At 44.3% G+C, this 57671-nt stretch carries 43 protein-coding genes (2 of these 43 running past the window's edge); 33 read left to right on the forward strand and 10 right to left on the reverse strand.

The genetic code is table 11. From position 1 onward, the window contains the following. The 4 genes from BDE36_RS04375 to BDE36_RS04390 form a co-directional block, all read left to right on the forward strand. Positions 1-3249 carry the 3' portion of a DUF4450 domain-containing protein gene (locus tag BDE36_RS04375; protein WP_202618079.1) on the forward strand. 393 nt of this gene lie to the left of the window's left edge, so the window shows 3249 of its 3642 coding nt (coding positions 394-3642); the start codon falls outside the window, past its left edge; it ends in the stop codon at positions 3247-3249. A gap of 96 nt (positions 3250-3345) precedes the next feature. Then, a complete protein-coding gene (locus BDE36_RS04380) occupies positions 3346-4749 on the forward strand; it encodes a rhamnogalacturonan acetylesterase (RefSeq protein WP_235904169.1) in 1404 nt (467 codons plus the stop codon). 15 nt (positions 4750-4764) lie between these two features. Next, on the forward strand, positions 4765-6375 hold the full coding sequence (locus tag BDE36_RS04385; RefSeq protein WP_141813877.1) for an arylsulfatase: 1611 nt from the start codon (positions 4765-4767) through the stop codon (positions 6373-6375). A 74-nt stretch (positions 6376-6449) separates the two neighbouring features. After that, on the forward strand, positions 6450-9317 hold the full coding sequence (locus tag BDE36_RS04390; RefSeq protein WP_141813878.1) for a glycoside hydrolase family 2 protein: 2868 nt from the start codon (positions 6450-6452) through the stop codon (positions 9315-9317). A 4-nt stretch (positions 9318-9321) separates the two neighbouring features. On the opposite strand, the gene BDE36_RS04395 is transcribed toward BDE36_RS04390, so the two are convergent. Continuing rightward, positions 9322-10302: a glycoside hydrolase family 43 protein gene (locus BDE36_RS04395; RefSeq protein ID WP_141813879.1), complete on the reverse strand. Its 981-nt coding sequence runs from the start codon at positions 10300-10302 to the stop codon at positions 9322-9324. A gap of 226 nt (positions 10303-10528) precedes the next feature. Between BDE36_RS04395 and BDE36_RS04400 the strand changes: the two genes are divergently transcribed. Further along, complete coding sequence (locus BDE36_RS04400) at positions 10529-13447, forward strand: exo-beta-1,4-galactosidase (protein WP_141813880.1); 2919 nt, start codon at positions 10529-10531, stop codon at positions 13445-13447. A gap of 57 nt (positions 13448-13504) precedes the next feature. Here the strand turns inward: BDE36_RS04400 and BDE36_RS23545 are convergent, their stop codons facing one another. Continuing rightward, the gene (locus BDE36_RS23545; RefSeq protein ID WP_211360908.1) at positions 13505-13654 is read right to left on the reverse strand and encodes a hypothetical protein; all 150 of its coding nucleotides are present in this window, start codon (positions 13652-13654) and stop codon (positions 13505-13507) included. Positions 13655-13737: 83 nt separating this feature from the next. On the opposite strand from BDE36_RS23545, the gene BDE36_RS04405 reads away from it, so the two are divergent. After that, positions 13738-14871 (forward strand): glycoside hydrolase family 43 protein, encoded by a 1134-nt coding sequence (locus BDE36_RS04405; protein WP_141813881.1) that lies wholly within the window; start codon positions 13738-13740, stop codon positions 14869-14871. A 184-nt stretch (positions 14872-15055) separates the two neighbouring features. On the opposite strand, the gene pflA is transcribed toward BDE36_RS04405, so the two are convergent. The 3 genes from pflA to BDE36_RS04420 form a co-directional block, all read right to left on the reverse strand. Beyond that, positions 15056-15838, reverse strand: coding sequence for a pyruvate formate-lyase-activating protein (gene pflA / locus BDE36_RS04410; RefSeq protein WP_141813882.1), 783 nt, complete (start codon positions 15836-15838; stop codon positions 15056-15058). Positions 15839-15952: 114 nt separating this feature from the next. After that, a complete protein-coding gene (gene pflB / locus BDE36_RS04415; RefSeq protein ID WP_141813883.1) occupies positions 15953-18187 on the reverse strand; it encodes a formate C-acetyltransferase in 2235 nt (744 codons plus the stop codon). A gap of 192 nt (positions 18188-18379) precedes the next feature. Beyond that, positions 18380-19582 carry an L-lactate MFS transporter gene (locus tag BDE36_RS04420; RefSeq protein ID WP_141813884.1) on the reverse strand — a complete coding sequence of 401 codons (1203 nt, stop codon included), beginning with the start codon at positions 19580-19582 and terminating at the stop codon, positions 18380-18382. Between the two features lie 291 nt (positions 19583-19873). Between BDE36_RS04420 and BDE36_RS04425 the strand changes: the two genes are divergently transcribed. The 7 genes from BDE36_RS04425 (at position 19874) to BDE36_RS04455 (ending at position 30351) form a co-directional block, all read left to right on the forward strand. Beyond that, positions 19874-20665 carry a rhamnogalacturonan acetylesterase gene (locus tag BDE36_RS04425; protein WP_141813885.1) on the forward strand — a complete coding sequence of 264 codons (792 nt, stop codon included), beginning with the start codon at positions 19874-19876 and terminating at the stop codon, positions 20663-20665. Positions 20666-20681: 16 nt separating this feature from the next. Beyond that, the gene (locus tag BDE36_RS04430; RefSeq protein ID WP_141813886.1) at positions 20682-21821 is read left to right on the forward strand and encodes a glycoside hydrolase family 88/105 protein; all 1140 of its coding nucleotides are present in this window, start codon (positions 20682-20684) and stop codon (positions 21819-21821) included. A gap of 12 nt (positions 21822-21833) precedes the next feature. Then, positions 21834-24254 (forward strand): glycoside hydrolase family 31 protein, encoded by a 2421-nt coding sequence (locus tag BDE36_RS04435; RefSeq protein ID WP_202618080.1) that lies wholly within the window; start codon positions 21834-21836, stop codon positions 24252-24254. A gap of 10 nt (positions 24255-24264) precedes the next feature. Further along, positions 24265-24579, forward strand: coding sequence for an L-rhamnose mutarotase (gene rhaM / locus BDE36_RS04440; RefSeq protein WP_141813887.1), 315 nt, complete (start codon positions 24265-24267; stop codon positions 24577-24579). Between the two features lie 4 nt (positions 24580-24583). Further along, positions 24584-27379, forward strand: coding sequence for a glycosyl hydrolase (locus tag BDE36_RS04445; protein ID WP_235904172.1), 2796 nt, complete (start codon positions 24584-24586; stop codon positions 27377-27379). Between the two features lie 82 nt (positions 27380-27461). Beyond that, a complete protein-coding gene (locus BDE36_RS04450) occupies positions 27462-28493 on the forward strand; it encodes a substrate-binding domain-containing protein (protein WP_141813888.1) in 1032 nt (343 codons plus the stop codon). Between the two features lie 73 nt (positions 28494-28566). Further along, the gene (locus BDE36_RS04455) at positions 28567-30351 is read left to right on the forward strand and encodes a glycoside hydrolase family 15 protein (protein WP_141813889.1); all 1785 of its coding nucleotides are present in this window, start codon (positions 28567-28569) and stop codon (positions 30349-30351) included. A 200-nt stretch (positions 30352-30551) separates the two neighbouring features. Here BDE36_RS04455 and BDE36_RS04460 read toward each other — a convergent pair whose 3' ends face one another. Next, entirely contained in the window at positions 30552-32741 is a 2190-nt protein-coding gene (locus tag BDE36_RS04460; protein WP_141813890.1) for a bifunctional alpha,alpha-trehalose-phosphate synthase (UDP-forming)/trehalose-phosphatase, read from the reverse strand. 267 nt (positions 32742-33008) lie between these two features. Here BDE36_RS04460 and BDE36_RS04465 point away from each other — a divergent pair, with 267 nt between their 5' ends. After that, positions 33009-33284: a hypothetical protein gene (locus BDE36_RS04465; RefSeq protein ID WP_141813891.1), complete on the forward strand. Its 276-nt coding sequence runs from the start codon at positions 33009-33011 to the stop codon at positions 33282-33284. 82 nt (positions 33285-33366) lie between these two features. On the opposite strand, the gene BDE36_RS04470 is transcribed toward BDE36_RS04465, so the two are convergent. Together BDE36_RS04470 and rsmA are read right to left on the reverse strand one after the other, a co-directional pair. Beyond that, a complete protein-coding gene (locus BDE36_RS04470) occupies positions 33367-34308 on the reverse strand; it encodes a 2-hydroxyacid dehydrogenase (protein ID WP_141813892.1) in 942 nt (313 codons plus the stop codon). Between the two features lie 35 nt (positions 34309-34343). After that, a complete protein-coding gene (rsmA, locus tag BDE36_RS04475; RefSeq protein ID WP_141813893.1) occupies positions 34344-35117 on the reverse strand; it encodes a 16S rRNA (adenine(1518)-N(6)/adenine(1519)-N(6))-dimethyltransferase RsmA in 774 nt (257 codons plus the stop codon). Between the two features lie 260 nt (positions 35118-35377). On the opposite strand from rsmA, the gene BDE36_RS04480 reads away from it, so the two are divergent. From BDE36_RS04480 to rpiB, 18 genes are all read left to right on the forward strand, one after another. Further along, positions 35378-36367, forward strand: coding sequence for a S41 family peptidase (locus BDE36_RS04480; protein ID WP_141813894.1), 990 nt, complete (start codon positions 35378-35380; stop codon positions 36365-36367). Between the two features lie 140 nt (positions 36368-36507). Further along, positions 36508-37563, forward strand: coding sequence for a 4-hydroxythreonine-4-phosphate dehydrogenase PdxA (pdxA, locus tag BDE36_RS04485; protein ID WP_141813895.1), 1056 nt, complete (start codon positions 36508-36510; stop codon positions 37561-37563). 100 nt (positions 37564-37663) lie between these two features. Further along, entirely contained in the window at positions 37664-38287 is a 624-nt protein-coding gene (locus BDE36_RS04490; protein WP_161987536.1) for an RNA polymerase sigma factor, read from the forward strand. 49 nt (positions 38288-38336) lie between these two features. Further along, a complete protein-coding gene (locus BDE36_RS04495) occupies positions 38337-39551 on the forward strand; it encodes a FecR family protein (RefSeq protein WP_141813897.1) in 1215 nt (404 codons plus the stop codon). A gap of 299 nt (positions 39552-39850) precedes the next feature. Continuing rightward, on the forward strand, positions 39851-43222 hold the full coding sequence (locus BDE36_RS04500; protein ID WP_141813898.1) for a TonB-dependent receptor: 3372 nt from the start codon (positions 39851-39853) through the stop codon (positions 43220-43222). An 11-nt stretch (positions 43223-43233) separates the two neighbouring features. Beyond that, entirely contained in the window at positions 43234-45147 is a 1914-nt protein-coding gene (locus BDE36_RS04505; RefSeq protein WP_141813899.1) for a RagB/SusD family nutrient uptake outer membrane protein, read from the forward strand. 86 nt (positions 45148-45233) lie between these two features. Then, entirely contained in the window at positions 45234-46409 is a 1176-nt protein-coding gene (locus tag BDE36_RS04510) for a glycoside hydrolase family 76 protein (protein WP_202618081.1), read from the forward strand. Between the two features lie 34 nt (positions 46410-46443). Beyond that, positions 46444-47577 carry a DUF4972 domain-containing protein gene (locus BDE36_RS04515; protein WP_141813900.1) on the forward strand — a complete coding sequence of 378 codons (1134 nt, stop codon included), beginning with the start codon at positions 46444-46446 and terminating at the stop codon, positions 47575-47577. A 562-nt stretch (positions 47578-48139) separates the two neighbouring features. Further along, positions 48140-49225, forward strand: a complete 1086-nt coding sequence (locus tag BDE36_RS04520) for a hypothetical protein (RefSeq protein ID WP_141813901.1) — start codon at positions 48140-48142, stop codon at positions 49223-49225. A 129-nt stretch (positions 49226-49354) separates the two neighbouring features. Further along, positions 49355-49687 (forward strand): putative toxin-antitoxin system toxin component, PIN family, encoded by a 333-nt coding sequence (locus BDE36_RS04525; protein WP_141813902.1) that lies wholly within the window; start codon positions 49355-49357, stop codon positions 49685-49687. Positions 49688-49833: 146 nt separating this feature from the next. After that, positions 49834-50388 carry a YceD family protein gene (locus BDE36_RS04530; RefSeq protein WP_141813903.1) on the forward strand — a complete coding sequence of 185 codons (555 nt, stop codon included), beginning with the start codon at positions 49834-49836 and terminating at the stop codon, positions 50386-50388. 11 nt (positions 50389-50399) lie between these two features. Beyond that, positions 50400-50591 carry a 50S ribosomal protein L32 gene (rpmF, locus tag BDE36_RS04535; protein WP_141813904.1) on the forward strand — a complete coding sequence of 64 codons (192 nt, stop codon included), beginning with the start codon at positions 50400-50402 and terminating at the stop codon, positions 50589-50591. A gap of 14 nt (positions 50592-50605) precedes the next feature. Next, entirely contained in the window at positions 50606-51544 is a 939-nt protein-coding gene (gene plsX, locus BDE36_RS04540) for a phosphate acyltransferase PlsX (protein ID WP_128769799.1), read from the forward strand. A 13-nt stretch (positions 51545-51557) separates the two neighbouring features. After that, entirely contained in the window at positions 51558-52547 is a 990-nt protein-coding gene (locus BDE36_RS04545; RefSeq protein WP_128769798.1) for a beta-ketoacyl-ACP synthase III, read from the forward strand. A 170-nt stretch (positions 52548-52717) separates the two neighbouring features. Next, positions 52718-53200 carry an acetyl-CoA carboxylase biotin carboxyl carrier protein gene (gene accB / locus BDE36_RS04550; RefSeq protein ID WP_141813905.1) on the forward strand — a complete coding sequence of 161 codons (483 nt, stop codon included), beginning with the start codon at positions 52718-52720 and terminating at the stop codon, positions 53198-53200. Between the two features lie 82 nt (positions 53201-53282). After that, positions 53283-54632 (forward strand): acetyl-CoA carboxylase biotin carboxylase subunit, encoded by a 1350-nt coding sequence (accC, locus tag BDE36_RS04555; protein ID WP_141813906.1) that lies wholly within the window; start codon positions 53283-53285, stop codon positions 54630-54632. A gap of 61 nt (positions 54633-54693) precedes the next feature. Next, a complete protein-coding gene (gene tatC, locus BDE36_RS04560; protein ID WP_141813907.1) occupies positions 54694-55566 on the forward strand; it encodes a twin-arginine translocase subunit TatC in 873 nt (290 codons plus the stop codon). A gap of 129 nt (positions 55567-55695) precedes the next feature. Further along, positions 55696-56130: a ribose 5-phosphate isomerase B gene (gene rpiB, locus BDE36_RS04565; RefSeq protein WP_141813908.1), complete on the forward strand. Its 435-nt coding sequence runs from the start codon at positions 55696-55698 to the stop codon at positions 56128-56130. A gap of 121 nt (positions 56131-56251) precedes the next feature. Here rpiB and BDE36_RS04570 read toward each other — a convergent pair whose 3' ends face one another. Both BDE36_RS04570 and BDE36_RS04575 read right to left on the reverse strand, forming a co-directional pair. After that, positions 56252-56731: a hypothetical protein gene (locus BDE36_RS04570; protein ID WP_141813909.1), complete on the reverse strand. Its 480-nt coding sequence runs from the start codon at positions 56729-56731 to the stop codon at positions 56252-56254. 140 nt (positions 56732-56871) lie between these two features. Further along, the gene (locus BDE36_RS04575; RefSeq protein ID WP_141813910.1) at positions 56872-57348 is read right to left on the reverse strand and encodes a hypothetical protein; all 477 of its coding nucleotides are present in this window, start codon (positions 57346-57348) and stop codon (positions 56872-56874) included. 245 nt (positions 57349-57593) lie between these two features. Here BDE36_RS04575 and BDE36_RS04580 point away from each other — a divergent pair, with 245 nt between their 5' ends. Then, positions 57594-57671, forward strand: partial view of an FKBP-type peptidyl-prolyl cis-trans isomerase gene (locus BDE36_RS04580; RefSeq protein ID WP_141813911.1) — the start only. Its footprint extends 393 nt past the window's final position; 78 of the gene's 471 nt are visible here — the first part of the coding sequence; its start codon is at positions 57594-57596; its stop codon lies beyond the right edge, outside the window.

Raw genomic sequence — 57671 nt, forward strand, 5'->3', positions numbered from 1 at the left:
TCGCTTCACCTTACAGTACTTGCTCTCTCTGCTGCCGAAGGTATTGTTGTAAAAGTCAACTCAACAGGCATAGCACATAACGTGGAGCTGTTTGCTGCTTTCGGTGGTGCCACAGGTAGAAAATTTAGCCGCGATGGCGATATAGGGGCTGATCCAGAGTCATCATTTTATTTGAATCCCGACTATTGCAGAGGAAATATCTACACTATAAAGAAGAACGGGTTTAAGTTAACTTTTGGAGGAGGAAAAGACATCAGGCAATCGGCAGGCGTCTTCCCTTCGGGTATGAAGCTTAAGCTTTCTGCTGCCGACAAACAGGCATCGCCCCTGGGACTCTATCTTTCTGTACAGAACGCCTTGCCCCTGGTTTGCGGCAGGATGAATATAAAAGCCGGAAAGGCAACTTATTTTATGGTGCAGAATGCAGCCGATAAGAAAGCTCCCTCGTATTCAAAGCTTCGCGATCTCTTTAATAAATCCGAACAGGCGCGAATGGCTCTTGTTCAGCGGGTAAAGGTCAATACTCCTGATCCTTATATCAATACACTGGGAGGAGCGCTGGCAATGGCTGCAGATGCAATATGGGAAGAACCTTCTTATATGCATGGCGCCATAGCCTGGAGAATGCGCCTGCCTGCCTGGCGTGGACCGTACATCGCCGATCCGCTTGGATGGCACGACCGGGCCCGAACTCATTTCAGTAGCTATGCCAAATCGCAGGTGGTGACGCCCGAAAGGGGGCCTGTTGTTCCGGATACGGCCCTGCATCTGGCCCGGCAGCAGGAACAAATGGGCACAGCTATATTTGGCAGCGGCTATATCTCCCGTAATCCAAATGATAACAGCAAACCGCACCATTACGATATGAATCTGGTGTACATTGACGCATTACTCAATCATTTCAAATGGAACGGCGATCTAAAATTTATTAAAGAGATGTGGCCGGTGATCAGCCGGCACCTCGACTGGGAAAAACGGAACTTCGATGCCGACGGAGATGGTTTGTATGATGCCTATGCTGCCATCTGGGCCAGCGACGCACTTCAATACAGCGGTGGTGGCGTCATGCACAGTTCTGCGTATAATTACCGCGCAAATCGCATGGCAGCAGAGATCGCTGCGCTGATCGGCGAAAACCCTGTGCCGTACAAACAGGAGGCCGATAAAATAATAAAAGCTATAAACTCCAGTCTCTGGATGCCCCAAAAAGCTTGGTATGCCGAGTACAAAGATTTATTGGGAGAGAAGCTTGTTCATCCTTACGGGGGCTTATGGACGGTATATCACACTATCGATTCTAAGGTTTCCGATCCCTTCCAGGCCTACGGGGCAACCCGTTATGTGGACACAGAAATTCCTCATATCCCCATTAGAGCTAAGGGATTGGAGGAGAATAACCTCTATACACTTTCTAGCTCTGCCTGGCAGCCTTATACCTGGTCCGTGAATAATGTTGCCTTGGCGGAACTGCTGCATACCTCCCTGGCATACTGGCAAACTGGCCGTATGGACGATGCTTTTCGGCTGTGGAAGAGTAGTCTGGTCGAAAGCATGTATCTGAGCTCCAGTCCCGGAGGATTTGAACAACTTTCTTTCTATGATGCTCAACGCGGAGAGTTATACCGTGATTTTGCTGATCCCATTGGTGTGGCGGGTCGTACCCTGGTTGAAGGTCTCTTCGGTATATTGCCCGATGCGCTGGCTGATACCCTTACGCTCCGCCCGGGCTTTCCTGCTTCCTGGGATTTTGCCTCCCTCCAGGTCCCTGATATCTCATTTGAATTTAAAAAATCCGGCGACAAAGACTCGTATACGATTGTCACCTCTTTTAAAAAGGCAATGAATTTAAAGATGTTACTCCCAGCCAGAACTGTTGCCGTTCGCTCGGTATCGATAAATGGAGAGAAGGTCAGCTGGAAGAGCTCCGGTGAGGTCGTGGGAACTCCTCAGCTCGAGATTGCTGCGCCTAAAGCACAGCGTTACCACGTCGAAATTGAGTGGGATGGTGTAGCCCCGGATAAGCCTAAGGTAAGAGCGCCGGTGTTTGATGCTCCATTTAACGTGTCGTTTTCACAGGCCAGTATCGAAAAGTATTACGACCCGCAGCGTGCATTGTCAGGGGTTCGGATTGTTGATGGTAATAGCCTCAATGTCGACCGCCTTGCCGGAAGGGATCATGCAACCATCTTTGTTAAGCTAAGGCAAAGGGACTTTACCTGGTGGGAGCCAATATCTCTCGACATAAAGCCCGAAGTGGAGTTCACTTTTCTTGCTGATCAGACAACGGCCGGCCTTAGATTCACAGTAACGAATAATGAGGGAATCGTAAAAAGAGGAATCCTGCGTGTGAATCAGGGGGTAAGGGATTTTTCTCAAACACTGGAGATTAATAAGGGTGCGTCGGCAGAGATTACCGTACCGGGAGCTTATACGCTCACGGGGACCAATAAAATACGCTTTGAATATGGTCGTGGTTATTCAGCTGATACTACAATCGTGAACTGGAATGCACGAACCGCTGGTCCCCTTTGGCAGAAAGTGGACTTACAAGCCTATTTTAACGATAAGGTTAGTTCTATTTTTAAGAATAAATACCTTTCGCCGCGACCATCTTCACCCACTCTGCAACTGCCATGGCAGGGAATTGGCAACTGGTGTTATCCGCTTACAAGCGCTGAGATAGACGACTCCGGACTTCGGCGTATGGCTTTTGGAAAAGGACAGGTACAGCTTCCTGTTGGAGTTCCTTTAGCTACTCCCGGCGCAGCGCTGCTTAAGAATATCGTTTTTACGTCCAAATGGGATAACTATCCCGATTTCGTGTCCATTCCCTTAAACGGGAGGGCGTCGCATGCTTACTTTATGATGGCCGGCTCTACCAATCCCATGCAAAGCCGGTTCGATAATGGAGAACTGCTCATTTACTATACAGATAATACATTTGAGCGCCTTGCTTTGAGAAATCCGGAAAACTGGTGGCCTATAGAGCAGGATTATTATGTGGATGGAGCCGCGTTTACTACAGGAGCCCCGCAACCTTATCGGGTGTATCTTAAAACTGGCACAGTTGGGCGGTATAATACTAATTATGGAACGATCAACGGCTTCACAAACCGGGCAATTGATGGAGGGGCTGCTACTGTACTCGATCTCCCGCTCAATCCTGCGAAGGAGCTAAAAGAGTTAAGATTGAGAGCCCTTGCAAATGATGTTGTGATTGGCTTGATGAGTGTGACCTTACAAAGGTGAGCGTGTAAAGTTATAACGATCAGTATTGGCAGCAGGATACAACAGGATGGAAATAGATCAAAATCCTGTTAATTTAGACTCATAAAACCAATTATAATGGACGCCATTAGCTGCCGGTTGCCTTACTTGTTGAAGACCCAGGTACATATACCATACCTTGTCTTCAGGCAGAAAAGTTGGGCTGTATTAAGCGTTGTTCTGATGACATTGCTCTATCTCCCTTCAGTTTCGGCTCAGGTTACTTCTTTTAAGTTTGATTTTGGAAACGGTAAAACAGCAAAGGGATATAAGCAGGTAATTTCTGAAATGCAGTACACTGCTGAAAGAGGGTATGGCTTTCTCCCTGGCGCCAGCCTGAAAGCTTCGGACCACCGGGGTAAAGATCCTTTAACTACCGACTTTATTAGCAGCGAAAAACCTTTCTTTTTCTCGGTGAGAGTACCCGAAGGAAATTATAATGTGACCGTCACTATGGGTGATGAAAAAGGATCGTCTGTTCAGACGATCCGGGTAGAGAACCGGCGGCTGATGGTGGAAAACACACTTACCCGAAACGGAAAGATTACTAAAAAGACCTTTACAGTTCATGTCCGTACTCCTGATATCGCCGGTAGCGGTGAGCGGGTAAGGCTCAAACCACGGGAATCAGGCTATTTTCATTGGGATGATCAGCTTACCATTGAGTTTAACGGAAAAGAACCTAAAATTTGCGGTGTTGAAATAGAGAGGACAGATAAGTCGGTAAGTGTTTTCCTCGCGGGGAACTCGACAGTGGTAGACCAGGCTGATGAACCTTATGCCGCCTGGGGGCAAATGATCCCCGTATTCTTTCAGCCGGGGAAAGTCGTAATCGCCAACTATGCCGAGTCGGGTGAAACTCTTAAAGCATTCAGGGCTGAAAGAAGGCTAGCGAAAATATTAAGCCTGATCAAAGCAGGAGATTATCTTTTTATTGAATTTGTTCATAATGACCAGAAGCCGGGAGGAAATCACCTGGATCCTTTTACTACCTATAAGGAAACAATTAACGAATATATCCAGGCAGCACGTCAAAAGGGAGCTTTTCCTGTTTTAATTACTTCTATGCATCGCCGGAACTTTGATGAAAATGGGAAAATCATAAACACGCTTGGCGATTATCCTGAGGCAATGCGGCAGTTAGGCAAACAAGAAAACGTCCCGGTTATAGATCTCAACGCCATGAGCAAACAGCTATACGAAGCCTGGGGGCCTGAGGCGTCATTGAAAGCGTTTGTCCATTTCCCTGCAAATACGTTCCCCGGACAAATCCAAAAGCTGGAGGATAATACTCACTTTACACCTTACGGCGCTTATGAACTGGCAAAATGTATGGTCGAAGGGATAAAGAAAGAAGTCCCTGGTTTAGCTAAATACCTTCGGAGCACTTCGACTTTCAACCCATCAATGCCTGATCCTGTGGATCAATGGGACTGGCCCCTGAGTCCGAAGGTGTCTGTAGCCAAACCAGACGGAAATTGATTTAAGAGCTTTATTATGCGAAGGAGATATATTACAGCTATTCTTACCCTTACATGCTTTTCTTTTTCGGGCTATCCGCAAACAAAGAAGCGGCCTAATATCATAATCATTCTGGCAGACGATATGGGCTATTCTGATATAGGTTGCTTTGGATCGGAGATTCAAACCCCTAATCTGGATGACCTGGCAAGGAACGGACTGAAGATGACGAATTTCTATAATGCTTCACGTTGTTGTCCCAGCAGGGCGTCCCTTCTTACTGGACTGTTCCAGCATCAGGCAGGTGTGGGAGATATGATGAATACGCGTCCGCAGTCAGCTTACCAGGGTTATCTGAATAATAACTGCGTAACGATTGCCGAAGCGCTGAAACGTGCTGGTTATAATGCTTTTATGACTGGGAAATGGCATGTTGGTCAGGCCCCCGAGCACTGGCCGTTAAAGCGCGGTTTCGATCGCTATTACGGATTGATAGATGGCGCCGCCAGTTATTTCGGACTTTATCCTTACCGGCCTAACCAAAAGTTAACTATAGCACTCGGCGATAAGCCTGTCACTCCGGGCGAGAATTATTATTCTACAAATGCTTATACCGATTATGCAATTAAGTTTATAGAAGAGAGCGAACCATCAGGTAAACCATTTTTTCTTTATCTGGCTTACCAGGCCCCGCACTGGCCCCTTCATGCCTTGCCTGAAGATATTGCCAGATATCGGGGTGAATATAAAGAAGGTTGGGATAAGCTTCGCGAAGCGCGGTTTAAAAAGATGAAGCAGTTGGGCATTCTGGATAAGAATTGTGAGTTGTCGCCCCGGGATAAACAGGTAAGCGATTGGGAAAGTTTGAGTCAGGAAGAAAAAGAAAGCTGGGAAGAGAAGATGGCGGTATATGCTGCGATGATTGACAGGATGGATCAGAATATTGGCAGGATAAAAAGTAAGCTGAAGGAGTTGGGGGAAGACCAAAATACAGTAATTATATTCCTGTCCGACAATGGAGGAAGCAACGAGTCTATAAGAGGCAATGGATTTCTTCCGGACATCATTGAAGCGGCGAAGAAACCGGCCAGCGACCCTGCGTCTTTTACGTCTTACGGATTCGCAGGAGCGAACCTAAGTAATACTCCGTTCCGCCTGTTTAAACACTGGGAATATGAAGGAGGGACGGCCACACCCTTTATTGCATGGGCCCCTTCGGTAATTAAAAAGGGAAATGTTAGCAGTCAGCCGGCCCATATTATTGATATCATGCCGACCTGCCTCGATCTTGCCGGTGCGAAGTATCCGAAAGCATATAAAGGAAATACTATTAAACCCACTGAAGGACTTAGTCTTATTCCCCTTTTTAATGGAAAGGAATGGAAGGGCCACGATGCTTTATATTTTGAGCATGAAGGAAACAAAGCCGTAAGGCATGGCGACTGGAAAATTGTTTCTGAGTTTCCGGAGAATAAATGGCGCTTATATAATCTAAAAGCAGATCGTTCTGAGTTGGTTGATTTAAGCGATAAGCATAAGGCCAAAGTAAAGGAGCTAGCTTCCTTATATGAATCATGGGCTAAGAGAGCAGAAGTAATTCCCTTCGAAGAGTTGAATAGCAACAGGGGAGACAAGTTTCAAAACTGAAAAAAACATATAGCCCTTTAGTAGGAGCGATTACTGAAATAAATCATTTTAAGCCATCGATTAACATTAAAAACATGAATATAAAACGTACGCTTTTCTTACTTATAGTACTCCTGGGAACTGGCATTGCTGCGCGGGCACAAAAAGGGATATCCAAAGAAGTACAATATCTCTCGGGAACGGACAACCGAAACACCGTTACCTGGGACTTCTGGTGTACCGGGGGAAGAAAAAGCGGAAGCTGGGCTACTATCCAGGTACCCTCACATTGGGAACAACAGGGCTTTGGCGCTTATAATTATGGCCGGGACTATGTGACTTATGGAAAGAATTTCCGCTTTGCTGATGAAAAGGGTATTTATAAATATGGATTTTCCGTACCTCGAAGCTGGGAGGAAAAGGATGTTTATATCGTATTTGAAGGGTCAATGACCGACACAGAGGTTAAGATTAATGGCAAGCTTGCAGGGCCCGTACACCAGGGGTCTTTCTACCAGTTTAAATACAATATCAACGACAAGCTCAAATTCGGCGGCGTGAATCAGCTTGAGGTGCTGGTTAGTAAGATGTCTGCTGATGCTTCTGTGAATAATGCGGAACGACTGGCGGATTACTGGATATTTGGGGGGATCTTCCGGCCGGTGTATCTCGAAGCCCTGCCTAAGGAACATATCGGCTGGACTGCCATCGACGCTAAAGCCGATGGCTCGTTTAATATGAACGTATACCTTAAGAATGTTGCAGCGGGTAGGGAAATCATAGCGGAGATTGTTGATTCAAAGGGAAATATAGCCGGGACAGCAAAGGCTATGACTCGCGGAAACGATTCCCTCGTTAATTTGAAAACTAAAATAAAGAACCCGCTTTTATGGACCGCCGAAACGCCGAACCTTTACAAGGCGGTAATCTATATAAAAGAATCCGGCAATCCGGTGTATCAGACTTCAGAGATATTCGGATTCAGAACAATTGAAGTTAGACGGCAGGATGGCATCTACGTGAACGGGACAAAAATAAAAATGAAAGGAGTTAACCGTCATGTTTGGTGGCCTGAAACCGGGAGAGCAGTAAACTCTGAGATAGATCTCAATGATGTGAAACTGATGAAGGAAATGAATATGAATGCCGTTCGGTGTTCGCATTACCCGCCCGACAAGAGCTTTCTCAATATCTGTGACTCACTGGGCCTTTATGTGCTTGATGAGCTTGCCGGATGGCAAAAGGCGTACGGTACAAAAGCCGGAGCTCCGCTGGTAAGAGAAATGGTGATCCGGGATGTCAATCATCCTTCAATCATTTTCTGGAGCAACGGGAATGAAGGGGGACATAATTTCGACCTCGACGACGATTATGGACTTTATGATCTTTCTAGAAGGCCCGTTATTCATGCCCACCATAAGCCGGGGAATGCCTTTAGGGGGATAGATTGTAATCATTACGAAGATTATTACAGCAGCCGAAGTATACTGGCTGATACGAATATTTATATGCCTACCGAATTCCTGCACTCCCAGGATGACGGTGGCGGAGGCGCCTCGCTGGCTGATTTCTGGGAACTTCATTGGAATTCGAAAAAAGGCGCTGGTGGCTTTATCTGGGCATTGGTGGATGAGGGGATTGTTCGTACCGACCTGAATGGGATGATTGATGTGAATGGTGTAAATGCACCGGACGGGCTGGTAGGACCGCATCGCCAGAAGGAGGGAAGTGTAAACGCTATCCGCGAGATTTATTCGCCGGTAAAGATCACTATGAAAGAGTTGCCTGCAAACTTCAAAGGCGAGATCATACTAGAGAACCGCTATCATTTTACGAACCTAAACCAATGCACATTCAAATGGGAACTCGTAAATTTTAAAAAACCTGCTGACTTCTATACTGATTATACTGTTTTAAAGGAAGGAGATGCTAAAGCGCCTTCAGTAGCTCCTGTTGGAAAAGGTGTTTTAAAGTTAAACCTTCCTTCCAACTGGAGAGAGTTTGATGGCCTTACCCTGGCAGCTTATGATCCGTTTAAAAATCAGGTCTATAAATGGACATGGAAGGTTAAAAGCAATGTAACTTTGCTGGATAGTCTGGTGCTCACTAAAAGCACTGATCCGGTAAACGTTACAGAAACTGATAGCACTGTTACGCTTAAGGCAAGCGGCATTGCAGTAACTTTCAGTAAAAAGACGGGTCGATTAGCGGGTTTGGCGAACGACTACAGCGCCAGGTTGTCGTTTTCAAACGGGCCGGTACTCGTAAGTGGTAATGCGGTATTCACCGGGTTAAAGCATTATAAAGAGAACGATGCTTATGTTGTGGAGGCTTCCTATAGCGGCGACATGAAATCAGTACGATGGAAAATGTATGGCAGTGGGTGGCTTGAGATGGCTTATGAATACAGCCTGGAAGGAACTTACCCTTTCGCCGGCGTAAGCTTCAGCTATCCTGAAAACTATATTTTGGGTGCTAAGTGGCTGGGAAAAGGACCTTACAGAGTGTGGAAGAACCGGCCGCAGGGAGTAACCTATAACGTATGGCAGAACCGAAATAATAATAGCCAAACTGGCAGCGCTCCCTGGGCTTACCCGGAGTTTAAAGGATATTATGCAGATATCACCTGGATGGAGATAAACACTGTGGAAGGCAAATTTACAGTGGCCAGTAAAGATAAAGACTTGTTTGTAAGACTATTCGATTTTTACGCATTGTCTGGTCCAAAACCGCACCCCTCACTCCCGGCGGGCGATATTTCTTTCCTGGATGCGATTCCTCCCATTGGAACTAAATTAGCGCTAAACATCAGCGCCAACACATCAAGGCTTGGCCCTGAAAGCGAAATGAACAAGCTAAGTGGCATAACAAAAAGAACCCTTTATTTCTATTTCGGACTGCCGAAACATTCGATGGAGAATAAACAGTTTGTTATGCCAAAGGAAAATATATTGACAGATTAAACGGCTAACGACCTACACCCTCTGAGGTCATCTGTATCCGTTTGATGGTTCCGTCTTTATTGTAGAAAAGTTTATCAATACATACAGAACGGCGGTAGCTGCCGCCTTCTGTATTAATGCCGCCGTTGTGGTAAACGAAATACCAGTTATTCTTAAATTGAACGATGGCTTGATGATTCGTATTTGAATTGCCCGCGATCTCGTTAAGGATACCTTTATACTCCCAGGGCCCCGCTATATTTCTGCTCATTGAATAAGCTATCTTTTCCGGAAATCCTACCGCGTACGAAAGGTAATACCAGCCCTTGTATTTATGGATCCACGGCGCTTCCGTGAAATGGGGCAGGTTAGTTACAGGAATGATTGGACCATCCGTTTCAATCATATTTTCTTTGAGTTTGACGTAATAGCACTGCGTGTTACCCCAGAAAAGATAAGCCTGGCCCTTATCATCGATAATTACCGTAGGGTCGATATCGTCCCAGCTGATCTTTGTAAACTGGGTGGTCATGTTGTTGGTAATGAGCGCTGAGCCGCGTGCATCCTTGAAAGGACCGGTAGGGCTGTCTGAAACCGCTACTCCAATCGATTTCCCATGTATGTCTTTATGCTCAGCAGCAACGTACCAGTAGAATTTCCCATTGCGTTCAATTACCTGCGATGCCCAGGCATCCCCCTTCGCCCATGTAAAAGCGGAAGTATTCAGTGGTATCGGATGTTCAGTCCAATGTACCAGGTCCTCCGTCGAAAATACCAGCCATTCCTTCATCACATATCGGTTTTCGCGCGGCGGACACTCGTCGTGTCCAGTGTATAGATAGAACTTGTCCTTATAAACAAGTACGGCTGGATCAGCTGTATATTTATGCGTGATAACCGGATTTCCGTTGGATGTGAAAGTCGTATCGCCGTTTGCTTGTTCAGCGTGAACAGTAATAGCTGTCAAAATAAAGAGGAAAGAGAAAATGATGGAAAGCTGCTTCATGTTGTCTGAATATAATCGGTTTTTGAGAGTTAAATGTCAGTTAAACATTTATATTCTCTCGCCTAAAAATAGATAGTTTTATTATAAAATGCAATAACCAAAGACTTTAGCGGGCCAGCACGTCAGTATAGTACGGGATGGTAAATTGATCTTTCTGCATTAATTTTAGAACGAGGTGAAATTCTTTAAAGAACCTCCTGCTTAATAACCAATTATAATCAATCTCATGGGAATATTTTTGAAGTACATCAGAGTCATTCTTTTGATCTCTCTTCTGCTTGTAAATAAAGCGATATATGCTCTTCATTATACTGATACGATATCAATAACAGGGGTATGGAGTTTTCAGGCTGATCCATTGGATGCTGGTGTTTCGCAGCGCTGGTTCGAAAAGCAGTTAAAGGAAGATATAACACTTCCTGGTTCTATGGCAGAAAACGATAAGGGGGATGAGATAACGTTGAATACAAAGTGGACCGGCAGTATATACGATAGCTCTTTCTACTTCAATCCCCGGCTCGCAAAATACAGGGAACCAGGCAACATTAAGATCCCCTTCTGGCTCACTCCCCGTAAGCATTATGTGGGCGCCGCATGGTATCAGAAGGAAGTTGATATCCCTGCCGGATGGAAGGGGAAGCATGTTGTATTATATCTGGAAAGGGCACATATCGAAACGCGTGTGTGGGTTGATGGCAGGGAAGCAGGCATGCGAAATAGTCTGGTTTCTCCCCATGAATACAATCTGTTGAAGTTATTAACACCGGGAAAGCATAAGATTACTATCCGCGTGGATAACCGGATTAAAGAAATTAACGTCGGGCCCGACTCGCACAGCATCACTGATCATACACAGGGGAACTGGAATGGCATCATTGGGAAGATGTTCCTGAGATGCGGTTCTAAAGTTAGTATTCGTAATATTCAGGTTTTTCCTGATATAGCGAACCGGATTGCCAGGGTAAAGATAAGCCTTGACAATGCGGATAATGCAGGGTTCAGGGGGATTATTTCTGTTTCGGCCCGCAGCTTTAACTCACCCTTTGTCAATGAGGTCAGTCCTGTAAAAAGTATGTACGAACTTAAAGGTACGAAGTCTGAAGAGCTTGAAGTCGTTCTCCCTATTGGTGATAAGATGCAGTTATGGGATGAGTTTAATCCCTCTCTGTACCGGCTTACTGTCAGACTTGAGGGAAGGAAGGAGATTATTGACTCAAAAGAGATTCAGTTTGGAATGCGCGAATTTAAAACGGAAGGGAATAAGTTTCTGATCAACGGCAGGCCCGTTTTTCTAAGGGGAACAGTGAATAACTGTGAGTTCCCTTTAACCGGTTTTCCTTCGATGGATGTGCCTTCATGGGAGAGAATTTTCAATGTTGCAAAAGCACATGGACTCAATCACATGAGGTTTCACTCGTGGTGCCCTCCAGAAGCAGCGTTTATAGCGGCCGACAAAGTTGGATTTTATCTTCAACCTGAAGGGCCAAGCTGGCCTAATCATGGTTCTGCTATCGGGCTGGGGCGCCCCATCGACCAGTATCTTTATGACGAGACAAACAGGATGACAAACTATTATGGAAATTACGCCTCCTTTTGTATGCTCTCTGCAGGGAATGAACCGGCAGGAAAACAGGTAGAATATCTTAATGCCTTTATTGATTACTGGAAGAAAAAAGACAGCAGGCGGGTGTATACAGGGATGTCTGTCGGGGGCAGCTGGCCGGTGGTGCCGGATGCGGAATATCAGGTACGCGGGGGGGTACGGGGTCTTACCTGGGATAAGAGGCCTGAAACTGTTTCCGATTTCAGCGAAGGTTTAAATAAGTTTAAGGTTCCTTTTGTTGCGCATGAAATGGGGCAGTGGTGTGTATTTCCTGATTTCAAAGAAATAGAACAGTATACCGGTGTTTACAGAGCGAAAAATTTTGAGCTTTTCCGGCAGGACTTAACAGACCGGGGCATGGCTGACCAGGCTGATGACTTTCTAAGGGCGTCAGGTAAGCTCCAGGTTTTATGTTATAAAAATGAAATAGAGAAGACCCTTCGTACACCGGGATACGCCGGCTTTCAGCTATTGGGATTACAGGACTTTCCGGGACAGGGAACGGCTTTGGTGGGAGTATTGAATGCTTTCTGGCGTGAAAAAGAGTATATTTCATCAAAAGAGTTTTCACGATTTTGCAACTCTGCCGTACCCCTTGCCAGGATCCCGAAGTTTGTATATACCTCAGATGAAACTTTTGAAGCAGGGATTGAGGTTTTTCATTCAGGCGCCCGGCCTTTGGAAAATGCACTATTAAAATGGAGAATTAAAGGCACCGGCGGAACCATTCTTGCATCTGGTACCTTATCGCCATTAACCAGCGGAAATGCGAACGGTATTCCGGCTGGTAAGATAAGCTTTCCCTTGTCAGAGATCACCAAAGCATCAAAGTTAAACCTGGAAGTATCGATTGAGAATACGGACTTCGTAAACGACTGGAATTTCTGGGTGTATCCCGCAACACAGGAGCCTTTTAAAAATGAGGTATACTACACCACTTCGCTGGACGCGAAGGCAAAGAATGTTCTCGACAAAGGAGGAAAGGTTTTTCTGAATGCGGCAGGAAAAGTGGTGAAAGGAAAAGAAGTATCGATGCATTTTGTTCCTGTTTTCTGGAATACTTCTTGGTTTAAGATGAGGCCCCCTCATATAACGGGAATGCTTATACAATCCGGGAGCGCTGCATTCGCCGATTTTCCTACCGATTTTCACTCCGATCTGCAATGGTGGGAAATTGCCAACCGTTCGCAGGTCATGATCCTCGAAGACTTTCCTCCCGGTTTTAGACCATTGGTGCAGCCAATTGATACATGGTTTTTGAATCGCCGCTTAGGACTGATCTTTGAAGCCAGGGTAGGAAAGGGAATGCTGATTGTTTCGAGCGCCGATCTCGGTCCTGAAAGCAAAAGAGATCAGCCTGCGTCCAGACAATTGTTCACAAGCTTGATCCGTTATATGTCGTCCGGCCAATTTAACCCGACTGCAGAAGTCGATTTTGACACAGTAAGGGATATATTTGAAACTCCGTCAAAAGAACGGTACGGTACATATACTAAAGATAGCCCTGACGAGCTGAAACCCGTACTTCATCAAAAGAAGTAACAGCAGCCTGCACCTTTCTGAAGAACTTGATCACTCTGTTTCCCGAACCGCGTGAGGCTATCCCCGGTGCAGCTTACCGCTCGCTCCGCTGCTGCTCAGGTTTTTATCGAAGGAGCACAAGACACGATAAAGGATGGTCGCTAAGTGGTGGCTTTCGTGTCCGAACCCTTTCTGATGCGGGTGCGAAGCGGGTACCCCCGTTCTCATAGGGCGGTTGCTCTGTAAAAAAGACATGACATAACTCTAAGTTGAAAGCAATTTGTATATTTATGCCTTTCTATTAACCGTTTATGAGAGTTCCTAGACTATTTGCTGTTTTAAATTTCCTTGCAATTTTATCATTATCAAGCCTCGCTGCTGCCCAGACTTCCGCAGCTAATAAGCTTTCGAAGAAAACGTATAAAAATCCTCTTAAAGTAGCCTTGGGCGATCCCTATGTGCTGCATGATAAGGGAACCTATTACATGTACGGTACAGGTGGTGGCGCAAAAGATGGTTTTCTGGCCTATTCGTCCAAAGATCTCGTTAACTGGAAAAACGAGGGTCAGGTATACTTTGGGAATACGAATAATTCATGGAGTACAGACGCTTTCTGGGCACCGGAGGTATATCAGGTGAAAGGTAAGTATTATATGTTCTTCAGTGCTCAATGGAGGCATAATCCAACAAACGAGGAAGAGAATTTTCGCATTGGGGTTGCTGTGGCTGATAAGCCTACCGGTCCTTTTAAGGACCTTAGTGATCGTCCTGTTTTCGATCCCGGATATCCGATAATTGATGCCAATGTGTTTTTTGATAAAGATGGAAAAGTTTATTTGTACTATTCCCGTTGCTGTTATAAACACGCCGTGGAAAGCGAAGTAGCGGATTGGGCGCGTAAAAAGGGATGGTATAATAAAATCGAGGAAAGCTGGATATATGGTGTAGAGCTTAAACCTGACTTTAGCGGTGTAATTGGAAAGCCTGTCATGATTTTACGTCCTCCTGTGAGTATGAAGGATAAGCAGGCCGAATGGGAAAGCCGTTCGGTTACATCCAAAGAGGTAAACCGCCGGTGGACAGAAGGGTCCACAACCTTTAGACGCGGTAATACTTATTATATGATGTATTCTGCCAACCATTTTGGCGGGGAGCACTATGCCGTTGGATACGCTACTTCAAAAAGTCCGCTTGGCCCGTATACTAAGGCATCAAACAATCCGGTACTTCAAAAGAATACAGAAAAAGGTGGCGACGTAACCGGAACAGGCCATAATAGTATAACGTATTCTCCCAATGGCAAAGAAATGTTCTGCGTTTACCATGGTCGCACTACCTCCACAGGAAAAGAAAGGGTAGTTTTTATAGATCGCATGGATATTCTTAAAGACGGCAGACTGGTGGTGAACGGCCCAACTACGTCTGCTCAGCCGGTACCATATTAGAGTATCAAGACACTAGTATCAAGTATCAAGACGAGAATCATAATTTAGTATCAAGTATCTGGTATGAAGTATCGAGATAAGAATATAGAGCACTAACCTTAATGCGTATATCTTGATACTTGATACTTGCATCTTGATACTTGAGTTATATCCCGATACTTGATACTTGTGTCTTGATACTAACCTATTTCAGCACCACATTCCCAAAATACTTGCTGAAAATGCTCAATGCTGTTTGCTTTATCTCCTCTGATGGAGAGGGTGTATCTTTTAGTGGATACTTCATATTTAGGAGTTCCCACTTATGAAGGCCTAATTGATGGAACGGGATAATTTCCACCCTTTCCACAGTTTTATAATCTGTAAAACGCTGGCCCCATTCTTCGAGGTATTGCTCCTGATCCGTCCATCCCGGTACCAGAACGTAGCGCAGCCACATCCGTTTTCCGGAAGATTCTCTATAGGCAGCGAGATCTAAAGTATTCTTGTTTGTTAAACCCGTAAGCTTGTGATGAATATCGTCATTGATATGCTTTACATCAAGCAGCACCAGGTCTGTATGTTCCAGCAACTCATGAACCTGTGCATTGTTCAGCCTTCCGTTGGTGTCGAGGCAGGTGTTGATACCTTCCTCATGCAGCAACTTAAAAAACTTAAGCAACTTACTGCGTTGAAGCAGAGGCTCTCCTCCCGATACTGTTACCCCACCTTCTTTTCCAAAATAGGTTTTCTGACGGATAGCTCGGTTCACCAGCTCTTTAATCTCTACCATTGTTCCCCCTCTGACATCCAGTGTATCGGGGTTTTGACAATAAAGACATCTGAACTGACAACCCTGTACAAATATCACCATCCGTATGCCCGGCCCGTCGTGCGTACCAAATGTCTCAAGAGAGTGGATCCGTAAATGATCCGGATCATCTATATTCAGTTTTGCTGCTTCTATATCCTGTAATGGAAAATACATATCTCGAATTTAATCGTGTAAATATCGGTGTAATCCATCGATAATAACAAAAGCCAGGCCGTTTTACAGAACCTGGCTTTCTATCTATGAAAAATGAAATAAATGGACTTGTTATTACATACTTTCGTGGAAAGTACGGGCAATTACCTCCAATTGGTGAGCGCGCGAAAGGCGTACAAAGTTTACAGCGTAACCTGAAACGCGGATCGTTAACTGTGGATAATTTTCTGGATGGTTGTAAGCATCCATCAGTGTTTCCCTGTTAAGAACGTTCACATTCAAGTGATGTGCCATATGCTTGAAGTATCCTTCCATGGTGTTCACCAGGTTGTTGATCTGCTCTTCCCTTGTATCTCCCAGTGATTTCGGGATCATAGAGAAGGTGTTTGAAATTCCGTCCTGAGCATCATTATAATTAAGTTTTGCTACAGAATTCAATGACGCAATAGCACCGCTGCAGTCGCGTCCGTGCATTGGATTTGCACCAGGAGCAAATGACTCACCTCCCTTACGTCCGTCAGGAGTTGCACCTGTATTGCTTCCATACATCACATTAGAGGTAATGGTAAGCAATGAAAGAGTAGGAGTAGAGTTTTTGTATGTCTGGTGTTTACGTAATTCATTAATAAAGAAATGAGTTACTTCCTGTGCAATGCTGTCGGCACGATCGTCGTCATTACCGTACTGAGGGAAGTTTCCTTCAATTTTGAAGTCAACAGTCAGTCCTTTTTCATTACGAACCGGAGTTACTTTGGCATACTTAATAGCAGATAAAGAGTCTGCGATAATAGATATACCGGCAGCGCCGTAAGCTATATCAATCCGGGGATCGGAATCAATCAGAGCCATTTGAGCTCTTTCGTAATAGTATTTATCATGCATGTAGTGAATGATAAACATTGCTTTAGCATATACCCTTGCCAGCTCACTTAAAGTGCGTTTGAACAGGTCGAATACCATGTCATAATCAAGAGTACCGTCAGGCAGCTGAGGAATGTTCTTAATTACTTCAACGCCGTCATGTTCTTCGCGGCCTCCGTTTAATGCAATTAATAATGCTTTAGGCAGGTTGGCTCTTGCACCGAAATGCTGAATAGCCTTTCCTATTTCCTGGTAAGATACACAGCAGGCAATTCCATAGTCGTCAGAACCACGGTTCGGACGCATAAGGTCATCGTTCTCGTATTGAATAGAGGAAGTATCAATAGAAACCTGAGCACAGAATTTCTTAAAGCCTTCAGGTAGTTTGTCAGACCAAAGTACTGTCAGGTTTGGTTCCGGAGAAGCTCCTAAGTTATAAAGCGTCTGAAGGAAACGGAAAGATGTTTTAGTTACTTTCGTACGACCGTCATGCAGGATACCACCAATTGATTCGGTAACCCATGTAGGATCGCCACCAAAGATCTCATCGTAAGAGGCAGGGCGTAAATGGCGTACAGTACGTAATTTCATTACGAAATGGTCGATCATCTCCTGAGCTTCTTCTTCAGTGATCACTCCGGCTGCAAGGTCTCTTTCAATATAGATATCAAGGAATGAAGATACATTTCCTAATGACATAGCAGCACCGTCTTGCTCTTTAACAGCAGCAAGGTAGGCGAAATATACCCACTGTACAGCTTCAAGAGCGTTAGCAGCAGGACGGCTGATATCGAAACCATATTCGGCAGCCATAACGATCATGTCCTTTAAGGCGCCAATCTGTGTATTGATCTCTTCGCGAAGACGAACTTTATGTTCAGTCATTTCACCGCTAACTTTCGCGAGATCTGCTTTTTTAAATTTGATCAGCTGATCTACACCATAAAGGGCCAGACGACGGAAGTCACCGATGATACGGCCACGTGCGTAGTTATCAGGAAGGCCTGTTAATACGTGTTTTGAACGGAATGCCCTGATCTCAGGATCGTAAGCGTTAAATACGCCTTCGTTGTGGTTTTTTGCGTAAGTGAAAATATCCTTTACTCGGTCAGATACCTCTAATCCACGCTCTTTAACTGCAGATTCAACCAGCTTAATACCACCAAAAGGTTTCATTGCCCTTTTGAGGAATTGATCTGTTTGAATACCTACAATAACTTCATCTTCTTTTTTTATATACCCCGGCTTGAAAGCCGTCATGGTAGAAATTGTTTCAGTGTCTATCGCAAGGCACCCATTGTTAGCTCTTTCCTTTAAAAGTTCTGCTTTGCAGGCATCCCACAATCTTGTGGTCTTTGCTGAAGGGCCGGCTAGAAAGGAAGAATCTCCGGTATAAGGCTTGATGTTTTTTACAACAAAGTCATACACATTGATTGTTGTATTCCATTCTCCTGATTCGAACGGAACTGCTGTGACATCTGTTTTCATGTTAAATTGAATTTTATATTAATTCTTTTGATAATGCAAAGTTAGAGAATGTTTAAACGTATAAATGTGACCTTCATCATTAATTGGTGTGATTTGGACGTTTATACCTAATTGGCTTATTTGTTGAGCTTTTTTAAACAAAATTTGTATTTTCTTTTGATAATGGCATTTCTCTGACAATTGTTAAGCTATTCACTTAACAATTGTCGTTGCATTCTCCGTATTTACCATCTTGCTCTTCAAGAAGAATGCCATTACAGCTGTTATAGCAAGTATACCAGAAAATAACCAGAATATAGAGGTATAGTCGCTGCTGAGGGTAATTAACCATGGACCTACGAAAGCCGCTGCAGACCAGGCAATGAGCACATAGCCTAAAACGGAACCTAATTTCTCAGAACCATAAATGTCTTTAATAAAGGCAGGTATGGTAGCAAAGGCGCCTCCATAGCAGCTGATTACTATAAATACAGCTACCTGGAACAATAAGGGGTTCGTGGTCTGCGTCAGAGTAATAAAACAGATCGTTCCGATAATATAGAAACACATAAAGGTGCTCCATCGCCCGATCTTATCCGATATGCTCGACCATATTAAACGTCCAAGGCCGTTAAACAGGCCAATGATCCCAACAAAAATGATAGAGGCGGCTTCTGTTATATGAATAACATCTTTAGCCATAGGAGCAGCTACAGCAATCAGAGCGATACCGCAGGTGGTATTAAAGAACAGCATAAACCACAATCCATAGAAGCGAACGTCTTTCAAAAGTTCAGAAGCCGAAATGTGAGCTCCTCCGCTATGGTAATCTACCACTCCGGTAGGTACTGAAGGAACGGCGAGATAAAGAGACGCAAGTACCATCAGTATAGAATAGGCTAAGGCCAAAGTATAAAAGGTGTTTGATACTCCCAGGGCTCCTGTAAGCGGAGAGATTATCTGCGAAGCAAGAATAGATCCCGCGGCAAACGACATGATCACCAATCCTGATGCAAATCCCGGTTTGTCGGGAAACCATTGAACCACTACAGAAACAGGAGTGATATAGCCGAAACCAAGACCAATGCCGCTCACAACCCCATAGAAGAGATAGAAGACGGGTAAAGAACCGATTGAGTTGGCAAAGCCGGCGCCTGCCAGTCCGATGCCAAAAAACAGGGCTCCTAACAGTCCGGCCTTTTTGGGCCCCACGCTGTGCACAAACTTACCCATAAATGCTGCTGTCAGGCCTAAAAAGCAAATAGCGAGGCTGAACGCGAATTTCAGCTGATGAGCATCCCATCCATTTAATAATTCGATCGGTTTAATCCACACACTATAAGCATAAATGGAGCCGATGGATAATTGAAGAGTCATTCCGGCTAATGCCATTAGCCATTTATTTTTGGAAGCCATAAAGGATTTATTCTAATTGCGGCAAAAGTATGAACCGCTTCTCACTAAAAAATTGACCGTCGTCATATGTGTAACAAATCATTTAATTAACCTATCGGGCCTGTATCCGCTTCATACAGGATGCTACAGGTTGCAGAAAAGGAAATAAGACCGTAAAATCGTACTATGGCTTGAGGACAGATAAATGTCTTCAATAATGCCAATGCCAATTATTACTTATATTTCTTTTAACCAAATTATTAGGTGTTTTTTGTACACTTCATATCTGAAAAATTTCAAATGATAACAACCATGAGATTCTGCATTAAGATAGGTCTGGTAACAGCAGCTGTTGTCTTTTCATCCTTCATGCTTATTAAACCAGCGAACAAACCGACACTTTTTATAATAGGAGACTCTACCGTTAAGAACGGTAAGGGAAACGGCGATAACCAGCAGTGGGGCTGGGGAAGTTTGTTAGCCGCTCACTTCGACACCACAAAGATCCATATTGAAAATCGTGCTCTTGGCGGTACTAGTACTCGTACTTTCCGAACGAAAGGGCTTTGGGACGCAGTTTTGAAACAATTGAAGCCGGGAGACTTTGTGCTGATGCAGTTTGGACATAACGACGGCAGTCCGCTGGATGACACAGCCCGGGCCCGGGGGACAATTAAAGGAACGGGTAACGAAAGTCGCGAGATATATAATCCGATTACAAAAAAGCAGGAGGTTGTGCATACATATGGATGGTATCTGTCTAAATTTATAGAAGAAGCCAGAGATAAAGGAGCTGTGGCTATCGTATGTTCTCCTGTACCGCGCAATAACTGGAAAAACGGAAAAACAAGCAGGGCTGAAGACTATGCTAAATGGGCGAAGGAAACAGCTCATTCAGCCGGCGCTTATTTTATCGATCTGGGTAAATCCATTGCAGATAAATACGATGAACTGGGTGAACCAAAAGTAAGCTCATTTTTTCCGGCTGATCATACCCATACCAACAAGGAGGGTGCAATCATAAATGCTGCTTGTGTTGTCGATGGTATACGGGCAATTAAAGAGCTCCCACTGAACCAATACTTAGTTAATTCAAAGGATTAACCAAATTTAACGATATATGAATAAGCCTTTCTTTTTCCAGATCTGTTTCTTTTTGCTTACGCTCACGTTTTCCCTGCCTTCGCCGGGGCAGCAGCTTCCAAAGAAAAAGCAAGTACTAAAGCAAATGCGGCTCGCAAATCAATACTTCATGGATAAGTGGCCCGATGCCGGGAAGGTAATAGTGACCAACAAGGCCCGTCCCAGTAATATCTGGACCCGTGCCGTTTACTACGAAGGCCTGATGGCCCTTTACGCGATGGATAAAAAGAAAGCGTATTATAACTATGCAGTACAATGGGGTGATAAACATAACTGGGGCTTAGCCAATGGTGTCGCTACACGCAATGCCGATAATCATTGTGCGGGGCAGACCTATATCGATCTGTACCTGATTGATAAAAAGCCTGCGCGGATCAGGGATATTAAAGAGAGTATCGACCTCATGGTCAAAAGCGATAAGAAAGACGACTGGTGGTGGATTGATGCATTACAGATGGCGATGCCGGTGTTTACCCGACTCGGAGTACTTTATCAGGATACCTCTTACTTCCGTAAGATGTATGATCTGTACAGCTATACCAAACATACTCACGGAGGGAACGGCCTGTATAATCCGGAAGATAAACTTTGGTGGAGAGATAAGGATTTTGTTCCGCCATATAAGGAACCTAATGGAGAGGATTGCTACTGGTCGAGAGGGAACGGGTGGGTTGTGGCTGCTTTGGTTCGCACCCTTCAAATGCTTCCTCATTCCGACCCGCATTATGCCGAATACCTTCAGGATTATAAGGACATGATGCAGGCCGTGTTGCCTTTACAGCGTTCTGATGGCTTCTGGAACGTAAGCTTACACGATCCTTCTCATTTTGGAGGTAAAGAAACATCAGGCACATCGCTCTTCGTTTATGGGATGGCATGGGGAATGAACCAGGGTGTATTAGACCGCTCTGTTTATCTGTCTCCTGCGGTAAAGGCGTGGAATGCCCTGGCGGCAGAATCTGTTCATGAAAATGGTGCGTTGGGCTATGTACAAGGTACAGGCAAAGAGCCAAAAGACGGGCAACCGGTAAGTTATACACATATGCCCGACTTCGAGGATTATGGTCTGGGATGCTTCCTTCTTGCGGGCACTGAAGTATATAAATTAAAAAAATAATCTTTAACATCCATGCCCAAACAAAGACACCTCATCCTACTGCTTCTCTCAATGGTTCCTGTATTCGTAAAAGCACAGCAGGCAGGCAATTATTCTTCCGGTTTCAAAAAGCAGGGAAATGAATACTTTTTTTCCACGCAGAATGCCGACGTGAAGCTGGAGTTTTGTACTCCGGGAATGTTTCGTACAAGGGTTACCTGGAACAGGGGGTTCGAACGCGAAGAGGGGCTCATGGTGTCAAACTATCGCTGGACGGCAGTGGATATTTCCTCCTCCGAGACAGCAGATCGGTTTTCAATACAAAGCACGAAGTTAAATGTAATCGTATATAAAGCGCCGTTCAGGATAGATGTATATTCTAAAGATGGTAAGTTGCTCTGCTCTGAAGTTGCCGGTGCCGAGAAAAGAGGGGATACCGTGTCCTGCACAAAGACGCTGACTCCCGACGAGCATTTTTTTGGTTTCGGCGAACGGATGGATTTTATAGATCAGAGAAACAAGAAAGTCTCCCTCAATGTAGGCAGGGGCAAAGGACGTCCGCATATCATAGGCGCCTATAATATCCTTGAGGCAAATTATTCGCCTGTACCCTTCTTCATGAGTACGAAGGGCTATGGTATTTTTCTGCATAATTCTTTTGCTACCGAGTGGGATATGGGCGCGACCATGGATGCCCAGTACAGTTTTAAAGCAGCCGGAGGGGAACTGGACTATTATTTCATGTATGGTCCTGATTTTTCATCCATTCTTTCTGATTACACGGCTTTGACTGGGAGAAGTCCGTTATTGCCGCAATTTGCCCTGGGGCTTCACACCGGGACTTACAGCGGAGGAACATGGGGCCACGAAAAAGAAACTTCTGATAATTACGTGGTGCAGCTGGCAAGGAAGTTCAGGGAGCTGGGTATTCCGGTCGATCTGCTCTGGCTCGACTCAACCTGGCGTATTTTTGGCAAGAATGGAGGGAACGGAGCCACTTCCTTCGAGTGGCGGGAGACCTTTAAGGATCCGAAAGGAATGTTCGACAGCATCTACGCGATGAATTACAAAATGGTGGGCTTACATCTCAGGCCGCGCTTCGATAACGGGATTAAGCTTAATCTGCTCGACCAGGCCCGTGAGAAGGGATTTGTATATCCTGAACCAAATAATAAAGGCGAGTTTGTGAATTTCTTTGATCAGAAGTCTGTCGACTGGTGGTGGGAGAACGGCGTCATGAGGGTTGCTTCTCTGGGGGCTAAGTTTTTAAAGACCGACGAAGGGAGTGCTTTTGGGGGACTTGCTAACGAAAGCGACAAGACGGGGCCTACCGACAGAACAGCGCAGAAACTGCACAATGTATTTCCCATAGCGTACGCGAAAGCACCCTATGAAAAGTTCCAGCAGCTTAACGGAATCAGGGGTTTGAATCAAACGCGCGAAGGATATGCCGGCATTCAGCGTTACCCCTTTATTTTTGCCGGCGACTGGCCCAGCCAGTGGCAATATTTTGCGCCGGTGATCAAAGCTGGATTGAATATTGGACTGTCGGGCGTGGGATACTGGGCACACTGTATGGGCGGCTTTGAACAGCCTGCCGATCCTGAACTCTACATCCGCTGGGTACAGTTCGGCATGTTCAGTCCCATTGCGCTTGTATTTGGAATGGATCATCCTGGCTATAAGGAACCCTGGAACTATGGAGAACAGGCGCTTGCCAATTTTAAGAAGTATGATCTGCTGCGTTACAGGCTGATCCCCTATATTTATAGTAATGCTCACCAAATGTACTTAACGGGTATGCCTTTAATGCAATCGCTTGTTTTGAACTATCAGAATGATCCGAATGTATATGATATAGGCGACCAGTATATGTTCGGCAGCAACCTGATGGTTTGTCCTGTTACTACTAAAGGCGCTCAAACCCGTACCGTGTATTTGCCGGAGGGAACCTGGTACGACTACTGGACAGGGAAAAAGTATGAAGGAAAGAAATATGTGCATGTAGTAACTCCGCTCGATACGATACCTGTATTTGCAAAAGCAGGGGCGATAATTCCCATGCAGCCCGAAATGAAATACACCGGAGAGAAACCGGTGGATAAAATTACGCTTGATATTTTTCCCGGGGCTAATTCTTCTTTCAGACTGTATGAAGATGACGGACTTAGTCTTGATTATCAGAAGGGCAAATATGCGAGTACAGAAATCAGGACTGTCAGACAGGCAAAATCATTGAAACTAATTATCAGTCAGCCTGTAGGATCTTACAGACCTTCTATCCATACCTATCTTGCAAAGATCCGCCTCGAAGAGGCGAATAAGCCCTCTGCTGTAACCGAAAACGGAGAAACGCTTCGCGGGGGTTGGCGTTATGACGATAAGGAGCATGTTCTTTATGTAGAAAGTACTTTAAATAACAACAGTAATATTGAGTTTAATATCATTTTTTAACCAGTATACTATGTCAAAGATCGCTTTTAAAATGAAGCTGAATGCGGGCTTTAAAGAGGAGTATAAACAACGGCACAGTGAGATATGGCCTGAATTAAGGGATTTGCTGAAAAGAAAGGGTATTAGTGACTATACCATTTTCCTCGATGAGGAGACTAATATCCTGTTTGCGGTTCAGAAACAGGAAGGGGCAACATCCTCCCAGGACTTGTCTGATGATACTGTTGTTAAGAAATGGTGGGCCTATATGGCCGATATAATGGAAACGAACCCTGATAATTCACCTGTAAGCATACCACTTACAGAGGTTTTTCATATGGACTAAGCAAATGGAAGATTCAAAGAAACGCCACGTCGTACTAATGATATTGTTGCTCCAGGGCTTCTTTATATTAAATAATGAAGCCCGCTGCCAGTCGTCGGTATGGCCGCAAGTAAAAAAAGAGATGCACCCCTGGATTCGGTGGTGGTGGATGGCCAACGCTGTTAATGAAAATGATATAGCAACGTCATTGAACACCTATAACCAGGCAGGTATCGGAGGCGTCGAGATTGCACCGATCTACGGAGTGAAAGGTTATGAAAAACACTATATCCCCTACTTGTCTCCTCAATGGATGAACATGCTGGGTTATACTGTCAAAACCGCTTCAGGCCTTAACATGGGTGTCGACCTCACAAATGGTACTGGCTGGCCCTTTGGCGGTCCTCAGATCACGCCGCCATATGCGGCATCTAAACTGATTGTACAAACGTACCAGCTCGCTAAAGGCCAGGCCCTGTCAGAAAAGATCACGGTAAAGGCGCCGAATCAGGAATCTGCAACTTTTCAGTTCCTCACGGCCTATAGCGATAAAGGCGAGGTTTTGCAACTGGGTGATAAAGTAAGTGCAGATGGCACTTTAAACTGGTCGCCAAAATCGGGAACATGGGATTTATATGCTTGCTTCAACGGAAAGACCTGGCAGATGGTAAAACGATCTTCTCCGGGGGGCGAAGGATATTCCCTGAATCATTTCTCTAAAGAGGCGCTTACCAGATACCTCAGTCGTTTCGATCAGGCATTCAGTAACAATCCACCGGGAGTGAGGGCTTTTTATAACGACAGCTATGAAGTGTACGGCGCTGACTGGTCAGAAGACTTCCTCAGCTTGTTTCACGATAGAAGAGGGTATGACCTCCGGCCTTTCATCAGGGAGCTCGTGAGTAAAGACTCTTCTGAGCGTCAGGCAAGGTTGAAATCTGATTACAGGGAAACCATGTCGGAGATGCTTCTTGAAAACTTCACGCAGCCCTGGACAGCCTGGGCACACAAATATAAAGGGATAACCCGTAACCAGGCGCATGGATCACCGGGTAACCTGCTCGATCTCTACGCCGCGGTCGATATCCCCGAATGCGAAACTTTTGGCTCCAGTTATTTCCCTATCCCCCGACTGCGCCGCGACAGTGCAGATATCCGTAATGTAGATCCCGATCCTGTAATGCTGAAATTTGCGTCATCAGCGGCGCATGTCGCCGGTCATAACCTGGCTTCCTGCGAAACATTTACCTGGCTTACCGAACATTTCAAGACCTCTCTTTCGCAGTGTAAGTCCGAGGTAGAACAGGTATTCCTGTCGGGAATCAACCACGTGTTTTTTCATGGCACCACGTATACCCCAAAGGACGCCGCATGGCCGGGCTGGCTTTTTTATGCGTCGGTCGACTTTACTCCGCACAATAGCTTCTGGAATCACCTGCCGGGATTAACTTCCTATATAACCAGGGTGCAGTCGGTATTGCAAACAGGTAAGCCCGATAATGAAATTTTGATTTACTGGCCCGTATACGACGCCTGGAATAATCCAAAAGGAATGGATTTGCCGCTGAAAGTTCACAATATAGACGACTGGCTGCATCCTACGCCTTTTTATAAAAATGTTGTACAGCTGCAGAGAGCCGGGTATTGCCTCGATTTTGTATCCGATAATTTACTGAAGAATGCTTCGTCCGCGGATGGAATGGTGCTCACTTCTGCAACCGGGGCGCCATACAAGGTCCTGGTGATTCCCAAAGCACACATAATGCCGGTATCTACATTGAAAAAAGTCTTTCAGCTCGCGCAAGACGGGGCCTCGGTCATCTTACAAGGGCTCCCTTCCGACGTACCCGGACTGGGCAATCGCGACGAAAGAACCGCACAACTTAAAGATCTGTTAAAAAGCCTCTCCTTTTCTGATGCCGGGAAGGGGGTGAGCATACAAAAAGCCGGCAAGGGCAGGATCATTCTTTCAGATGATGTGCAGCAGGCCCTGGAATATGCAGGTCTGCACCGCGAGAGGCTAACAGATGAAGGCCTCGGCTTTATCCGTCGCCAGGACGGCTCCGATAAGTACTATTACATCGTTAACCACACCTCTAAAACCGTGAACGGAGAGATACCGCTCAATGTTAAAGCAGGCGCTGTATTAATTCTGGATCCTCAGACCGGCGCTTCCGGCGCTGCTGTGTTTTCAAACAAAGAGAATGCAACAAACGTGAAGGTGCAGATGCAGCCTGGAGAAGCCCTGATCATAAAAGCCTTACCGGCTACTACGGGAAATGTTAAAGCATGGCAATATCTTAATGAGGCATTGAATCCTATAGAAGTAAAGGGAAAATGGGATGTTCATTTTACGGATGGAGGCCCCTCGCTTCCCGCCGGCAGGAAGCTGAAACAACCGGAAGCATGGACTTCCTTCCCGGATAGCGCAGCAGCGTTTTTTTCAGGACGGGCAGAATACAGTGTTACATTCAATATGCCAGAGGTACCTGCTGCCTCAGAATTTATACTTGACCTGGGTAAAGTGTACGAAAGCGCGCGGATATGGGTGAATGGCAACGATGCCGGCATCCTCTGGAGTATTCCTTTCAGGCTTCGGATTGGAAAGTATTTAAAGCCGGGCAAAAACTCCATTAAGATAGAGGTTGCCAACTTAATGGCAAACCGGATCCGTTATCTCGATAGAAAAGGGGTAGAGTGGAAGAAGTTTAAGGACATTAACATAGTCGATATTAACTACAAACCCCTGGATGCATCAAACTGGAAAGTACAGCCTTCAGGATTGGAGGGACCGGTGAAAATTATACCCTATAACGAATGACAAAGGTGCTTTATTCTGTAATTTTCGCGCCTCTTTTCTCGGAATTTTATACATTAGTACTGTCCACTGCAAAAGATATCCAATGAAACTGACCAGGTTTTTTGACCATATACATATTGATGAGTATTCTGCAACTCCTAAATATCTGCAGCTCACCAATTCTATTTTAATTGCGATTGAGGCAGGAAAGATCCACAAAAATGACATGCTTCCCTCCATTAACGAATTGAGTTACGAACTGGAAATCTCAAGAGATACAGCGGAGAAGGGTTATAAATACCTAAAAAATATTGGAGTTCTCGGTTCGGTTCCGGGTAAGGGCTATTTTATTACAAGTACCGACTTCCGGCAGACGCTTCGTATCTGCCTTTTTTTCAACAAACTCAGCTCGCATAAGAAGATCATTTATGACGCTTTTGTCACAACGCTGGGAGAGCAGGTTCCTGTAGATTTTTATGTGTATAACAGCGATTATATGCTGTTTAAGAAAATGCTCAGCAATAAGATGGAGGGTTACTCTCATTACGTAATTATTCCCCACTTTATTGAAGGAGAAGAGAAGGCATACGAGATTATTAACGCAATACCTAAAGAAAAGCTGATCATCCTGGATAAGGTGATACCGGGGCTATCAGGCGAATATGCTGCCGTATACGAGAACTTCGAAAGAGATATTTATAATGCACTCGAACAGGCAAAAGATTTATTGAGCAAGTATCAGACGATTAAACTCATTTTTCCTGAAAATAGTTACTATCCGAAAGAAATCAAAAAGGGATATCTGAAGTTTTGCCGTCAGTACGCTTTTAACCATCACTTTGTGAGCGATATTCTTACAGAACCTATAGAGCAGGGTGAAGTATATATCAACTTAATGGAAAGCGATCTGGTCACTCTCATTGAACGCCTCATTCATCAAAATCTGAAAGTTGGAAAGGATGTGGGCGTTATTTCATATAATGAAACACCATTAAAAAAAATCATCCTGGATGGCATTACCACGATATCAACAGATTTTAATGAGATGGGTGCTATTGCTGCTAAAATGATCCTGGAGAATTCAAATAAACATGTCAAGGTACCGTTTTACCTGAATGTCAGGGCATCACTATAGACAACAGCAGATCACGGTATCTTTCGTTTCATCAAAGCAAACATCTTCCCTTTTTCACTTGTAATAAGATGCAATGACAACAAAACACTTATATGAGACAGGGATAATCGGAAATTGCTCTTTCCTCGCTCATGTTCATAAGAATACTAATATCGCATGGCTCTGCTGGCCGCGCTTCGACAGCACTTTTATCTTCGGTTCATTGCTGGATGAAAAAAAAGGAGGGGAGTTTTCGATTCTTCCTTCCGGCGAGTATTCGTCCCATCAGTATTATCTCGAGAATACCAATGTGTTATGTACGGAGATCAGCTGCGAGAACGGTCGCTATCGTATTACAGATTTTGCGCCGCGTTTTCACCAGTATGAGCGTTTTTTTAAGCCTTTGATGCTCATTAGAAAGATTGAGGTACTTGAAGGTTCGCCGCGGATACGCGTAAAATGCGATCCTGTTGGTGACTATGGAAAAGTAAAGTTAAGAGCGCATAGAGGAAGCAATCATATAAATTACCATGGCTGCGATGATAAAATCCGTTTGACGACGAACATTCCCGTTACTTACGTATTTGAAGAAGCATTCTTTGTGCTCAATGAAACAAAATATCTGGTGCTCACTTATGGTAATCCCCTGGAAGCTCCGCTGGTAAGTACGAGTGAGAATTTTCTGAGGGAGACGGTTACTTACTGGCGGCTATGGATCAAACATTCTACAATTGCGGGTTTTCACCAGCCCTATGTGATCCGGTCAGCCCTCACGTTGAAAATACATCAGTATGAAGATACGGGCGCTATTATTGCCGCCAGTACCACCAGCCTGCCTGAAGCCGATGGCAGTGGACGGAACTGGGATTATCGTTATTGCTGGTTACGTGATACATATTATGTAATATCTGCTTTAAACCATATCGGCCACTTTGAAGAAATGGAGCATTACTTCAACTACGTAGCCGATATCTCAGTGTCGGAAGACTTCAGGTATCAGCCGTTATATCGGATTGACGGCAAAAAGGACCTTCAGGAAACTATATTAGACGACCTTTCCGGCTACAAGGGAAATAAACCGGTGAGAATAGGGAATCAGGCTTACGAGCACGTTCAGAATGATATTTACGGACAGGTGATGATTTCGTTGATGCCGCTATATACCGACCATCGTTTCGTCTTCCGTGAAAGAAAGGATTCTGATAAATGGATCGAAGCTGTTCTGGGGAAAATTGAGAGAACGATTGACGAGAAGGATGCTGGTATTTGGGAGTTCCGGAATTTCGCTAATATCCATTGTTATAGCAACCTGTTTCAATGGGCAGGCTGTTCAGCTGCAGCTAAAGTGGCGCGTACCATAAAAAACAAAGCGTTAGAAGAGAAGGCGCTCTTCCTGATGCAGAAAGCAGCAACCCATATTGAGAGTTGTTACGATCCGGTAAGGAAGGTTTATACAAATGCCACTGGCAGCTCTCATCTGGATGCGAGCACGCTTCAACTTATCATGATGAATTACCTTGATCCTTCGTCCCAGAGGGCTAAGGATCATCTGAAAGCACTGGAGGCCGAATTAAAGACGCCAAAGGGCCTGTTTTACCGGTATCTTCATGAAGACGATTTTGGCAGACCCAAAACAACTTTTTTAATCTGCGCCTTCTGGTATGTCGAAGCTTTAGCCTGTGTAGGTCGTCTCGACGACGCTATCCGCGAATTTGAGAATTTGCTGCAGTATTCAAACCACCTCATGTTGTTCAGCGAGGACGTGGACGAGGAGACCGGCTGCCAGTGGGGTAACTTTCCACAGGCATATAGTCATGTAGGCCTTATGAATGCTGCCTATAGAATTGCCGTGAAACTTGACAGGCCGGTGTTTTTATGAGTTGTGAGTTGCAGGATGTAAGTTGCGGGTTGCAGGCTCGAAAAAGTATATTACAGTGGCAGGCATAAAGCCTCCACTGTAATATACTTGTATTGTTAAACGTAAAATGAGTTTTTATTATCTTTTAAAACCAAGACTGTTAGTTGTTTAATACTTATAACATACAACCTACAATTTATTACGTATAACTTAACTCCATCTTAAACGTTCACAGATCTTTTCAATGCGAGCGACTTGAGAAGCCTTCTTACTTCCTTGTAGTCGCGGAGGAAGAAACGTGCAGCAGAAATATTACTTCCGATCTTTATGGTAAACGCCGTCTCAGGCATTACCTTGAACATATCTTCATCAGTATGATCGTCGCCCAGGGCCATCACGTAATCATAATTCATGTTGTCGAGCCATGTTGCAGCTACTTTACCCTTATTAACCTCTACGTTTTTGATCTCTATTACTTTATTGCCGGGCAGCATTTGCAATCCCCTGTCTACCGTAATGAAACGAAGCGTGTTCATCAAATCGTTGGCCCTTAATTCACCAAGACCTTCTTCTACCTTTCGGTAGTGCCAAACGAGGGAATAACTTTTTTCTTCTATAAACGACCCCGGCGTGCGGTCTACGTATGTTTCAAGTATCGGACGTATGTCCTGTTTCCACTGGTTGTACAGCCCAGGCATCTTGATCCACTCGCTGTCTTTGTGTTTTTGCCATACGCCGTGCTCCGCAATCATATCAATCGGCATTTTTCCAAACCAGTCCTCCAGTGTTTGATATTTCCTTCCGCTTACTATGACGACATGATTAGCCGGATCTGCAATAAGTTGCTGGAGTATATTGTAAAGATCCTCGTCGGGAAACGCGAGGTCGATGTTTGATTTAAACCCTACAAGTGTTCCGTCATAATCCAGAAAGATGATTCTCCTGGTCGCTCTGCTATATTGAGTTTCGATCAGTGACAGTGTTTGGTATTCCACGTGTTTAGCCTGCATGGAACCCTGCATCGCCTTGACTTCCTGGAGCCTGTCCATATAGATCTTTACCCAATGCCTGATGTTAAATTTAGACACAACTTCTCGCATTGCCTGCATCCGTCGTTGCTGTTCTTCTAAAGGCATATTAAGAGCCTCAATAATAGCCCGGTAAACCTCCCCTACGTTATTGGGGTTTACGATGACTGCGTCAATCAGTTCTTTAGCTGCCCCAGCCATTTCACTTAATATCAACACCCCCGTATTGTTTGTGCGGCTGGCAACATATTCCTTGCTAACCAGATTCATGCCGTCACGCATAGGACTTATAAGACACACCTCTGCCATTTTATAGAGTGCGGAGAGCATTTCAACAGGGAACGAGCGGTAATAATAGTTTACCGGAGTCCAGTTTAAGGTTCGATAGCGTGCGTTTATGTTCCCCACTAACTTGTCAATTTCATCCCTCAGATCCTTATATTGAGAAACAGTATCCCTCGATGGAACGACGATCATGTACAGAAATACTTTTTCAATGTATTCGGGGTTTTTCTGTAACAATATATCAAAGGCCTGAAGTCGCTGAAGAATTCCTTTACTATAGTCGAGCCGGTCGATCGAAAGGATCATTTTAGAGCTCCCAAAGGACTCCCTGAGAGCAGCTGCATTTTCCAGAACCTCGCTGCTGTCGGCAAGAGATTCGAATTTTTTGTCATCTATACCCATGGGGAAGGTTTCTGCCACCACCACTCGCTCGTTATAGCTTATCTCATTGGCCGAGGTATGTACCGGTAATATCCTTGAGACAGCACTAATAAAGTGTCGTACGTCGTCGAAGGTATGGAAGCCAAGAAGATCGGCGCCGAGCATGTTATCAAGGATCTCAGCCCGCCAGGGTATAAGCCTGAAGAGCTCGTAAGAAGGAAACGGAATATGCAGGAAGAAACCTATTGTAATGTTTGGTTGTTCCTGGCGGATCATTCCCGGCAGGAGTAAAAGCTGATAATCATGTATCCAGATCGTATCTCCCGGTTCTGCGATTTTAAATATCGCCTCTTTGAATTTTTTATTTACCTCCACATAGCTGTCCCAGTAGCTTTGCTCATATCGTGCATAGGTAGGGTGATAGTGAAAGATAGGCCAGAGCGTTTCATTAGAAAAGCCTTCATAATACAGGCTGATTTCCTCCTGTGTAAGAAATACGGGATAAAGGTTCATCTTTTCCAGCCTTGCCGTGATTTCGTCATGGTTTTCTTCATCTGCTGCCTCTATACCAGGCCAGCCCAGCCACATATTGTTTCCTTGTCTGTAAATCGAACCCAGGCCGGTGGCCAATCCTCCCTCACTTTGCCTGAATTCCATTTCTCCATTGTTATTTGTGATTTTTACAGGCAATCTGTTTGATACAATTATCGTCTTCATATTGGTCTCCTTTTCATTAAAGCGCTAAAAAGGGCTTAGTGTTTGAATAAAATGTATTTCGACGTGAAGAATGAGCTTCTTTTCTTCACTTAATAGCGTCATCAGAGCGGCGATTTCGTAATGTACGAAAAAAATACAGAATAGGGTTTTCCACATTAGTTTTCCACATTTATAGAGGAAAAAACGATTTTAATGAGAACCGATCAGGATATGCCTTGTTAATATCTTATTAATCAACTGAATGAAAAACTAAAAAATCAACTCGTCATGACACGGAACAGGGCTTTAACCATTAAGAACTGGATTAAAACTATGGGATTTGAATTAACAAAATCTCATCATCTGGATCACCGGACAAAAAAGATCAAGTATTACACTCTCGGCAACTTTGGTGTATACGAAGAAATTACACCAACGAGAACTTCTACTCACAAGAAACAGAAATTTATTTCCTGGACCCCCTGGGGAGATCATTTTGAGGTGAACTCTGTGCGCGACCTAAGTCAGGCTTATCAAAATTTCTTAACCTATAACCCTAATTAAAAAATGAAGACTATAAGCCGGAGGCCTAAGCATTGTAACGGGCTCTTCGGCTTATAGTCGTCCTTCGTTTATCGAAAGAATGTTAGTTGATCGTTTTTCCGGGTTTCAGCTGTTCGAGTTTATGCCCTAAAACCTCCGAGATTTTCCTGTAGGACTCTATCGTCCAGCCTGCTACGTGAGGGCTTAAAATGATTTTTCCGTTATCTATCAGTTCGTCAAACCATTTCTGCTGGCCTAGTGCAGGAAACTTTTCCGACTCAAGCACATCAAGTCCGGCTCCCAGGATCTTTCCTTCTTTTATCGCTTTCAATACTGCTGATGTGTTTACTATTTCGCCTCTTGCCGTATTCAGGAGAAATATCGGTTTTTTAAAGTGAAAAAGGTATTCATCATCAACCAGCTGTCGGGTTTCTCTGGTTAAGGGAATGTGCAGGCTCAGGATATCGGTATGTTTGACGATCTGCTCCATGCTGACTTCCTTTACGAACTCGTCGCCAAATCCGCTCTTATATTTATCATAAGCAATGATGTTCACATCAAAGCCCCGTAGTTTTTTAGCGAAACTGCTTCCCATGAAGCCGTATCCGATTACCCCTACCGTTTTACCACTTAGTTCAATACCCCGGTTGCCTTCCCTGTCCCAGATACCGTTTCTTATTTCCGCATCTCCCTTCCGGAGATTATTCATAAGCGACAGGAGCATCCCGATGGCGTGTTCAGCCACAGCATCCCGGTTACCTTCAGGTGCATTAAGGCATACGATGTTCTTCTGTTTCGCAGTTTGTTCATCAATGTTATCCATGCCCGCGCCGGCGCGTATGATAAACTTTAGATTTACAGCGGCTTCCATTATTTCGCTGTCGATGTTGAATTTGGTACGGATCGCAAGTCCATCATAGTCATGGATGACTGCCAGGGTTTGTTCTCTTGTATATTCAGGGAAGTCGTCTACGATATATCCAAGACTTTGCGCCTTTTCTTTAAATGCGGGGTGAAGTTTATCTGCGATGAGAATTTTAGCCATGTGTGTTACGTAAGATAGTGCGAATTTCGTGCTTCTTAATTCTTTATCTGTAAGCTGTTTGTCAGTTTCACAAAGTCGTCTACTGTCAATCGCTCCGCCCGCAGGTCAAGCACGGGATCATCTCCCATTTTGTCTTTGCTGATCAAAGACGACAGGGCATTGCGGAGGGTTTTCCGGCGCTGATTGAAGCCCGCTTTTACTACCTTCCAAAAGAAAGCCTCGTCGCAGTCAAGCTTTTCAATCTCATTCCGGGTCAGGCGGATCACGGCAGACAGAACCTTAGGAGGCGGATTAAATACTCCGGCTTTCACTGTAAACAGGTATTCTACCTTGTAATAAGCCTGTACAAAAACGCTCAGGATCCCGTATTCCTTCGATCCCGCCTTTGCGGCACATCTCTCTGCAACCTCCTTCTGGAACATGCCCACAACCTCTGGTATAATATTACGGTTATCGAGTATTTTAAATAGTATTTGTGATGAGATATTGTACGGGAAGTTTCCTATTACGCCAACCTTGCCCGAAAAAGTTGCTGGAAAGTCTAATTTCAAAAAATCCCCGTTGATCAAACGGTCTCCCAGTGAAGCGTATTTCTTCTGAAGGAATTCAAAGGACTCCTCATCGATGTCGATCATATGGGTTTGGTACTCCGATTTTTTCAGAAGGAAGTCAGATAAAATACCCATCCCTGGCCCCACTTCTAATACATCACTGTACCGCCCTGCAGGCTTTAAGCTTTCTACAATTTTTAAAGCGATATTCTTATCGGTAAGGAAATGTTGTCCTAAGTGTTTCTTCGCACGAACCATTCTGTATTTTTTAGCAGCGGGGATTGCAAACTTAGGCAAATGCTTTTATATGTGAAATATATCAAACCTATATAGAGAAACAAATTATTTAACTTCTAATCTAGTGCAAGCGCCCCAAAAGCGTTAATAAGTTAGAAGAAATAGGTACACTGAAAAGTATGGAATTGGTGGTAAGTCGCGACTATTGGAAATATGCCGTAAATATGCTAAGTTGTCCTACCCTATAATAGCGGATTGACAGGCAGTATCTCAACTTACTTATGAAAAAAACAATTTCGGTGACATTATTCGCTTTAATGTCTTTATCGGTACTTATGGCCCAAAACCAAGTTAAACCAAAGGTTTCTAATAGTCGCAATATCGATTTTATGGTTTCCGAATTACGAAGTCAGATCGAAAATAAATATTTTGACAAAGCCAAAGGGAGAATTCTTATTTCAAAACTTGACGAGATGTTAGTTAAACATTTATTGGATACTTCGTCACTCGAAAATGCGGCCGCAGCAATCACCGAGATGTTAAGGAAAGAAACGAATGACAAGCACTTTAATTTGGTTGTGCTTGATAAAAAACAGCAAGCGCAACAAGCAAAGAGCCAGGCGCAACATGTTGGTGGGGGAATCAGCGGGATCAAAGTGCTTGAAAGAAATATCGGATATTTAAAGTGGGATGCTTGTATAGATGGTGATTATTCACTCCAGAAGATAAAAAATGCGCTAACCTTTTTGGAAAACTGCTCCGCTTTAATAATCGATATCAGCGATAACCCTGGAGGCGGGGGGCAAAGTGGGGCTTATTTTAACTCGTTACTTTATTCATCCACCGCGTATCAAAAACTTTTAATAAAAAGGTGTACAGGGGATTCAGCCTGGCATCAAAGTGAAGTTGTTTACAATAATAGTGAGTATAAAAAGTATCATAAGGTGCCAATCTACGTATTGATATCAAATCAAACGGCCTCAGCTGCGGAGTATTTTGCGCTAACGGTAAAAGAAACCAAAAGAGGTAAAGTCTTGGGTCAAACTAGCGCTGGAGCCGGAAATCCGGGATTTTGGAACATTTTCAGCTTGAGTGAATCTGAAACAAGCTTTTACATGTTCATCCCCTCGTGTCAAATAACGACAAAAAAAGGATTTTCTATAGAAGGTATTGGTGTTACACCTGATATTGAGCTTAAATCATCAGACAGGATAAAAGAAACATTGGAATATATACTGTCTAAGGGTCAATTAAAGAAAAACCCGAAATAAGTATCCCTGCCTTCCATCTGCAGAGAAATGGCTTAACTGATGAAGTCGCTGAATTTACTGTCAGATACGATATGATAATTATTTACAAAATAGTTAATTTGCGAAAATTCTCTCACAGCGTAGTAGCAGAATAAATAGATATGAGTGAAAAAATCAAAATAGGTATTTCAATAGGCGACATTAACGGCATCGGTCTGGAAATCATATTAAAGACCCTTGCAGATAACCAGATATACGATTACTGTACTCCCATAGTGTATGGTACTACTAAGGTTGCATCTTTTTATAGGAAATCGCTGGCATTAGGTGATTTTAGCTTTAACGTGATCACCAGGCCCGACATGGCAAGTGCAAAACGTCCGAATATGATTAACTGCTGGGAAGAAGATGTAAAAATAGAGCCGGGTGTTGCTAATGGGACGGGGGGCAAATATGCTTTTATTTCTCTGGAACGCGCTGTAAACGACTTGCATGAGGGACAGCTTGATGCGCTTGTAACGGCGCCGATCAATAAACATAATATTCAAAGCGAGAGCTTTAACTTTCCCGGACACACCGAATATATCCAGCACAGAACAGGAGCGGCCGATTCTCTGATGTTTCTCGTAGGCGAAGACCTGAAAGTTGGCGTAGTTACCGGGCATGTTCCACTGGCCGACATCTCACGACATATCACCAAAGAAGCCATTGTGTCTAAGCTTCAGTTAATGAAGGAAAGTCTGAAAACCGATTTTTGGGTACAGAAGCCTAAAATTGCCGTGCTGGGGCTAAATCCCCATGCCAGCGATAATGGATTAATTGGCTCGGAGGAAAAAGAAATCATTATCCCCGCTATAGAAGACGCAAACGAAAAAGGCATCTTTGCATTTGGCCCTTATGCTGCCGATGGGTTTTTTGGTAATAGCTCTCATAATCAGTTTGATGCAGTACTGGCTATGTATCACGACCAGGGACTAATTCCCTTCAAATACATTGAGTTTCATAATGGGGTGAACTTTACAGCAGGCCTGCCGGTAGTCAGAACATCGCCTGATCACGGAACGGGATATGACATTGCCGGTAAAAACCTGGCTTCAGAAAATTCATTCAGAGAAGCGCTTTTTATGGCTGTAAAGATTGTTAAGCGCCGTCGTGAGACAGCCGAACTTACTGCAAACCCTTTGAAGATCAGTAAACTTTCGAAGGACCGCGACTAAGGAGCAAGGATAGTACTTGTTCCTCTGGAAAATCTCTACATTTGCTAAATCGTTTTTAAGTTGTTCTCAGAATAATACGGGTACCGTTAATTTAAAAAGTGTGAAACAAGGGGCAGATTTTGGACAGGAATGGTCTGTTTTCATTCTTACAGAAAACGAGAAGGCCTATCACGAGTTGTATTCGCACTATTATCACTACCTCTCTTTTGTCGGATTTAAAAAGGGGGTGGATACAGTCAAGGTAAAGGACTGTATAAACGACCTTTTTCTTTATCTATGGGAAAATCGCGAAAGGCTGGTTCATGTTAAAGACCATCACAATTACATCGTAACGGCCTTTCTTCGAAAGCTTCTCCGTAAGGAGAATTTTAGCGAGGCGTATAGCATCGAAGAGTATGATCTCCCGGATTATACGGCAACACCCTCTGTTGAGACTCTGTACATCAGGCAGAATGTCCGGGAGGACGTAAGCAGAGTGCTGAAAACCTATGTAGATCAGCTCCCCGAACGGCAGCGAACGATGATCTATCAAAAGTTTTATTTGGGATTGTCTTATAAGGAAATCTCCAATCTGAATGGGATTTCAGTGAACACTGTTTATAACACCATCTATAAAGCCGTAGACAAACTGAAGTTACTCATGGCTAAAGAGCACCTTAGTATGCTCTCGATTGCCGTTTCGGCGCTTTCATTATTTTTTTTATTTTTTTTTCAAAATCAGTAGTGAAAAAGGAAGGCATGCCGCTCTATTGTTGGATTAGCACTAACAGGGCATGCCAGACAAAGACATCTCACATCTCATTCATGACGAAAGCTTTTTAAATTATTGCTTTTCCCGCAATGTAGACGATATTCGTCACTGGGAGGAATGGCTTGTTGAGAATCCAGAGCATAGGAATGAAGTCGAAGATCTTAAGAGCCTGGTCATCCTGTTAGCCCACGAATCGAAGATCACAGAATCTGAAGAGCAGTTTTCTTTATTGAAACAAAGAATATCTTCTGCCGGGGGCCGCACTGATGCGAAAAGCTTCAGGTTACGTTCGCTATTCGTAAAACTGTCGCTGGCGGCATCATTCCTGCTTATTTGTGCTGCAGGGATAGCGATTTACCAAAGCCGGCGAACAAGCACAACACTAAAGGTCAGTCAGCATAGTAAAACGGAGATCGGCCCCGGCGGTAATAAGGCTTTCCTTACGCTGGCAAACGGTAGAAAAATATCTCTTACAGATGCTGCTAATGGAGCAATAGCACAACAGGCGGGTATAGTTATAACAAAGGCTGGCGACGGGAGGCTGATCTACTCTGTAGCTGATGCTGAACCTTCTCTGAAGGAAGTTGCTTATAATACAATTGAAACGCCGAGGGGTGGCCAATACGAAGTTCGCCTGCCCGATGGATCCACTGCATGGCTTAACGCAGCATCGTCCTTGAAATACCCTTTAAATTTTGAAGGGGCCGGTGAGCGTCGCGTGGAACTAAAGGGAGAGGGTTATTTTGAGGTGGCGAAAGATAAGGATCGTCCCTTTATAGTAAAAACAGGATACCAGGAGGTAATAGTACTGGGGACCCACTTTAATATTAAAGCTTACAGTGATGAACAGAACACCAGCACTACTCTGCTGGAGGGAAGTGTAATGGTGAGTGAAACCGGTTCCGGTCGGAGTAAGCTGCTCAGGCCTGGCCAGCAGTCTGATATTTTCAGTAATAACAGCGAAATCCACGTTTCTAATGTAAACCCTTCAGAAGTAATAGCCTGGAAAAGCGGCTACTTCATATTTGACAATCAGGATATCGCCAGTATAATGAGAGTTATAAGCCGGTGGTATGATGTTGATGTAGCGTATAATGGCTATAATAAAGAGGAACGCTTCGGTGGTACGTTTTCCCGCTCGGCGAACCTTTCTGAAATATTGGAAAATCTGGAATCCCTGGGGAAAATTGATCTTAAAATAAAAGGAAGGAGGGTGATTATTTCAAACAAATACTAAACAAGCATTACTATGTGGATTGTAAGGAACTTACACGCTGCCTAACCTGTCAAGTTAACCATTATTAGACATTAAATTATTATTCTGATGGAAAAAATAACATAAAGAATCGGAACGATTATCCAAAGATCCAGGAGCGTTTGGTCCCGCCCCTGGAGAACAGCTGAGCTGTATTAGGATAATTAATTAATTGCAACGAACAATCAATTTTAATTAAATCTAACATTCAAATGTATAAAAAATTTACTGAACTGGTGTTCAGGAGTAGGCCTGGCATATTATCCAATATACTCTTAAAAATGAAACTAACCATTGTTATAGTATTGGCGGTTTTCCTGCAACTCGAGGCCTCAACAACGAGTGCGCAGAAAATAAGCTTGAAGGTTGAGAATGCGCCTTTAAAGAAAGTGGTGGCCTTGATAAGACAACAAACTGACTTTGATTTTCTTTACAATAATATCTCGCTGAAGGACTTGAAGCCTATAACGCTCAACGTTATTAATGAAGATCTGAGCAGCGTTTTAGAACAGTGTTTTGCCGGGCAGCCACTTAAATATACCATTAATCGCAAAACGATACTTATAACCGGCAAGCCTGCAGCCCAGCCCGGCGACAGGAAAATAACAGGCCGCATTACCGATTCTAAGGGGCAGTCTTTGCCTGGAGCGAGTGTAACCGTTGTAGGAACGAACGTAAGTGCAACTACTGATGCCGATGGTCGTTATGAAATCCGTGCTTCCGACAAAGACGTTGTTTTAAGATTTACGTTCATTGGTTTTAATACCGTAGAGGTAGAAGCTAAAGCCGGAAGCAAGAATATCTTCGACGTCGTTCTTGAGGAGAAGGTGAACATGTTAAATGAACTGGTTGTAGTTGGATATGGCGAACAGCGGAAGATCAGTAATATAGGTTCACAATCCAGCCTGAAAATGAAGGATATAAAAACGCCTTCAGCCAGTTTATCTACGGTATTAGCGGGACGGCTTTCAGGAGTGGTTGCCGTTCAGCGTACAGGGGAACCAGGCAAGGACGGCGCTGATATCTGGATCCGGGGGATTTCTACTCCCAATTCGTCAAGCCCCCTGGTTCTTGTAGACGGGGTTGAGCGAGGCTTTAACGATATAGACCCTGAAGATATTGAATCTTTAACCGTACTTAAGGACGCGTCTGCCACTGCTGTATATGGCGTGAGAGGTGCCAACGGCGTTATCCTTATAAAAACGAAACCAGGAAAAATCGGCAAGCCAACGGTTAGTACCGACTACTATGAATCAATTACGAGTTTTACCAAAAGAGTTGACCTCTCGAATGGTATTACCTATATGAACGCCGTGAATGAAGCCCTGGCAAACAGCGGCCAGCAACCTAAATATTCGCAGTCGGTGGTGAACAACACGCTTAATAATGTCGATCCTTACTTATACCCAAATGTAAGCTGGCTCGACGAGATATTTAACGACTGGGGACATAACCGCCGTGCGAATGTGAATGTAAGAGGTGGTAGCGCTAATGCAAATTATTATGCATCGGTTAGCTACTACAATGAAACGGGCCTGATGAAGACCGATAATATAGAGAACTATAACTCGAAGATTAACTTCAATCGTTATAACTTCACGACCAACCTTAATTTAAAGGTAACGGAGTCGACCTCTGTAGATATTGGAGCCCAGGGATATCTTGGAGAAGGAAACTATCCTGCGATATCTTCAGCTGACATCTATTCTGCGGCGATGGAAATTACGCCGGTAGACTATCCCAAGATGTTCTACGTGAACGGCAAAGCATATGTGCCTGGGCTTAACCCAAATGGGGGCTACCGGAATCCTTATGCTGATGCTACCCGGAGAGGCTTCAGCAATCAGACGCGAAACCAGATCTATTCTAACCTGAGGGTAACGCAGGACTTAGGCGCCCTGACTCCCGGGTTGAAGCTTTCGGGTATGTTTGCTTACGACGTGTATAATAATGTCAGCATCAATCAGGGTAAAAGAGAATCTACCTTTTATTTCGCCAACCGCGACGTTCCTTACGATCTTGACAATCAACCTATATTAGTCCAGACCTATGCCGGCTCAGACGTTTTAGGATTCAGCCAGCGATCCGACGATAATAATAAAAAGACTTATCTCGAGGCTTCCCTTACATACGACAGATCCTTTGGCAAACATCGCGTTGGAGCGCTGGCGCTGTTTAATGAACAGAGCAGGCTTCTTTATCCGGTCGGGTCGCTCGAATCGTCTATCCCATACAGGATGATGGGAGTTGCCGGACGCGCTACTTACTCATGGGACGACCGTTATTTTGCCGAGTTTAATATCGGATACAATGGATCCGAGAACTTCGCTCCAAACAAACGCTTCGGAACGTTCCCCGCGTTTGGCATAGGATGGGTTCCTTCAAATGAAAAATTCTGGGAACCGCTGAAGAACGTAGTGTCATTCCTGAAAATCCGCTATACCGATGGTAAGATAGGTAACAGCAATGTATCCGACCGACGCTTTATGTTCCTTGAGCAAATGGAGTATAATGGTGATTTCGGATATAACTGGGGAAGCAATAACGGTAAAACCAGCGGTGTTAAGGTAAATAATAACGCTGTAAATATAGGTTGGGAAGAATCGCGCAAGCAGGACCTGGGCATTGACCTGAAGTTGATGAGAGACGAACTGTCGATCATTTTCGACTTGTTTAAAGAACATCGCACCGACATTTTATTGAAAAGAAATGAATCCATCCCTTCGTTTTTGGGATATATGTCTGATCCTTACGGCAACGTAGGCGTGGTGGATAATAAGGGCTTTGACTCGTCGCTGGAGTATAACAAACGCATCAGTGCGAACTGGTCGGTATCCGTTAGAGGAAACTTCACCTTTAATAAAGATAAATGGGTCGACAGCGACCAGCCGGATCAGCGTTATCCCTGGATGAATAAGGCCGGGAGTAATTTAAATGCCCGGAGGGGATATATTGCTGACGGTCTTTATTCGCAGGAAGAAGTTGATGATATCAGAAGGTGGGAATCTCTGAATTCGTCAGACAGGGCTGATATTCTGAGGCCATTTCCGGTGCAATTTGCCGAAGTAAAAGCAGGAGATATTAAATATAAAGATCTGAACGGCGACGGGAGGATAGATGCATACGACCAGTCGTATATCGGCAGGGGCGATGTTCCTAAAATGATCTATGGCTTCGGGTTTAATACCACCTATAAGCAATTCTCGCTGGGACTGTTGTTTCAGGGGGTAAAGGATGCCGACAGGATGTTGAATGGTAATAGCATTAATCCCTTCAGAGGCGATGGTGGTGGCGGTAACCTGTTCTCAAATATTGACGACCGTTGGACGATCGATAACCCCGCTCAGGATGTATTCTATCCACGTCTGGCTTACGGTTCTGACCAGACCAGTAACATCAATAATTTCCAGACAAGTACCTGGTGGCAGAAAGACGTTAGTTTCTTAAGATTAAAGACAATGCAGATCTCCTATAATCTGCCTCAAAGATGGATTAAGCGGGCTAATCTTAAAAATGCTTCCGTTTATATGATGGGCACCAATCTCTTCACTTTAAGTAAATTCAAGTTGTGGGATCCGGAACTGAACACGAATAACGGGACAAAATATCCCAACATCTCAACTTACTCAATGGGAGTAAACTTCTCTTTTTAAATCAGATCATTATGAAAAAAATATATATAGTACTGGGGATGCTTTCTTTAATTCTGAGTACTTCCTGTAAAAAATATCTCGATCAGGTTCCTACAGACAGGCTGTCGATGGAGAAGATCTTTGAAACCAGGGAATCGACAAGACAGTACCTGGCCAGCGTTTACACGTATATACCCGACGAATATAACCAGAGGCAGTTGCAGGAGGGGGAAATCTTTAAGACTTATGGCCCCTGGACCGCCGCAAGTGACGAGGCTGAATATACATGGACTTTCGTTCTGAGCCATCTATGGAATAATAATACCATTACAGCTACCGAAGGCTTCATTGGAAGGCGCTGGAAAAGCTGGTATACCGGCATTCATACTGCAACAAAATTTATAACCTACGCGCCCTCGTGCCCGGAGCTGTCTGAGACAACAAAAAATCAATGGATTGCTGAAGCTCGTGCGCTTCGGGCTATTTATTATTTCTATCTTGTTAGAGCCTACGGACCTGTCCCTGTTATAGGTGATGTTATTTCGCAGGATACTCCGCTGGGTGAGCTTCAGATCCCGAGAAGCACAAGCGACGAATGTTTTGATTACATCATATCGGAACTTAGACGTGCTGTGAATGAAGGCCTGGTAGAGCATGTTTCGCAGGAAGGCAATCCGAGCAGTGAAGGATACGGAAGGATTGACCGCACTGTAGCGCGCGCTTTCATTATTGAAGCGATGATGTTCCGTGCAAGCCCCTTGTTCAATGGTGGTAATCAGCAGTATGCAGGCCTCACTAACCCGGATGGAACGAAACTGTTTCCAACGCTATCTGACGCTGATAAAAAAGCAAGATGGAAGGCAGCTGCCGATGAAGCAGCCAGCTTTATCGCTGATTACGTTCCTCGCTTTTATGATTTACAACGTGAATATACTAATGGCGTGCTCGACCCTTATTTGTCATACCGCGCAGCTACCCGTGGAGCGTATACTAAATTATCGAGCTATACCGAGCTGATATTTTACAGGATAGGAACTTCTTCCGGAACCATGCAGTACGACCGGACTCCCAATCATAAAGGTGTTAACAACGACTATAAAGGAGGAGGTGCATTAGGTGCCACTCAGGAAATGGTTGATGCCTACTTTATGGCCAACGGTCAGCTGCCGGTAACAGGTTACGAATCCGATGGTAAAACTCCGGTTATTAACGCTGCATCAGGTTATTCAGAAACAGGCAAAATAAGCGCTGATTACAAGGATCCCGTATCAGGCAGAGTACTGGCACCCTCAAATACCAGCAGGATGTATTACAACAGGGAACCCCGCTTCTATGCCGGCATTACATTCTCTGGTCAGAAGTGGCTGTATGATAAAGATGGAGCGATCTATACAGATATGACCTACTCCGGAAATGCCGGTAAACTTCAGGGCGTGAATGACTTTTCAAAAACAGGATATGTGGTAAGAAAATCAGCTCCCGAAGGGCCGAGAGGAACAGAAGACCGTGTTTGTATCTTGTTGCGTTTAGCTCAGGTATACCTGAATTACGTGGAGGCATTGAACGAATCTGATCCTTCTAATCCCGACATCCTCAAATACCTTAATCTGATAAGAGAAAGAGCGGGTATCCCCAAGTACGGAACAGGTGCCAATGCGCTGCCGGTTCCTGCTGCTGGACAGGAGATGGCTAAGGCGATAATGGCCGAAAGACGGGTGGAACTGGCTTTCGAAAATAGTCGTTTCTTCGACGTCAGACGATGGGGTACTGCCGAGCAGAATCAAAACAAGGCGATCTATGGGATGAACGTTGAAGCCGATGGTGATAACTTCTATAAGAGAACGAAAGTAGAGGACCGTGTATTTGACAAAAGGCAATACTTCTTCCCTATACCGCAAAGCGAGATAGATATAGATAAGGCCCTGGTTCAAAATCCCGGGTATTGAGAGTAGTAAGTTATAAGTGATAAGTAGTAAGTTATAAGTAATTGCTTAACAGCATAGCTGACTTACAAAATAACTCAAGAATCAAAATGAACAAATATAAGAACCCGATGATAAGCTTTTTTTATTGTCTTACAGTGGTTGTGATGTCGTTCTTTTCCAGCTGTAACGAGGCTGATGATGACAAACCATATACACCTGATTACGACGTTGTGCCTCAATATACCGCAGCAGATGTGGATACTGCATTTAATGCCTTCAACCGTCACCTGTTTGATCCGACAAGGAAACTCTATTACAGGGACTCCGGAAAGCCCACGGCCGTTGGCGCCATCTGGACCCAGGCGGTTTACTGGGATATGGCAATGAATGCTTACAAAAGAACGAAAAGCCCTCAGCATCGCCAGCTGATAGAAGACATATACACCGGCTGCGGCAACTACTATGCTAACTACGACTGGAATACCAAGCCCCAGGTATGGTTTATCTACGACGATATTATGTGGTGGGTTATTTCTATGGCAAGAGCCTATGAGATAACCGGTGAGCAGAAATATCTCGATCATTCTATCTCCGGATTCCACAGGGTATGGTATGGAGCACCCGGTATAGACAATGGATCTTACGACGCTGTAAACGGCGGTATGTTATGGGACTGGCATGATGCAGCTAAAGGGAAGATGTCGTGCATAAATTATCCTACCGTAATTGCAGCGATGACCTTATATAACATCACCAAAAATGCAGATTATCTGAGCAAGGCTAAAGAAATATACCAATGGTCGCATGATAACCTATTTGATAGCAGGACAGGCCGTGTGGCCGATTCCAAGCATGGCGGAAACTCCCCCAACTGGACAACGCATACCTACAATCAGGCGACCTGCATAGGCGCTGCTGTAATGCTATACAAGGAGACCGGCGAGCAACGGTATCTGGATGATGCAGTCCTTACAGCAGATTATACTAAAAATACCATGTCGGGTAAGCTCCAGATACTCCCATATGAGGGTGGTGAAGAGCAGGGAATATACCATGCTATCCTCGGGCAATATATGATCAGGCTCATTGAAGATTGTAACAAGCCCGAATACCTGCCCTGGCTGCGCCGAAGTATCAATTACGGCTGGAAGAACAGGGATGCTGTACGTAAACTAACTACGAAGAATTTTATAGCGCCTACCCCTTCGAACGAACCAATTTCATGCTATGATGCCAGTGGCGTTGTGGCGTTAATGCAGGTTTGCCCTCCTGAATCAAAGTAAATGTTCTGCAATTCAATGAACTTAAAATATTGTTATGAATAGTAAATTCAAAAATATATCAGCATTACTGCCCCTGTCGTATATGTTAGTGCTGGCAGTCCTGCTTGGCTTAGCGGGCTGCTCCAAGGATTCCAAAAAAGAGGAAACCCGTCCAACCGACCCGAATGTCGAAAAACTGGATAGTTATGTGAAGAATCTTACAGCACTCCGTGACACCTCTGTTTACGGTACCTACACGGGAATGTACCCCCAGGAAAGTAAGGAGATTTTGACACCCGTTATAAGTGAAGCGAATAAACTGATCCTGCTGATAAAGTATGGAGACACCCCGCCTTCTCATGCAGATATCGAGCAGTGTTACGTTAAGCTTGAAAAAGCTGGCACTGATTTTAAGGCTTCCAAACGAACCGAAGATGCGGTGATCCCCGCAGAACTCTTTGTTAATGGCATGAACGGGGGATATATCGACTTTGGCAGTAGTCCTGAGTATTCGGTCTTCGGAAACCCGGGGAGTCAGCAGTTTACGGTAGAGACCTGGTTTAAATTTACGAACATCAACGGCTTTGGTGCAGCGATTACCACGTTTTACGAAAATGGCGGAAGCCGTGTAAGAAAAGGTTGGATGATTAACCATTTTGATAATCAAAGACTGAGAATGTCGTATTCAATGAGTGCCTATGATAATATGCTCGAACCGGGAGCCGATCTTCCGATGTCGGGTTTTGGCAATACCTGGGTACATTTTGCTGCGGTGTATAATGATAATGGGTTCAACGGCGAAAGAGATGGCAATGGCAATCTCATAGTGATTAAAGTTTACAGAAACGGTGAGCTGGTGAGTACGGCCACCAAAAGGAATTCGAGTGATAAATATGTGGGTAATGATCTGCCGATATCTATGACTGCATTCCTGGAAATCAGATCAGATGGAAGTACTACCCGGAAAATCGCCGGCTACATAAAGGATTTCCACATTTGGAAGACAGCAAAAACAGCAGTGGAGATCAATCAACTGAAGAATAAAGAAATAATAGTTAGTGGAACAGAAACGGATCTCGCATGTGGCTGGGATTTCAGCAAGACAGTGAGGGATGACAACAATATCCGTGACCTTACCGGCCGGCATTCTGCGCGGCTGATCGGTGAGCACAGGTGGGATTTGAAATAGTTGTTATTTAAGATAATGGGAGGGGGCATCGGTTGATAGACTGGTCCCCCTTTCTTCGTTTTATTAGCATCCTATAGCGGGAATATTCTACCAGATACTCGACGCGCACGTGCTATCTCTATGCTGCCCCATGGTATCCCCATGGTATCCCCATGCTATCCCCTGATCCTCCCCTGATTATGAATATAGCCTCAGTTCAGCTAATGATTCCCTACATTGAGTCTACCTTTTGAGCAAAAAGGTAGACTCAATGTAGAACGAGCGGCCTTTTTCTGATGCCACATAGATAGCCAGGGGATAATCAGGGGCAGCGCCTTCTCAGGCAAGGGAAGAACTGTTCTGCAGGGGTGCAGAGACAGTGGATGTGTCGCAAGGCAAAGGCAATCAGCCGCTTAGTTTAAACTGATTATAAATTACATTTTCCTGTTTCATCTTTTTGCAGTTCTTGTCAACTTTACTTTTACATCAGCTATAGCCGCCGACCTCCGCATCGTGTTACCGTCCTAACCCTGCCCTGTGCCAGCTGCTGATGGCTGAAGCAATTTAAAAAAGGAGGAAATATATGGCAGTAATCGATAGTAAAGGCGGCATCCATGGCACAGCAGGCCCGGTGGTATACCGCAGCTACCGGGGGATGAACATTGTTCAGAGCCGTCCCCGGCGTTTCAAACAAACCCAGGCCAGCCAGGAGGCTGCCGGAGAATTCGGACTGATCAGTCAGGCATCCAAAGTGCTCAGGGAGGCCTTCCGTCCCTTTTATCATCACTTTTACGATGGAGGGATGGTCAACCGCATGACGGCAGCGGTTTCGCGCAGCATCCGGGGCAGCCGCAGCCGGGAGCGTGGTGACCGCGACCTGCACGACGGTGAACTGTCGTTCCTGGAGGGACTGGAGTTCAATGAAGACAGCAAGTTTTCGCAGGTGCTGCAGGTCAAACCACAGGTAAGGCGCAATGAGAAGGGACAGGTAAGCATCAGCCTGCCGGAGATTGATCCCCGCAGGGACTTTGTTACCCCCTTTAAGGGACATTATAAGGTTACGGGCTACCGGCTCAGCTTTGTACTGGTGGCTTTTAACTTCAGGGAAGAGTTCTATGAGTATATCGGGGAGAAGAAGATCAGTATGGAAAGCAGTGGCCTGAATGCAGCCCGCGAGCTGGTATTTGATCAGGAAGTACCCAGGGGCTGTTTACTGCTGGTGCTGGGCATGCAGGAATGCATGGCAGCGAACATATACAAATACGAACAGGAGCCGCTCAACAGCAGGGAGTTTAACCCGGTAAGTCTGATCGCAGCCTTCCAGTCGGAAGATGAAGCAGAGGAAGGATACGGGGAGAGCAGGGCCCTGGCGAACTTAGAAGAGGCAACCGCATCAGGCATCCCTCCCCGCACTCAAATCATGGCAGGATACCGGGGGAACAGCGTCCTTGCCAGCAGGCGTTCCTGGCGGGAGAAGCAGATCAGCAAGGGAGAGCCGCTCATACGAGGAAAGGGTCCGGGACTGTCGGATCCGGAGCGACGGCAACTGCAGCAGGAGATAGAGCAAAGGATGAGGGAGAAACTGGATCAGCTAAAGCAGCAGGCCACCATCGCTACAGAAGAGGGCCAGGATACCAGCACGCTGATGGGGAAAAGGGTAAAGTTTTAGAGGGGAGGCAGAACTTCACTGACAAGAATAGTTGATTTTGAATTGTCATTCAAAACAATCACATTTTCTGTTATTTAGTATTTTTGAATACATAAGATTAAGTCATGGAAAGAATTGTATTGGAGGTGGATGACCGTACAGCTAAAGCATGGTGCAGCGATAGACAAAGCTATTTTGTCGGGAAAAATTGCTGTGTCTTCACAAACCCTTGAAGAATTGACGTTAGTTATTTTCCGGAGAAAATTCGATAAATATTTTCTAAACGAAATTGAACGGCTGGAGATCGTAGATAAGATTGCACAGAACAGCGTTCTTTGTGACCCCGAGCTCAAGATTTTTGACTGTCGTGATCCAAAAGACAACATGATCCTAGAGCTTGCTGTTGCCGCTAATGCTTCGTGCATCATCTCAGGAGATGAGGATTTGTTAACGTTGCATCCTTTCAGAGGTATTCCTGAATAGTTCTTTGGCGGATAGTTGTCTATCGGCCAACTTCAGAATTAATGAAAAAGGCTTTTTATCATGTAAGATGGTTCATATTTCATATTTAAAAAAACTTTTACTGAGTCATTAATTTTACCTATTTTTGCAGGCTCAATTGCCGTGCTTTGAAATCGTTACAGGAATATCGAATATCATATACAGGGTTAAAGACGGGGAAGCATCAATTCGATTTTGATATTGATGAACGTTTTTTCAACGAGTTTGAATACTCGTTGGTGAAGACCGGTGAGCTGAAAGTTGATCTTGAGCTGGATAAGCAGGAAACGATGATCATCCTTCAGTTTGCAATTAGGGGAAATATATTTCTCAATTGTGATGTTTGTCTTTCGGATTTTCCGACTGTTGTTGATGTAAATGAACGGCAGATTGTTAAGTTCAGTGGAGATGAGAATCTGGAAGATAATACAGATGAGATCATTGTGCTTGGGAAAAATGAGCATGAGATAGACGTTTCGCCTTTAATATATGAGTATATTAATCTGGCGGTTCCCTATTTTCATCGTTGTGAAGAGTCGGGCTCGACACCATGGTGTGATAAAGAGATGCTTGAGAAGCTTGAAAAACTTTCCGGGCAGGTTACAGAGGAAGAAGAACAAGAAGAACAAACCAGTGCAGATCCGCGGTGGGATGCACTAAAAAAGATAAAAAATAATAATTAAAAAACAGGAAAATGGCACATCCAAAACGGAAAATTTCAAAGTCGAGAAGAGATAAGAGAAGAACTCACTATAAAGCTGAAGCTCCTGCTCTATCTACATGCAAGACGACAGGCGCAGTTCATTTGCCTCATCATGCCTACAATGTTGACGGCAACCTGTATTATAATGGTAAATTAGTTATCGAGAATACGGCTATTGCTTAAGTTAATTTTCTGAAATGAAAATTGGCTTAGATATAATGGGTGGAGATTTTGCTCCCAGGGCTACTGTTCTGGGTGCAATTGCAGCCTATAAAGCCTTAGAGCCGCACCAGAAATTGGTGCTTATCGGCGATAAAGACCAAGCTCTTCCTATTCTGGAGGAGCACAACTTCAGTCCTGAAAATTTTGAGTTTGTTCATGCCACTCAAGCTATTGGTATGGGCGAACATCCTACTAAAGCAATCACTCAGAAACCCGATTCAAGTATTAGTCTTGGTTTTAAGTTACTCAAAGAAGGGAAGATAGATTCTTTTTCTTCTGCAGGTAATACAGGAGCCATGCTGGTAGGTGCTATGTTTAGCATTAAGACTATTCCCGGAGTTATACGACCTGCCATTTCTACGGTAGTGCCTAAGCTTAAAAAGGGATATGGGATTATGCTGGATGTTGGCGCTAATGCCGACTGCAAGCCTGATACGCTTCTCCAGTTCGGGATATTGGGCAGCCTTTTCGCTGAAAATATCCTGGGAATTCATAATCCGAAAGTAGGGTTAATGAATATCGGAGAGGAAGAGGAAAAGGGTAATCTGCTGATGCTTGCTACCCATCCGATGATGAAGGACACAAATTCGTTTAACTTCATCGGGAATATTGAGGGACGTGATTTATTCAATGAAAAGGCTGATGTGATTGTCTGTGACGGCTTTACGGGAAATGTGATGCTGAAGCTCGCGGAGACTTTTTATGTTCTTACCCGTCAGAAAGGATTCCAGGATGAATTTTTTGCGAGGTTCAATTACGAACAGTACGGGGGAAGTCCCATTCTGGGTGTTAATGCACCGGTAATTATAGGGCATGGGATATCAAGTCCGGAGGCAATCAAGAATATGATCCTTCTGTCAAGAAGCATGATCACGACGAAGTTAATTGATAAGATCACATCTGCATTCAAATAATACAGACAGGACAATGCAAAAGATTTATGCTGCAATTACAGCGGTCAACGGATACGTACCTGATTATGTGCTTACGAATCATGAATTGGAGACCATGGTGGAAACCAATGATGAATGGATCACCAGCCGTACGGGTATAAGGGAAAGAAGGATTTTGAAGGGAGAGGGAGTAGCTACTTCTGATCTTGCAGTTCCTGCGGTGAAAGGCTTACTCGAGAAACGGGGGATAAGTGCTGAAGAGATTGACTTGATCATCTTCTGCACATCGACTCCCGATATGCCGATACCTGCTACTGCGAATATACTTGCCCACAAAATCGGAGCTAAGAATGCATGGGGTTGGGACCTGCAGGCTGCCTGTTCGGGCTTTGTTTACGGCTTAACAACAGGTGCTCAATTTATAGAATCTGGAAAACATCAGAAAGTGCTGGTAGTTGGCGGCGACAGGATGTCGGCCATCGTGAACTACGAGGACCGTGCTACCTGTATCCTCTTTGGTGATGGTTGCGGAGCTGTGTTGCTCGAACCGAATACTGAAGGTTTAGGTGTGATCGATTCTATTCTGAAAAGCGACGGTGCGGGATGCCAGTTTCTTTATGTGAAGGCAGGAGGCTCGTTAAAACCGGCATCTCACGATACGGTTGATGCGAGAGAACATTATGCTTATCAGGAAGGACAAACGGTGTTTAAATCGGCTGTGACTAATATGGCAGATGTAGCCGCAGAGGTAATAGAACGTAACAACTTGAAGGGTGAGGATATAGCATGGCTAGTTCCGCATCAGGCAAATAAGAGGATTATCGATGCTACGGCAAGCCGCGCAGGTGTACCCGCAGAAAAAGTGATGATCAATATAGACCGCTACGGAAATACCACAAACGGAACAATTCCTTTATGTTTGTGGGAGTGGGAAAGTAAGCTGAAAAAGGGTGATAATATTATCCTTGCTGCGTTTGGCGGTGGCTTCACCTGGGGTTCTGTGTATTTGAAGTGGGCGTATTGACGTTATAAGTTATAAGTTGTGGGTGGAAGGACGCGGCGGTGATACCAAACCGCAATCTAAAAAAAGATAATAGCAAAGGGCGGGAGAGGATGCTAACTGCTTATCTCTCTTGTTTTTAATATTTTATTTATGAACTTTGAATTATAAATAAATTAACCTAAAAAACAAACATGGATATTAAACAGGTTCAGGAACTTATCAGATTTGTTTCAAAATCAGGTGTTAATGAAGTTTCAATCGAAGAGAAAGATTTTAAAATCACTATAAAGACTAATCAGGCTCCAACATATGTTAATGCAACTATACCGACGCCTGTAGCAGCAACTGCTCCTCAGGCACAGCCGGCATCTGTGGTACCACCGGTACCAGCCGAGCCAAAGGTGACGGTTCCTGAAGCGGAAGATAATTCTAAGTACGTGATGGTTAAATCGCCGATGATTGGTACTTTTTATCGTACTGCCGGACCGGATAAGCCTCCTTTTGTCAATGTTGGCGATGAAGTAAAGGCGGGCCAGGTGGTGTGTATCATCGAGGCGATGAAATTGTTTAACGAAATAGAATCGGAGGTTTCCGGACGAATAGTAAAAGTGCTTGTCGAGAATTCAAGTCCTGTTGAATACGATCAGCCTTTGTTCCTGGTAGAACCTGCCTAAATATTTTGTGATGTGCAAGTATGCAGGGGCTGTAGCATCTGTATATTTGCACATTTTTTATTTGTACACTTAAGGGAGATTTATGTTTAAGAAGATATTAATTGCAAACCGTGGTGAAATTGCATTGCGTATTATCCGCACATGCAAGGAAATGGGAATAAAAACCGTAGCTGTTTATTCAACAGCCGATCGTGATAGTTTGCATGTAAGGTTTGCAGATGAGGCGGTATGTATTGGCCCTCCTGCCAGCAAGGATTCATATCTTAATATACCGAATATTATTTCGGCAGCGGAACTAACCAATGCCGATGCGATCCATCCTGGGTATGGATTTCTGTCGGAGAATGCCAAGTTCTCGGCTATTTGCCGCGATTACCATATAAAATTTATTGGAGCTACTCCCGAGCAGATCAATGGCATGGGAGATAAGGCCTCGGCTAAAGAAACAATGAAGCAGGCCGGCGTACCTACTATTCCGGGTTCCGACGGGCTAATATCTGATATTGCAGAGGGTTTGGAAGTTGCGAACTCTATAGGTTACCCCATCATACTAAAGGCGACCGCCGGCGGCGGTGGTCGTGGGATGCGCATTGTGTGGAAGGACGAAGATTTTGAAGCGGCATGGGATTCGGCAAGAATGGAGGCCGGGGCGGCGTTTGGAAACGATGGGCTGTACCTGGAAAAATATGTAGAGGATCCGCGCCATATTGAGATTCAGATTATTGGCGATCAGTACGGAAAGGTATGTCACTTATCAGAACGCGACTGTTCGATACAGCGACGCCATCAGAAACTGGTTGAGGAATCGCCTTCTCCTTTTATGACAGATGCATTGCGTGAGAAAATGGGAGAAGCAGCTGTAATAGGTGCTAAAGCGGTAAACTATGAGGGTGCAGGAACGATTGAGTTTCTCGTAGACAAGCATCGTAATTTTTACTTTATGGAGATGAATACCCGTATTCAGGTAGAGCATCCTGTAACAGAAGAAGTAATAAATTATGATTTGATCAAAGAACAGATCAGGGTTGCTGCAGGAGTTCCGATATCAGGTAAAAATTATCTGCCGGCTAAACATGCTATCGAGTGCCGCATTAATGCCGAAGACCCTGCAAATGGGTTCAGGCCATCACCTGGCAGGATCACGATATTTCATTCTCCGGGTGGCCACGGCGTTCGTGTTGACACGCATGTATATGCTGGATACCGGATTCCACCGAACTACGATTCAATGATCGCTAAGCTGATCTGTACCGGACAGACCCGTGAGGAGGCTATCTGTACAATGGAGAGAGCGTTGAGCGAATTTATAATAGAAGGAGTAAAAACAACCATTCCTTTTCATTGCCAGTTGATGAAGGATCCAAACTTCAGAGCAGGGAATTTTACTACCAAGTTTATGGAGAGCTTTGAGTATATTGAGGAAACTGTCTGATAATTTAACTTAATAGCGGTAGGGACTCTGCCTGTTTGGCCGATACATACTGTTGAATGCAATGAGCGAGAACAGAGGAAAAAAACTTATCGACTCCCTGAAAAGAAAAGGAGAAAGCCTGGAAGCAGAGATGTCGTTTTTCGACCATCTGGAAGTGCTCCGCTGGCACCTTATCCGCTCCTGTATTGCTATTGTGGTATTTACGGGCGTCGCTTTTTCATATTACGACTTTATTTTCGATAAGATAATCCTTGGTCCTAAAAGTGCTGATTTCTGGACATACCAGTTTATGTGCGGCTTGGCTGAGCGTTTTAACCTGGGTGCTGATTACTGTATTAAGGATATCAACTTTAATATTATTAATACAGAGATGGCGGGACAGTTCACGTTGCAAATCAATTCGTCTTTACTGATGGGGCTTGTACTGGGCTTTCCGTATCTTTTATATGAAGTGTGGCGTTTTGTAAAGCCCGGATTAACCGATAAGGAAAGAACTTCGGCAAGCGGTTTTGTGTTTTATGCTACAATGCTATTTATCCTCGGTATCCTGTTTGGCTACTATGTAATTGCGCCGCTTTCTATCACTTTTCTTGCCAACTATACGGTCAGCAGCGTAATCCAGAACCAAATCACCATAGATTCATATCTTTCCTCTGTTGCTACGCTAACACTGGGCTCGGGCATCGTATTTGAATTGCCTATACTGATCTTTATCCTGTCGAAGATTGGAATCATGACGCCTGCCTTTATGCGTTCGTCGAGAAGGTATTCGTCTGTTATCATACTCATTATCGCTGCCGTTATCACTCCAACTCCGGATATACTAACGATGCTTACGGTTAGTTTTCCGCTGTTCATACTGTATGAAATAAGTATTATGATATCAGCAAGGGTGGAAAGAAACCGTGAAAAAGCTTTGATGAGCAGAGATTAAAATTCATTTGCCGGTGCGGCGGGATAGTTAATCCTGAGAAAGTAAGGCCCTTCTGCGAGTTCGAAATAAAATATTTCATAAGTTTGTTTCTTCGAATTGAGCCACTTACTATTATTAGTGATATTTATTATGGATGAAAAAAAATCAATTGCTATAGGTTCTGATCATGCCGGATTTGAATACAAAGAGATGTTGAAGTCTTTTTTGGCGGGGAGCGATGTAAAAGACTTTGGCACGTATAGCGCAGAATCGGCCGATTATCCCGACTTCGCACATCCTGTTTCTTCGGCTGTAGAGAACGGCGAGTTTACTTTTGGAATTCTCGTTTGTGGGAGCGCAAACGGAGTTGCGATTACGGCGAATAAACATCAGGGCATAAGAGCTGCGATATGCTGGACAGAGGAACTCGCAGAACTGGCCAGAAAACATAATAACGCCAATGTTTTATGTATACCCGCCCGTTTTATAAGCGAGGAGCTCGCCAGAGCTATAACAGAGAAATTTCTCTCCACAGACTTTGAGGGTGGACGTCACGCGACAAGGGTAGGGAAGATTTCGTGTTAAGTTGAGTTATACGTTATAAGTAGTAAGTTATACGTTTTTACGTAACAAGTTTTAGGGAGGTGCTAATAGCTTACTCGTTATGCCTTAAAACTTACGACTTATAACTTACTACTTAAAACTCCTAAAACGTTACCCGTACAGACAAGCCAAACTGGCCTGCTTTAAAGTCGGCATCAGGAGCAAATTGCAGTGCTGGTTTCCAGTCGAAAGAAAGGTTAATGGGCGCTTCTGCGAAATGATAATCGAGGCCGAGCACTCCATCGGCACTCAAAAGGAAGTCGTTTTCATCGATCAACTTGTAATCAATGCCTCCTACCGAAGCACCCCCGCCATAGTACCATCTCAGTGTACCAAATTCGAAGTTTATTGGATTATGAACCTCATATAGACCAGTGAAACGTACTGCAGAATAGGCGTTGCGGTCCTTAAAACTTAAGATAAAGTCGAGCGCTTTGTCCTGTTGAATAAAAGTTTTAAAGGTAATTCCGGTATAGTCGCCCACCCTGACACCCAGGGCGTTCTTATACTGAGCTTCAGCTCTTTCGGTTTTGCCTATTGAAATAACTGTTATAAGAGATAACAAGATGAATAACTTTTTCATATTTAAAGTGTGTTTGCAAGGCAAAGGTATAAATATCGGCTAATATTGTATTCTTATTTTTTAGTGTTATCCCAGGGTAGGCATAAATGAAAAAGGAGTTATTTTGCAATAACTCCCTTAGCTCAATAAATTAAAATAGCTTAAAATGCGTAACGGAAAGAAAGCCCGAAACGTCCTGCATTGGTGTCAGTGTCGGGGCTGATCACGAACATGGGTCTCCAGTCGAAACCAAAGTTCAGAGGAACATTGGGGATTTTGTATTCCAATCCGACTACCGGCCTGATTGCTATTGCGGTATCATCGTTTCCGAAAAGGATCTGTGGTCCGATACCCGCATACCACTTCAGGCCAGGCGCGTTAGGGATATTCGCATTATACTCGTATTCTGCTTCTAAACCAACTACATCACCTTCATAAAAGAGAAGACTGGCATCCAGCGCTCCGGTAGTTGTGAAAAAATGCTTTACATTAAATCCGACTCCGGTACTTCCATCACCGACGTCTACCCTAAGTCCGGCGGCAGTTCTGTAGCTTGTGCCGGAGGCCCTGCTTTGAGCAAACAGGGAAGTTGACAGGCAGAATAATACTACAATAAGACTTAATAATTTTCTTTTCATTATAATGAGATTAAAGTTTTTAATTCTGAACTAAAACAAGGTTGCTCAATTTTGGTTTCGGATTTTTTTATTTCTTCCGCGTTAAATTTGGAGCTGTTGATTTGGCCATTGGAATACATTGAATGAAGTCTGTTAAAAGAACTGTGCGTTAAAAAATGTTAAAGCTTAGTATTTGAAGATTAAAAAGATAAATTTGCAGACGAAAAATTGGAATTGGTAGTTTGGCCATAAAATATGTTTATTAAATGAAAAGATTTTTATTATTGGTAGTCTTATTTGCGGCGACTTTTTCTTCCTGTAAGAAGGATGAGGGTAGCGATTAT

This window comes from Arcticibacter tournemirensis (genome assembly GCF_006716645.1).
GTDB classification, from domain to species: domain Bacteria; phylum Bacteroidota; class Bacteroidia; order Sphingobacteriales; family Sphingobacteriaceae; genus Arcticibacter; species Arcticibacter tournemirensis.

Excerpts from the sequence above, each read along its gene's own strand:
- tatC (WP_141813907.1), top strand. The coding sequence starts at position 54,694 with ATGAGCGAGAACAGAGGAAAAAAACTTATCGACTCCCTGAAAAGAAAA.
- plsX (WP_128769799.1), top strand. The coding sequence starts at position 50,606 with ATGAAAATTGGCTTAGATATAATGGGTGGAGATTTTGCTCCCAGGGCT.
- BDE36_RS04575 (WP_141813910.1), bottom strand. The coding sequence starts at position 57,348 with ATGAAAAGAAAATTATTAAGTCTTATTGTAGTATTATTCTGCCTGTCA.
- rhaM (WP_141813887.1), top strand. The coding sequence starts at position 24,265 with ATGTCAAAGATCGCTTTTAAAATGAAGCTGAATGCGGGCTTTAAAGAG.
- BDE36_RS04400 (WP_141813880.1), top strand. The coding sequence starts at position 10,529 with ATGGGAATATTTTTGAAGTACATCAGAGTCATTCTTTTGATCTCTCTT.
- BDE36_RS04455 (WP_141813889.1), top strand. The coding sequence starts at position 28,567 with ATGACAACAAAACACTTATATGAGACAGGGATAATCGGAAATTGCTCT.
- BDE36_RS04520 (WP_141813901.1), top strand. The coding sequence starts at position 48,140 with ATGGCAGTAATCGATAGTAAAGGCGGCATCCATGGCACAGCAGGCCCG.
- BDE36_RS04430 (WP_141813886.1), top strand. The coding sequence starts at position 20,682 with ATGAATAAGCCTTTCTTTTTCCAGATCTGTTTCTTTTTGCTTACGCTC.
- BDE36_RS04495 (WP_141813897.1), top strand. The coding sequence starts at position 38,337 with ATGCCAGACAAAGACATCTCACATCTCATTCATGACGAAAGCTTTTTA.
- BDE36_RS04395 (WP_141813879.1), bottom strand. The coding sequence starts at position 10,302 with ATGAAGCAGCTTTCCATCATTTTCTCTTTCCTCTTTATTTTGACAGCT.
- BDE36_RS04420 (WP_141813884.1), bottom strand. The coding sequence starts at position 19,582 with ATGGCTTCCAAAAATAAATGGCTAATGGCATTAGCCGGAATGACTCTT.
- BDE36_RS04405 (WP_141813881.1), top strand. The coding sequence starts at position 13,738 with ATGAGAGTTCCTAGACTATTTGCTGTTTTAAATTTCCTTGCAATTTTA.
- BDE36_RS23545 (WP_211360908.1), bottom strand. The coding sequence starts at position 13,654 with ATGAGAACGGGGGTACCCGCTTCGCACCCGCATCAGAAAGGGTTCGGA.
- BDE36_RS04380 (WP_235904169.1), top strand. The coding sequence starts at position 3,346 with ATGGACGCCATTAGCTGCCGGTTGCCTTACTTGTTGAAGACCCAGGTA.
- BDE36_RS04435 (WP_202618080.1), top strand. The coding sequence starts at position 21,834 with ATGCCCAAACAAAGACACCTCATCCTACTGCTTCTCTCAATGGTTCCT.
- pflA (WP_141813882.1), bottom strand. The coding sequence starts at position 15,838 with ATGTATTTTCCATTACAGGATATAGAAGCAGCAAAACTGAATATAGAT.
- rsmA (WP_141813893.1), bottom strand. The coding sequence starts at position 35,117 with ATGGTTCGTGCGAAGAAACACTTAGGACAACATTTCCTTACCGATAAG.
- rpmF (WP_141813904.1), top strand. The coding sequence starts at position 50,400 with ATGGCACATCCAAAACGGAAAATTTCAAAGTCGAGAAGAGATAAGAGA.
- BDE36_RS04445 (WP_235904172.1), top strand. The coding sequence starts at position 24,584 with ATGGAAGATTCAAAGAAACGCCACGTCGTACTAATGATATTGTTGCTC.
- BDE36_RS04385 (WP_141813877.1), top strand. The coding sequence starts at position 4,765 with ATGCGAAGGAGATATATTACAGCTATTCTTACCCTTACATGCTTTTCT.
- pdxA (WP_141813895.1), top strand. The coding sequence starts at position 36,508 with ATGAGTGAAAAAATCAAAATAGGTATTTCAATAGGCGACATTAACGGC.
- BDE36_RS04570 (WP_141813909.1), bottom strand. The coding sequence starts at position 56,731 with ATGAAAAAGTTATTCATCTTGTTATCTCTTATAACAGTTATTTCAATA.
- rpiB (WP_141813908.1), top strand. The coding sequence starts at position 55,696 with ATGGATGAAAAAAAATCAATTGCTATAGGTTCTGATCATGCCGGATTT.
- BDE36_RS04500 (WP_141813898.1), top strand. The coding sequence starts at position 39,851 with ATGAAACTAACCATTGTTATAGTATTGGCGGTTTTCCTGCAACTCGAG.
- BDE36_RS04545 (WP_128769798.1), top strand. The coding sequence starts at position 51,558 with ATGCAAAAGATTTATGCTGCAATTACAGCGGTCAACGGATACGTACCT.
- pflB (WP_141813883.1), bottom strand. The coding sequence starts at position 18,187 with ATGAAAACAGATGTCACAGCAGTTCCGTTCGAATCAGGAGAATGGAAT.
- BDE36_RS04390 (WP_141813878.1), top strand. The coding sequence starts at position 6,450 with ATGAATATAAAACGTACGCTTTTCTTACTTATAGTACTCCTGGGAACT.
- BDE36_RS04460 (WP_141813890.1), bottom strand. The coding sequence starts at position 32,741 with ATGAAGACGATAATTGTATCAAACAGATTGCCTGTAAAAATCACAAAT.
- BDE36_RS04465 (WP_141813891.1), top strand. The coding sequence starts at position 33,009 with ATGACACGGAACAGGGCTTTAACCATTAAGAACTGGATTAAAACTATG.
- BDE36_RS04510 (WP_202618081.1), top strand. The coding sequence starts at position 45,234 with ATGAACAAATATAAGAACCCGATGATAAGCTTTTTTTATTGTCTTACA.
- BDE36_RS04470 (WP_141813892.1), bottom strand. The coding sequence starts at position 34,308 with ATGGCTAAAATTCTCATCGCAGATAAACTTCACCCCGCATTTAAAGAA.
- accC (WP_141813906.1), top strand. The coding sequence starts at position 53,283 with ATGTTTAAGAAGATATTAATTGCAAACCGTGGTGAAATTGCATTGCGT.
- accB (WP_141813905.1), top strand. The coding sequence starts at position 52,718 with ATGGATATTAAACAGGTTCAGGAACTTATCAGATTTGTTTCAAAATCA.
- BDE36_RS04505 (WP_141813899.1), top strand. The coding sequence starts at position 43,234 with ATGAAAAAAATATATATAGTACTGGGGATGCTTTCTTTAATTCTGAGT.
- BDE36_RS04425 (WP_141813885.1), top strand. The coding sequence starts at position 19,874 with ATGAGATTCTGCATTAAGATAGGTCTGGTAACAGCAGCTGTTGTCTTT.
- BDE36_RS04515 (WP_141813900.1), top strand. The coding sequence starts at position 46,444 with ATGAATAGTAAATTCAAAAATATATCAGCATTACTGCCCCTGTCGTAT.
- BDE36_RS04450 (WP_141813888.1), top strand. The coding sequence starts at position 27,462 with ATGAAACTGACCAGGTTTTTTGACCATATACATATTGATGAGTATTCT.
- BDE36_RS04525 (WP_141813902.1), top strand. The coding sequence starts at position 49,355 with ATGACCGTACAGCTAAAGCATGGTGCAGCGATAGACAAAGCTATTTTG.
- BDE36_RS04480 (WP_141813894.1), top strand. The coding sequence starts at position 35,378 with ATGAAAAAAACAATTTCGGTGACATTATTCGCTTTAATGTCTTTATCG.